The sequence below is a fragment of the Aliidiomarina sp. B3213 genome (assembly GCF_003290085.1).
In the GTDB taxonomy this organism is placed as follows: Bacteria; Pseudomonadota; Gammaproteobacteria; order Enterobacterales; family Alteromonadaceae; genus Aliidiomarina.
Genome location: NZ_QMKJ01000003.1, coordinates 57233 through 114903, shown reverse-complemented (window position 1 = coordinate 114903; position 57671 = coordinate 57233). Strand labels below are relative to the sequence as shown.

The 57671-nt window shown below is 46.0% G+C and carries 54 protein-coding genes and 1 riboswitch (2 of these 55 running past the window's edge); of the genes, 38 read left to right on the top strand and 16 right to left on the bottom strand.

Annotation, left to right across the window (positions count from 1 at the left end; all coding sequences use genetic code 11):
- Both DQX04_RS10050 and DQX04_RS10045 read right to left on the bottom strand, forming a co-directional pair.
- Positions 1-1634, bottom strand: partial view of a M48 family metallopeptidase gene (locus DQX04_RS10050; RefSeq protein WP_111915800.1) — the 5' portion only. 229 nt of this gene lie to the left of the window's left edge; the window shows 1634 of its 1863 coding nt (coding positions 1-1634); it begins with the start codon at positions 1632-1634; its stop codon lies off the left edge, out of view.
- A gap of 19 nt (positions 1635-1653) precedes the next feature.
- Complete coding sequence (locus tag DQX04_RS10045; RefSeq protein WP_111915799.1) at positions 1654-2250, bottom strand: LemA family protein; 597 nt, start codon at positions 2248-2250, stop codon at positions 1654-1656.
- A gap of 147 nt (positions 2251-2397) precedes the next feature.
- On the opposite strand from DQX04_RS10045, the gene gmk reads away from it, so the two are divergent.
- The 4 genes from gmk (at position 2398) to DQX04_RS10025 (ending at position 6095) form a co-directional block, all read left to right on the top strand.
- On the top strand, positions 2398-3027 hold the full coding sequence (gmk, locus tag DQX04_RS10040) for a guanylate kinase (protein ID WP_111915798.1): 630 nt from the start codon (positions 2398-2400) through the stop codon (positions 3025-3027).
- Positions 3028-3100: 73 nt separating this feature from the next.
- A complete protein-coding gene (gene rpoZ, locus DQX04_RS10035) occupies positions 3101-3391 on the top strand; it encodes a DNA-directed RNA polymerase subunit omega (protein WP_111915797.1) in 291 nt (96 codons plus the stop codon).
- A 172-nt stretch (positions 3392-3563) separates the two neighbouring features.
- Positions 3564-5678, top strand: coding sequence for a bifunctional GTP diphosphokinase/guanosine-3',5'-bis pyrophosphate 3'-pyrophosphohydrolase (gene spoT, locus DQX04_RS10030; protein WP_111915796.1), 2115 nt, complete (start codon positions 3564-3566; stop codon positions 5676-5678).
- 24 nt (positions 5679-5702) lie between these two features.
- Complete coding sequence (locus DQX04_RS10025; protein WP_111915795.1) at positions 5703-6095, top strand: RidA family protein; 393 nt, start codon at positions 5703-5705, stop codon at positions 6093-6095.
- On the opposite strand, the gene DQX04_RS10020 is transcribed toward DQX04_RS10025, so the two are convergent.
- A complete protein-coding gene (locus DQX04_RS10020) occupies positions 6092-7441 on the bottom strand; it encodes a Na+/H+ antiporter NhaC family protein (RefSeq protein ID WP_111915794.1) in 1350 nt (449 codons plus the stop codon). The two genes, DQX04_RS10025 and DQX04_RS10020, sit on opposite strands and share 4 nt — an antisense overlap.
- Positions 7442-7611: 170 nt before the next feature.
- Between DQX04_RS10020 and DQX04_RS10015 the strand changes: the two genes are divergently transcribed.
- A complete protein-coding gene (locus DQX04_RS10015) occupies positions 7612-9141 on the top strand; it encodes a carbon-nitrogen hydrolase family protein (protein ID WP_111915793.1) in 1530 nt (509 codons plus the stop codon).
- A gap of 1 nt (position 9142) precedes the next feature.
- On the opposite strand, the gene DQX04_RS10010 is transcribed toward DQX04_RS10015, so the two are convergent.
- Both DQX04_RS10010 and DQX04_RS10005 read right to left on the bottom strand, forming a co-directional pair.
- A complete protein-coding gene (locus DQX04_RS10010; RefSeq protein ID WP_111915792.1) occupies positions 9143-9634 on the bottom strand; it encodes a hypothetical protein in 492 nt (163 codons plus the stop codon).
- 84 nt (positions 9635-9718) lie between these two features.
- Positions 9719-10945, bottom strand: a complete 1227-nt coding sequence (locus DQX04_RS10005; RefSeq protein WP_111915791.1) for an EAL and HDOD domain-containing protein — start codon at positions 10943-10945, stop codon at positions 9719-9721.
- Between the two features lie 131 nt (positions 10946-11076).
- Here DQX04_RS10005 and recG point away from each other — a divergent pair, with 131 nt between their 5' ends.
- The 11 genes from recG to hemB all read left to right on the top strand — a co-directional run bounded on the left by recG (position 11077) and on the right by hemB (position 21754).
- The gene (gene recG / locus DQX04_RS10000) at positions 11077-13158 is read left to right on the top strand and encodes an ATP-dependent DNA helicase RecG (protein ID WP_111915790.1); all 2082 of its coding nucleotides are present in this window, start codon (positions 11077-11079) and stop codon (positions 13156-13158) included.
- A 79-nt stretch (positions 13159-13237) separates the two neighbouring features.
- The gene (gene ubiE / locus DQX04_RS09995) at positions 13238-13990 is read left to right on the top strand and encodes a bifunctional demethylmenaquinone methyltransferase/2-methoxy-6-polyprenyl-1,4-benzoquinol methylase UbiE (protein ID WP_111915789.1); all 753 of its coding nucleotides are present in this window, start codon (positions 13238-13240) and stop codon (positions 13988-13990) included.
- Positions 13990-14580, top strand: a complete 591-nt coding sequence (locus DQX04_RS09990; RefSeq protein ID WP_111915788.1) for an SCP2 domain-containing protein — start codon at positions 13990-13992, stop codon at positions 14578-14580. Before ubiE ends, DQX04_RS09990 begins: the two co-directional genes overlap by 1 nt.
- Before the next feature lies 1 nt (position 14581).
- On the top strand, positions 14582-16237 hold the full coding sequence (gene ubiB / locus DQX04_RS09985; RefSeq protein ID WP_111915787.1) for a ubiquinone biosynthesis regulatory protein kinase UbiB: 1656 nt from the start codon (positions 14582-14584) through the stop codon (positions 16235-16237).
- Positions 16238-16255: 18 nt separating this feature from the next.
- The gene (tatA, locus tag DQX04_RS09980; RefSeq protein ID WP_111915786.1) at positions 16256-16483 is read left to right on the top strand and encodes a twin-arginine translocase TatA/TatE family subunit; all 228 of its coding nucleotides are present in this window, start codon (positions 16256-16258) and stop codon (positions 16481-16483) included.
- A gap of 8 nt (positions 16484-16491) precedes the next feature.
- Positions 16492-16860 carry a Sec-independent protein translocase protein TatB gene (gene tatB, locus DQX04_RS09975; RefSeq protein ID WP_111915785.1) on the top strand — a complete coding sequence of 123 codons (369 nt, stop codon included), beginning with the start codon at positions 16492-16494 and terminating at the stop codon, positions 16858-16860.
- Entirely contained in the window at positions 16857-17627 is a 771-nt protein-coding gene (gene tatC, locus DQX04_RS09970; protein ID WP_111915784.1) for a twin-arginine translocase subunit TatC, read from the top strand. Before tatB ends, tatC begins: the two co-directional genes overlap by 4 nt.
- Positions 17624-18088 carry a hypothetical protein gene (locus DQX04_RS09965; protein WP_111915783.1) on the top strand — a complete coding sequence of 155 codons (465 nt, stop codon included), beginning with the start codon at positions 17624-17626 and terminating at the stop codon, positions 18086-18088. Before tatC ends, DQX04_RS09965 begins: the two co-directional genes overlap by 4 nt.
- Positions 18088-18882, top strand: coding sequence for a TatD family hydrolase (locus tag DQX04_RS09960; RefSeq protein ID WP_111915782.1), 795 nt, complete (start codon positions 18088-18090; stop codon positions 18880-18882). Before DQX04_RS09965 ends, DQX04_RS09960 begins: the two co-directional genes overlap by 1 nt.
- The gene (locus tag DQX04_RS09955; RefSeq protein ID WP_111915781.1) at positions 18879-20717 is read left to right on the top strand and encodes a diguanylate cyclase; all 1839 of its coding nucleotides are present in this window, start codon (positions 18879-18881) and stop codon (positions 20715-20717) included. The genes DQX04_RS09960 and DQX04_RS09955 overlap by 4 nt, the downstream gene beginning before the upstream one ends.
- 32 nt (positions 20718-20749) lie before the next feature.
- The gene (gene hemB, locus DQX04_RS09950; protein WP_111915780.1) at positions 20750-21754 is read left to right on the top strand and encodes a porphobilinogen synthase; all 1005 of its coding nucleotides are present in this window, start codon (positions 20750-20752) and stop codon (positions 21752-21754) included.
- A gap of 4 nt (positions 21755-21758) precedes the next feature.
- Here hemB and DQX04_RS09945 read toward each other — a convergent pair whose 3' ends face one another.
- Positions 21759-23237, bottom strand: coding sequence for a guanosine-5'-triphosphate,3'-diphosphate pyrophosphatase (locus DQX04_RS09945; RefSeq protein WP_126266348.1), 1479 nt, complete (start codon positions 23235-23237; stop codon positions 21759-21761).
- 17 nt (positions 23238-23254) lie between these two features.
- Complete coding sequence (gene rhlB / locus DQX04_RS09940; protein WP_111915778.1) at positions 23255-24523, bottom strand: ATP-dependent RNA helicase RhlB; 1269 nt, start codon at positions 24521-24523, stop codon at positions 23255-23257.
- Between the two features lie 121 nt (positions 24524-24644).
- Between rhlB and trxA the strand changes: the two genes are divergently transcribed.
- The 7 genes from trxA (at position 24645) to DQX04_RS09905 (ending at position 32595) form a co-directional block, all read left to right on the top strand.
- Positions 24645-24971, top strand: a complete 327-nt coding sequence (gene trxA, locus DQX04_RS09935) for a thioredoxin TrxA (protein ID WP_111915777.1) — start codon at positions 24645-24647, stop codon at positions 24969-24971.
- A 254-nt stretch (positions 24972-25225) separates the two neighbouring features.
- Entirely contained in the window at positions 25226-26488 is a 1263-nt protein-coding gene (rho, locus tag DQX04_RS09930) for a transcription termination factor Rho (RefSeq protein WP_111915776.1), read from the top strand.
- A gap of 165 nt (positions 26489-26653) precedes the next feature.
- Positions 26654-28126 carry a 4-hydroxy-3-polyprenylbenzoate decarboxylase gene (gene ubiD / locus DQX04_RS09925; protein ID WP_111915775.1) on the top strand — a complete coding sequence of 491 codons (1473 nt, stop codon included), beginning with the start codon at positions 26654-26656 and terminating at the stop codon, positions 28124-28126.
- Positions 28119-28826 (top strand): NAD(P)H-flavin reductase, encoded by a 708-nt coding sequence (gene fre / locus DQX04_RS09920; RefSeq protein WP_111915774.1) that lies wholly within the window; start codon positions 28119-28121, stop codon positions 28824-28826. Before ubiD ends, fre begins: the two co-directional genes overlap by 8 nt.
- Positions 28827-28887: 61 nt before the next feature.
- Positions 28888-28984: riboswitch (TPP riboswitch) on the top strand.
- Positions 28985-29044: 60 nt separating this feature from the next.
- Positions 29045-31162 carry a TonB-dependent receptor gene (locus DQX04_RS09915; RefSeq protein ID WP_111915773.1) on the top strand — a complete coding sequence of 706 codons (2118 nt, stop codon included), beginning with the start codon at positions 29045-29047 and terminating at the stop codon, positions 31160-31162.
- 24 nt (positions 31163-31186) lie between these two features.
- A complete protein-coding gene (pnuC, locus tag DQX04_RS09910; protein WP_111915772.1) occupies positions 31187-31780 on the top strand; it encodes a nicotinamide riboside transporter PnuC in 594 nt (197 codons plus the stop codon).
- Positions 31741-32595, top strand: coding sequence for an aminoglycoside phosphotransferase family protein (locus DQX04_RS09905; protein ID WP_111915771.1), 855 nt, complete (start codon positions 31741-31743; stop codon positions 32593-32595). The genes pnuC and DQX04_RS09905 overlap by 40 nt, the downstream gene beginning before the upstream one ends.
- A gap of 32 nt (positions 32596-32627) precedes the next feature.
- Here DQX04_RS09905 and DQX04_RS09900 read toward each other — a convergent pair whose 3' ends face one another.
- Positions 32628-33431, bottom strand: a complete 804-nt coding sequence (locus DQX04_RS09900; RefSeq protein ID WP_111915770.1) for a flagellin — start codon at positions 33429-33431, stop codon at positions 32628-32630.
- 43 nt (positions 33432-33474) lie between these two features.
- Positions 33475-34233: a hypothetical protein gene (locus DQX04_RS09895; RefSeq protein ID WP_111915769.1), complete on the bottom strand. Its 759-nt coding sequence runs from the start codon at positions 34231-34233 to the stop codon at positions 33475-33477.
- 117 nt (positions 34234-34350) lie between these two features.
- On the opposite strand from DQX04_RS09895, the gene DQX04_RS09890 reads away from it, so the two are divergent.
- On the top strand, positions 34351-35679 hold the full coding sequence (locus DQX04_RS09890; protein ID WP_111915768.1) for an MFS transporter: 1329 nt from the start codon (positions 34351-34353) through the stop codon (positions 35677-35679).
- On the opposite strand, the gene DQX04_RS09885 is transcribed toward DQX04_RS09890, so the two are convergent.
- From DQX04_RS09885 to DQX04_RS09870, 4 genes are all read right to left on the bottom strand, one after another.
- The gene (locus DQX04_RS09885; protein ID WP_111915767.1) at positions 35676-36596 is read right to left on the bottom strand and encodes a rhodanese-related sulfurtransferase; all 921 of its coding nucleotides are present in this window, start codon (positions 36594-36596) and stop codon (positions 35676-35678) included. The two genes, DQX04_RS09890 and DQX04_RS09885, sit on opposite strands and share 4 nt — an antisense overlap.
- Positions 36597-36664: 68 nt before the next feature.
- Positions 36665-37138 (bottom strand): Dps family protein, encoded by a 474-nt coding sequence (locus DQX04_RS09880; RefSeq protein WP_111915766.1) that lies wholly within the window; start codon positions 37136-37138, stop codon positions 36665-36667.
- Positions 37139-37254: 116 nt separating this feature from the next.
- Positions 37255-39069 (bottom strand): ExeM/NucH family extracellular endonuclease, encoded by a 1815-nt coding sequence (locus DQX04_RS09875; RefSeq protein WP_111915765.1) that lies wholly within the window; start codon positions 39067-39069, stop codon positions 37255-37257.
- A gap of 82 nt (positions 39070-39151) precedes the next feature.
- Complete coding sequence (locus tag DQX04_RS09870) at positions 39152-40312, bottom strand: chorismate mutase (protein WP_111915764.1); 1161 nt, start codon at positions 40310-40312, stop codon at positions 39152-39154.
- A 214-nt stretch (positions 40313-40526) separates the two neighbouring features.
- Here DQX04_RS09870 and udk point away from each other — a divergent pair, with 214 nt between their 5' ends.
- The 3 genes from udk to DQX04_RS09855 all read left to right on the top strand — a co-directional run bounded on the left by udk (position 40527) and on the right by DQX04_RS09855 (position 43208).
- Positions 40527-41159: a uridine kinase gene (gene udk, locus DQX04_RS09865; protein ID WP_111915763.1), complete on the top strand. Its 633-nt coding sequence runs from the start codon at positions 40527-40529 to the stop codon at positions 41157-41159.
- Positions 41160-41193: 34 nt separating this feature from the next.
- Entirely contained in the window at positions 41194-42405 is a 1212-nt protein-coding gene (locus DQX04_RS09860; RefSeq protein WP_111915762.1) for a NupC/NupG family nucleoside CNT transporter, read from the top strand.
- Between the two features lie 137 nt (positions 42406-42542).
- On the top strand, positions 42543-43208 hold the full coding sequence (locus DQX04_RS09855) for a phospholipid-binding protein MlaC (RefSeq protein ID WP_111915761.1): 666 nt from the start codon (positions 42543-42545) through the stop codon (positions 43206-43208).
- 58 nt (positions 43209-43266) lie between these two features.
- Here DQX04_RS09855 and DQX04_RS09850 read toward each other — a convergent pair whose 3' ends face one another.
- Positions 43267-44292 carry a hypothetical protein gene (locus DQX04_RS09850; RefSeq protein ID WP_111915760.1) on the bottom strand — a complete coding sequence of 342 codons (1026 nt, stop codon included), beginning with the start codon at positions 44290-44292 and terminating at the stop codon, positions 43267-43269.
- A 108-nt stretch (positions 44293-44400) separates the two neighbouring features.
- Between DQX04_RS09850 and gorA the strand changes: the two genes are divergently transcribed.
- From gorA to DQX04_RS09835, 3 genes are all read left to right on the top strand, one after another.
- Complete coding sequence (gene gorA, locus DQX04_RS09845; protein WP_111915759.1) at positions 44401-45765, top strand: glutathione-disulfide reductase; 1365 nt, start codon at positions 44401-44403, stop codon at positions 45763-45765.
- Positions 45766-45960: 195 nt separating this feature from the next.
- Positions 45961-47307 carry a sodium-dependent transporter gene (locus DQX04_RS09840; RefSeq protein ID WP_111915758.1) on the top strand — a complete coding sequence of 449 codons (1347 nt, stop codon included), beginning with the start codon at positions 45961-45963 and terminating at the stop codon, positions 47305-47307.
- A 142-nt stretch (positions 47308-47449) separates the two neighbouring features.
- Positions 47450-48082, top strand: coding sequence for a peroxiredoxin (locus DQX04_RS09835; RefSeq protein ID WP_111915757.1), 633 nt, complete (start codon positions 47450-47452; stop codon positions 48080-48082).
- A gap of 46 nt (positions 48083-48128) precedes the next feature.
- Here DQX04_RS09835 and DQX04_RS09830 read toward each other — a convergent pair whose 3' ends face one another.
- The gene (locus DQX04_RS09830; RefSeq protein ID WP_111915756.1) at positions 48129-48803 is read right to left on the bottom strand and encodes a DNA-3-methyladenine glycosylase I; all 675 of its coding nucleotides are present in this window, start codon (positions 48801-48803) and stop codon (positions 48129-48131) included.
- A gap of 103 nt (positions 48804-48906) precedes the next feature.
- On the opposite strand from DQX04_RS09830, the gene DQX04_RS09825 reads away from it, so the two are divergent.
- From DQX04_RS09825 to DQX04_RS09810, 4 genes are all read left to right on the top strand, one after another.
- Entirely contained in the window at positions 48907-50502 is a 1596-nt protein-coding gene (locus DQX04_RS09825; RefSeq protein WP_111915755.1) for a serine hydrolase, read from the top strand.
- Positions 50499-51593 carry a sensor histidine kinase gene (locus DQX04_RS09820; RefSeq protein WP_111915754.1) on the top strand — a complete coding sequence of 365 codons (1095 nt, stop codon included), beginning with the start codon at positions 50499-50501 and terminating at the stop codon, positions 51591-51593. The genes DQX04_RS09825 and DQX04_RS09820 overlap by 4 nt, the downstream gene beginning before the upstream one ends.
- A 34-nt stretch (positions 51594-51627) precedes the next feature.
- Entirely contained in the window at positions 51628-52326 is a 699-nt protein-coding gene (locus tag DQX04_RS09815; RefSeq protein ID WP_111915753.1) for a LytTR family DNA-binding domain-containing protein, read from the top strand.
- Positions 52327-52393: 67 nt separating this feature from the next.
- Positions 52394-54238, top strand: coding sequence for a methyl-accepting chemotaxis protein (locus tag DQX04_RS09810; protein ID WP_111915752.1), 1845 nt, complete (start codon positions 52394-52396; stop codon positions 54236-54238).
- Here DQX04_RS09810 and DQX04_RS09805 read toward each other — a convergent pair.
- The gene (locus DQX04_RS09805) at positions 54235-55176 is read right to left on the bottom strand and encodes a phospholipase A (RefSeq protein ID WP_111915751.1); all 942 of its coding nucleotides are present in this window, start codon (positions 55174-55176) and stop codon (positions 54235-54237) included. The two genes, DQX04_RS09810 and DQX04_RS09805, sit on opposite strands and share 4 nt — an antisense overlap.
- A gap of 117 nt (positions 55177-55293) precedes the next feature.
- Here DQX04_RS09805 and DQX04_RS09800 point away from each other — a divergent pair, with 117 nt between their 5' ends.
- The 4 genes from DQX04_RS09800 to DQX04_RS09785 all read left to right on the top strand — a co-directional run.
- Positions 55294-55812, top strand: coding sequence for an RNA polymerase sigma factor (locus tag DQX04_RS09800; RefSeq protein ID WP_111915750.1), 519 nt, complete (start codon positions 55294-55296; stop codon positions 55810-55812).
- Positions 55799-56311, top strand: coding sequence for a hypothetical protein (locus DQX04_RS09795; protein WP_111915749.1), 513 nt, complete (start codon positions 55799-55801; stop codon positions 56309-56311). The genes DQX04_RS09800 and DQX04_RS09795 overlap by 14 nt, the downstream gene beginning before the upstream one ends.
- An 11-nt stretch (positions 56312-56322) precedes the next feature.
- Positions 56323-57270, top strand: a complete 948-nt coding sequence (locus DQX04_RS09790; protein WP_111915748.1) for a DUF4097 family beta strand repeat-containing protein — start codon at positions 56323-56325, stop codon at positions 57268-57270.
- A 70-nt stretch (positions 57271-57340) separates the two neighbouring features.
- Positions 57341-57671 carry the 5' portion of an aspartyl/asparaginyl beta-hydroxylase domain-containing protein gene (locus DQX04_RS09785; RefSeq protein ID WP_111915747.1) on the top strand. 647 nt of this gene lie beyond the right edge of the window, so only the first 331 of its 978 coding nucleotides appear in the window; its start codon is at positions 57341-57343; the stop codon falls past the right edge of the window.

The following is a 57671-nucleotide window of genomic DNA, read 5'->3' as shown; positions in this document are numbered from 1 at the left end:
TCCGCACCAAAGCTTGCACAGGCTTGATTAAACGCATGTTGTGTTTCTTTCGCGTCACTGTGACCAAACTGCGCTAGAACACTCAGCGTAAGTGCTAAGTCGTCTTTTGCATTTTGTTTTACGCCGCCTACGTGCGGATTAGGCTTTAAGTCTGCTGATAAATAACGAACCACCATTTGGCTTAAACACCATTCATACAAGCTAACAGCACCACCGATTTCCGGAAGCTGTCGTGCATGTTTTAAAATGGTTTGCTTATCTTCTTTGCTTAAGCCTTTCAACGTTGGCATGGTGAGTTCGATAAGGGGCAACCGCTCAGTAGTGGAAACCGACCCGAGTTGCTCATAATCGTTTTGCATTTGCTCGATAACAGACGAACCAACGCGCTCAGCCGCTAAGTGCTCAACTTGGATTCTGCGTTTACTTGCATCGTCGCTTAGCAACAAGGCGTAAATGAACGACTGTGCATGAGAAGGTTTACGAGCTTCTTGGCGCAACGACTCGGGCAGCATGGCGAGCATACCTAACGTACGGTTTAAGTTGTCTTGTGCTGAATTACCTTGTGCCTGTTGTTTCGCAGATTCACTTGGCTCATTACCCTTCTGGGTGGGCGGGTTCGCTTCAAACTTACCGTCCCATTGCGGCAGAACGCGCTTTATACGCTGCTCCAATGGCGGGTGCGTTGCGAAAATAGACATGGCCTTACTGATGGCTTGCCCAAAAAACAAGTGCGAGGCTTCACTAGCGTTTTTGCTTTCAACACGGCTACCACTTTGTAAGGCTCCGATTTGTTGCAATGCACCGCCTATACCTTCGGGCTCACGCGTGAATTGCACGGCAGAAGCGTCGGCAAGGAATTCGCGTTGGCGGCTTACTGCGGCCTTAATAATATTGCCAAAAAGCACACCAATTGAACCAATAACCAATAGTGCTAAGCCGAGTAAGGGTAATGGGTTTTTGCCGTTGTCGCGGCGATTACCTGCGAACATACCCGTACGAAGCAGGAGATAGCCGGCGTGAGAGATAAATAGAATGCCGTTTAGAAGTGCCATAATGCGAATGTTCATTCGCATATCGCCGTTTAGAATGTGGGCAATCTCGTGTGCAACAACGCCTTGCAACTGCGAGCGCGTAAGATTTTCCACGCAGCCTCGGGTTAATCCTATAACTGCATCTTTCGGGCTATAGCCTGCGGCAAACGCGTTAATACCTTGTTCATGTTCCAGCAAATAAACCGGAGGTACTGGCATATTAGCGGCAAGGGCCATTTCTTCCACTACGTTGAGTACTTTACGTTCTAGTGGGTCAGTGCTGTCTGGGCTTAAACGACGACCGCCTAGCTTCTCAGCCACTATTTTTCCGCCGGGGCGTAAAATCATCCATTTGAATGCAACAGCTAGGCCAATGGCAGAAATAACGACACCACTACTGGCAAGTAAAATGTCCCAGTGCATTACAAAGCCTTGTGCTGCTTTGCTTTGTGTTTGGGCTGAAAGTCCACCAAATGCGATGGCAACAACTAAGCCTGTAAGGGTAGTTACAGCGATAACGGCAATGGTAAAAAGAATAACCAATAAGCGCGTATTTCTACGCGCTATGTCTTGGTGTTCAAAAAAGTTCATTTGAGACGACATTTGAACCTAACTCTATTGATTAAAATTTAACTTCAGGCGCTTTTTGAATTTCCGCGCTGTCTTCGAACTCCAATAGAGATGCGTCGGTACCGTGACCAACCATGCCCGCAATCACTACATTTGGGAAAGACTGACGGTAAGTATTGTAAGTCATCACTGAGTCGTTAAACGCTTGGCGTGAAAATGCAATTTTGTTCTCAGTGGTGGTAAGTTCTTCACTGAGCTGCATCATATTCTGGTTCGCTTTCAAGTCTGGATAAGCTTCCATAACTACGTTTAAGCGGCCCAGAGCACTTCCTAAAGCACCCTCTGCTCCCGCAAGGTTTGCCATACTGCCTGCATCGCCTGGTTGTTGCTTCGCGGCGTCTAATGCGGCACTTGCTTGATTTCGGGCTTGGGTAACCGCTTCTAGCGTTTCTCTTTCATGAGCTAAATAAGATTTTGCAGTTTCTACGAGGTTAGGAATCAAGTCGTAGCGGCGCTTCAGTTGCACTTCGATTTGCGCGAACGCATTTTGGAAGCGGTTTTTTAGTGTAACTAACTGGTTGTAAATGCGAATAACTACGAGAAGTAGTACCACAACAACCGCAATAATTATCCATCCTGTGAGACTCATACTTATTTCCTCTATAAATCAATAACGATACTTCGAATATATCCGATTCATGGGTGGACAGCCAGCAAAGAAATGTAACGAAATTGGCGTTTTTCGCTGAATTCTAGTACTTTATAGAGCACTTCAAATTGGGTCTGGAAGCGCATTATGTCGACAGTTAGTGGTAATTTGTTTGTAGTTGCAGCACCAAGTGGTGCCGGGAAGTCGAGCCTTATTAAAGCATTGTTGGCAAGACACCCTAAAGGCAGTATGCAAGTTTCCGTGAGTACCACTACAAGAAGCCCAAGACCCGGTGAAATAGATGGTGTGCACTATCACTTTGTAGACGAAAAGACTTTCCTTGAGCAAGTGGAGCAAGGCGAGTTTTATGAGTACGCCAAAGTATTTGACCATTACTACGGCACCTCTAAAACCGTAATAGAAGACGTTTTGAAGACGGGCGTAGATGTATTCTTAGACATCGATTGGCAAGGCGCACGACAAGTAAAGGCTGCCTATCCGGGAGTACATACGATTTTTATCCTGCCTCCGTCTTTGGAAGAATTAGAGCGCAGATTACAAGAGCGTGGCCAAGACAGTGCTGAAACCATCGCCAAACGTATGGCTAAAGCACAAACAGAAATGTCGCACTACGGTGAGTTTAGTTACATTTTGGTTAACCAAGATTTCGACGAGTCGGTACAAAATTTCGAGCATATAGTCCTGAGTCAACGCCTCAGACGTTCGAAGCAGCAAATAAGATATCGTGAAATTTTGCATGATCTCTTGGCTGAATAGCTCGTTTAAAGTACAATCACTCCCCCTTGTGGATAAGTTAGCAGTTTAGAGTTCGAGTAAAGCGGAGAAACAAATGGCACGTGTAACAGTTGAAGACGCAGTAGAAAAGATTGGCAACCGTTTTGATTTGATTTTGGTTGCTGCACGTCGTGCACGTCAAATCGCAAACTATGGCAAGCAGCCAATGGTAGAAACTTCGAACGAAAAGCCTACAGTAATTGCGCTTCGTGAAATTGAAGCAGGCTTGGTAGACGCAGCGCGTTTAGACGAAGAAGAGCAAGCGGCGCAGTACGCACAAGACGAAGCTGAAGTAGCGGCAATGACAGCGTTACAGCACAGCGAAAACGCTGGCGAGCAACAATAATAGCTTTGTAATTTCAGTTGCGGTGGCTTCGGCTGATATCGCAATTGGAAATAAGATTTTAGAAAACGAGCACCTGAGTGCTCGTTTTTTTATGCCTATCGTATTTCCCGATTGGAAATTCTGCGTGAAAGCCTTATTCTCTGTTTAATTGAAGAATTTTTGAGAGTTGTGTGTGTATTTATTTGAAGGCCTGAAAAACCAAATCAAAGCTTATTTACCCGCCGAGCAAGTAGCTAAGGTAGAGCAAGCATTTTTAGTTGCATTCGACGCGCATAAGCCTCAGAAACGTGCGAGTGGCGAGCCTTATATTACTCACCCGGTAGCCGTAACCTCTATGCTAGCCGACATGCGACTCGATCACGAAACCTTAATGGCGGCATTGCTTCATGACGTGATCGAAGACACAGAAAAAACCCATGAAGATTTGGCCGAAGAGTTCGGTGCTACAGTAGCCGAGCTGGTTGAGGGTGTGTCTAAGCTCGATAAATTACAGTTCAACAGCATTGAAGAAGCCCAAATTGAGAACTATCGCAAAATGATTATGGCGATGGTGCAAGATATTCGGGTGATTCTGATTAAGCTTGCGGACAGAACCCACAATATGCGCACGATAGAGCATTTGCGTCCTGATAAACGCCGCAGAATTGCAAGAGAAACGCTAGAAATTTATGCTCCGCTGGCGCACAGGCTGGGTATTCACGATATTAAAATCGAGCTAGAAACACTGGGTTTTAAAGGGCAGTATCCATGGCGCGCCCGCTTGCTTGAAAGTGAAGTGAAAAGAGCACGGGGCAACCGCAAAGAAGTGCTTGAACGCACCTTGAGTGAAATTGAGGTGCGTTTGAAAGAAGCGGGTATTCAAGCTCGGGTATTAGGTCGTGAAAAGCATTTGTACAGTATTTACCGGAAAATGCTGCACAAAGAACTCCGCTTCAAAGAAGTTATGGATATTTTCGCGTTTAGAATCGTGGTGGACTCTGTTGATACCTGCTACCGCGTGTTAGGTGCCGTTCATAATCTTTACAAACCGATAGAAACTCGCTTTAAAGATTACATCGCAATTCCGAAGTCGAACGGTTATCAGTCGTTACATACTTCGTTGAAAGGCCCTCATGGGGTTCCGGTAGAAATTCAAATTCGAACTGAAGAAATGGAGTTGATGGCTGACCGTGGTGTAGCGGCACATTGGCTCTATAAAGATGCGGAAGATAGCGGTACAACGGCACAAATTCGCGCCCAGAAGTGGATGCAAAGTTTATTAGAGTTACAGCAAAGTGCGGGTAACTCTTTTGAATTTATTGAGAATGTGAAGTCAGAATTATTCCCTGACGAAATTTATTTGTTTACACCAGACGGAAAAATCATTGAACTTCCACAGGGCGCTACTGCGGTAGACTTCGCCTATGCAGTCCACACTGACATTGGTAATACGTGTATCGGAGCTCGGGTAAATAACAAGCCTTATTCATTAAGTAAGCCATTAGAAACCGGACAAACTGTTGAAATTAGAACAGCTACTGGCTCACGTCCGAACATCGCTTGGTTGAACTTTGTGGTGACTGGCAAGGCACGTTTGAAAATTCGTCAATTCTTGAAAAATCAGCAGAGTAACGAGGCGCTTCTTCTTGGAGAGCGTTTACTTCGTGCTGCACTAGGTTCGTTTAGGTTCGACGACATAGAAGAAGCCGAATTCGTTCGAGTAGCGAAAGAAATGAAGCGGGAAAGCAAAGACGAATTACTCAAAGAAATTGGATTGGGTAATTTAATGAGTGTTGCCGTGGCACGTCGTCTAGTGGGCGATCACCAACGTCTACGCTCGGCGTCAGATAGCGAAGAGCGAGGCCATAGTTTAGCGGTGAAAGGCGCCGATGGATTGCTACTTAGCTTCGCTAAATGCTGCCGCCCCATACCTGGCGACGATATAATTGCTCATGTTAGCCCGGGTAAAGGATTAGTTATTCACCGCAGAGAATGTAAAAACGTTCGTGGACACGAAGATGAGCCGGGCCGCTATTTCCCAGTGCAGTGGGACAACAAGCCGGATAATCAGTTTATTTCTGAACTGCGCGTAGAAATTGTTAATCACCAAGGTGCATTGGCGCGGTTAACTCAGGTTATTTCTGAAACGGGTTGTAATATTCAAGGGTTAAAAACTGAAGAAGTCGACTCTACCATCTATTATATCGATGTAGGGTTAACGATTCGTGATCGTAAGCATTTAGCTGACGTAATGAGAAGAATCCGTAAGATGCAGCATGTGCAGCGCGTGGCTCGGTTACGGAAGTAAAAGAAGTAAGTAAAAGGATTCAAAATGGGTAAAGTTATTATTCAAACAGACCGAGCGCCAGAAGCTATCGGCACATATTCACAAGCGGTAAAAATTGGTACTACCGTTTACCTTTCAGGGCAAATTCCGTTGCTACCTGAAACGATGACCATGATTAGTGAAGATTTTCAGGACCAAGCAGAGCAAGTTTTTAAGAACTTGTCCGCGGTATGTGAAGCTGCTGGTGGCGAACTTCAAGATATGGTGAAAGTTCAAATTTACCTAACCGACTTAGGTCAGTTTGCGGTTGTTAATGAGGTGATGGCTAAATATTTTGAGCAGCCATACCCAGCGCGGGCTGCAATTGAAGTGAGCGCCTTACCTAAAGGCGCTCAAATCGAGATAGATGGCGTTATGGAGCTTCCTTCCACCAACTAAGCTGCTTCTGCTTGTGGGTCCTCGTCAACTTTGATGGGGCTCACAAGAAACATCGAAGACACAGCTACCACTGCAAGAATAAAGCAGTAGAAGGTATGAATACTTACCGACAGCGGTGAAATACCAAAACTAGCCCCCATCAATAGTGCTTGTGCACCATAAGGCAGGGCGCCTTGTACAACACATGCAAAGATATCGAGGTAGCTTGCTGCTTGGCGTGGCGCTAACTTACCTTCTTGGGCCAAGCGTTTGCTTACTTCACCAGAGATTAAGATAGTGACCGTATTATTCGCTACGGAAAAGTTAGTGGCAGCGGTGAGTCCTGCAATACCGAAGGATGCAGCACGTGACTTTTTCTTCGTGAGTTTCTGTGCGATGCGTTCTACATTTTGACTTAAAAATGCCAAGCCACCTTGTTGTCGAATAAGTGCAGAAAGCCCACCAATTAACAACGACAGCAAAAATATTTCCTGCATGCTGGTAAAGCCAGTATAAATGTCTTGGCTAAAGGCGACCCATTGGTAATTCACCGCAACCATGCCAAAAGCTGCTGCTAATAAAATACCGAGAGTTAGCACTACGAAAACATTTAGGCCGGTAACTGCTAATACAATAATGGCGAAATATGGAATAGCGAGCCATAGATTTGCATCAGGCGCTTCAATTGGTGCATTACCCGTATCAATAAACAATAGCCCGATAATGGTGAGTACAGCAGCGGGAACAGCAATACGAAGGTTCGTTCTAAATTTGTCCTTCATGGAACAACCCTGAGTGCGTGTAGCCGCGATCGTTGTATCAGAGATAAACGAAAGGTTGTCGCCGAACATGGAACCACTCACCAATACACCAGCCATTAACGCTGGTTCTATATTTGCTTCGTTACTCAAACCTAATGCCACCGGTGCTAATGCAGCCAGCGTTCCCATGGATGTACCCATAGCTGTAGAAACAACCGCCGCGATAAGGAAGATGCCCGGTAAAATAAAGCTTGGTGGGATAATGTTTAAACCTAGTGCAACCATGGCGTCTACACCACCTGTGGCGCTCGCTACAGTAGAGAACGCTCCGGCTAGTAGGTAGATCATGCACATGGTAACTATGTTGGGATGCCCAACACCTTCTACAAAGGTTTGAATCCGCTGGTTGAGCGCTTCTTTCGACATCCATACTGCAAGAATAATCGCCGGTAAAATAGCGACAGGACTAGCAAGTTGATAGAACGCCATATCGACGCCTTGGCTGTGAAAATAAATACCTGTTCCTAAGAACAAAGCGAGGAAAACAAATAAAGGAAGCAAGGCAATAGCACGAGCTGGTTGTGGTGACGTTCCTAGTTCTGACATACGAATACCTTTTATTTAGACGTCCAGAAGTTTAAACGTCTTATGTGCGTCAGCGCAAGTGGAAAAGTGCGAATGACGATCATTTCTTAATCTGTTTTACTAGTAGTACACTAACACACTCAATCGACCTTGTTTTGAGTCGTCCGATATCGCCTGTGAGGTTAAGCCGTATGAGTCCTGATGATTTACATTTGCAACTGAGAAACTTACGTGAAGAAGATTATCCACAACTCAAGTTATTGATGGACAAAGTTTATGATGACATCGGCGGGGCGTGGGAAGAGCATACGATATTCAATTTAATTCGCGACTTTCCAGAGGGGCAAATTTGCCTAGAAGACAACGGCACTATTGTCGGGGTGGCGTTAACGGTTCGAGTAACTTATGACAAGTTCAGTAACCCGCATCAATATGACGATTTGCTCGGTAAGAGAGACAAGATACTCAACGAGTCTAACGGCGATGCACTGTATGGCTTAGATGTGCTTATTCACCCAGACTACCGAGGATACCGATTAGGACGGCGCCTTTACGATGCTCGTAAAGAACTGTGTATGCAGTTTAATTTAAAGGCAATTCTTGCGGGTGGTCGTATTGTCAATTATCACCGATATTCCGACGAAATTAGCGCGAGCCAATACCTAGAAAAAGTCCGTCGTCGAGAAATTTACGACCCTATTCTGACGTTTCAGCTTGCAAACGATTTCAATGTTCGCCGTTTGTTGCATAAATATATGCCGGAAGATAAGAAATCAAAAGGCTATGCTACGTTGCTGGAGTGGAGCAACTTTCTATATGAACCGGCAGACACCATTATTAGTGCCCGCTCACGCAATGTTCGAATTGGTGCCGTGCAGTGGCAAATGAGGGCTGTGGAGTCGGTAGAAGAGTTACTTAAACAAGTTGAATACTTTGTCGATGCGTTGTCGAGCTACAAAAGTGACTTTGCGTTGTTCCCCGAGTTTTTTAACGCACCGTTAATGGGTCTAACGGACCAAAGCCGTCAAATGGAAGCTATACGCTTTTTAGCCGGGTTCACTGAGCGCTTCCGAAAGGAAATGTCACAGATGGCGGTGAGCTACAATATTAATATTATTACGGGCTCCATGCCTCTTCTTGAAGACGACTCTTTGTACAATGTTACGTACTTATGCAGAAGGGATGGGTCGGTTGAAGAGCAGCGCAAGATTCATATTACTCCGCACGAAAAACGTGACTGGGTCATTGAAGGTGGTGATAAAGTTCAAGTGTTCCAAACGGATGCCGGTCGTGTCGGTATTCTCGTATGTTACGACGTAGAGTTTCCCGAACTTGGTCGACTTATGGCCGAAGAAGGTTTGGAAATTTTGTTTGTTCCATTCTGGACAGACACGCGAAATGCTTATCTTCGTGTACGCCATTGTGCTCAAGCGCGCGCCATTGAAAACGAGTGTTATGTAGTTATTTGCGGTAGCGTAGGTAACCTCCCCGAAGTGGAAAGTTTAGACGTTCAATATGCGCAGTCGAGTGTGTTTTCACCTTCTGATTTTGCCTTTCCACATGACGCTGTAATGTCAGAAACAACACCCAACACAGAAATGCTTATGTTCTCAGACTTGAACTTAGATGAGTTACGGTATTTGCATCACGAAGGCTCCGTGACCAATCTTAAAGATCGTCGAACAGATATGTACAGTGTGAATAAGAAGTGGCGTGCGTAGTTTAGTTGCGCCAATGCCCAAGTGTCATGAATAATGCCCCAACGACTAAGTAGCCCGCTGCAGCCTGCGCTGCGCCGGGTGCTAAGTCGAAACCGAAAAACGCAGATAAGTTATGCAAGCCCATAAGGGTAGCCACGCTCAACGCAAGCATGAGCCACAACGCCAGCGAGCGGCGAATGATGGTCATGCCCGCCAACACCCATAAAGCTAGAAAAATAGCTGTCGTGATGACAAACAGAAAAGGATGCCACCAAAATTCGGTAGCCGACTGAACAGCGGTAAAGAAATAAGCTTGTGCCGACCAAAACTCGGTATGGTTAAACAAAGACCATACTTGATATGAATTTAGCGTTGTTTGTACTTCGGTTGAAGGGTAAGTAGCTACGGTGTTTAACAAACCATGAATGAACGCAATTAATAGAAGGCTAATGATACCTGCCAGACAGGTACCTAAACGCCACTGTCGGCGTCTGTAGAATAAGCCTCTCATCATGTGTGGTTTGCCTTTTTTGTTAGATGCGTATGCATGATAACAAGATCATGAAATAAAAACAGTCGCTTATCTGAACTAATGCTTTTAATGTTGCTGCGTAGAAGCCATAAGGCTTTCACAAAAATGGCTGGCAGAAAGAAAGCATTGACCAATGTCGAGCTCTGTTAGGTACATTTTTCGAGCTAGTGCTTCAACACGCTTCCAGTCGCCATGCTCGTATGCTTCTACCAATCTAAGCAAGTAACCTACCCGCCCCGTTCTCGTTAAGATAGCCGCATTAATGGTTTTGCTCATGGGAAGGCGTTCAAGAATATCACTCATGGGTGTACGCAATAGTACGTCTAATAACGACAGCAAGCCTGTCATAAAGCTAGCGTTGTCTACGCTTTCCCCTACAGAAAGTCGCTCTAATTCAGCCATAAAATGAGCACGCGTGAGTGATTTGGCGACTAATTCTTCGGGCTGATCTTTGGCTACGTTCGCTAATGCGACCAGAGCGACATACTTTTTAAGTTCTTTCTCACCGACAAAGGCTATGGCGTGCTGAATATCTTTAATTTCATGGCCTTTATTAAAGGCCGCACTATTTACGAATTTTAGTAAGCTGTAGGTTAAAGAGAGGTCATTGCGAATAATGTCAGCAACATGTTGAAAATCGATGTCAGTTTGGTGCACTGCTGCAAGTAACTCCATGAGGATCATTTGCTGCGGCGCGAGTACTTTACGCTTTACAATTTCTGGACGCTCAAAGAAGTAGCCTTGAAAGTATTCGAACCCTAATTCGCAACAACGCTGATATTCTTCTTCCGTTTCCACACGTTCAGCCAGCATAGGAACGTTGTGCTCTCTAAATGGCTTCATCCGCGCAGGAAGTGTGATAAGCGGTTGCTGTTGAATATCGACTTTGATCAAAGACACAAAGGGGAGCAACTCGTCCCATCGATCATTAAAGTCGTGGTCGTCTAAGGCAATTTTGTAGCCAAGGTCGGAAGCTTTCTTGCAGGCTTTTACTAATCCGCGGGAAACATCTACGGTTTCTAAAACTTCAATATAAACCGACTCAGACTGCAAGAAGCCCGGAAATTTGTGTAACAGGGTATTGGTATGAAAATTTATAAATGCTGTTTTTCCCATACATACAGTGCGAATGTCACCAATAAGATGTTGCTGTAGCAATAACTTAGATGTTGCTTCGTCGGGATGTATGTCTGGAAACTCATTGCGCTGGCTGTTACGAAATAGGAGTTCGTAGCCATACACATTCTTTTCTCGGTCAAGAATGGGTTGTCGAGCAATGTACGAGAAAGCCATTTAATTTATGATCCATGTTACAAGAGAACAAAACGATAGCGCATAGCGCCTATTTTAGGCAACTAGTCTGAAGGTTAAATGGTGAGTATACTGGTTGAAACGTCGAATATAAGTGAAGGAGCGCCGACCTAATGAGCCGTTCAAGCCTGACTGCTATTGACTTAACAACCTTAAAAGGTGTGGGACCAAAGGCAGCAGAAAAATTAGCGAGAATGGGCTTACATAGTGTTCAGGACATGCTGTTTCACTTGCCACTGCGTTATGAAGATCGCACTCAAATTACACCGATAGCTCGGCTGCGTGTGCAAGACTACGCGACTATTGTGGGGGAATCATTGGGTAGCCGTGTGCACTTCGGTCGACGCCGCGCGTTACTCGTTTCAATTTCAGACGGTACAGGTACGCTGACCGTTCGCCTTTTTCAATTCAGCAAACATCAGCAAGAGCTTTATAACAAAGGTGCGTCTATTCAAGTTTATGGTGAGGTTCGACCTGGCCCAACCGGGCCTGAAATGGTGCACCCAGAGCTTAAAGTGTTGCAACTTGGAGAATCACCAGACTTACCTGACGAGCTCACCCCTATTTACCCTACTACTGAAGGGTTTCATCAACTTTCAATACAGCGCCTAGCACACCAAGCACTTGACTACCTGAATGAGAAAAGTTTACCGGAGCTATTACCTGAGTCTTTGCGTGGCGGCTTGCCCGAGCTGTATTCAGCCATTAAGACTCTTCATGGGCCATCTGTTGATGACGATATCGTCGCGCTTATGGAAGGTTATCATCCGGCACAGAAACGGTTAGCACTTGAAGAATTGTTGGCGCATCAATTAGGCATGCTCAAGGTGCGGAGTACGGCGCAACAAGTGCTTGCACCGAAGATAGAGTGCAACAAGCAGCTAATGGAGAAGTTTCTGCAAGGCCTACCTTTTCAGCCTACGGGAGCACAGAAAAGGGTTGTGGCAGAAGTTGAGGCTGATTTAGCAGCGCCATACCCAATGTTAAGGCTTGTGCAGGGGGACGTAGGTTCAGGTAAAACACTCGTAGCCGCTATGGTTGCGCTGCAGGTGATTGAAGCAGGGTATCAAGTGGCTTTAATGGCACCCACAGAGCTATTGGCAGAACAACACTATCGAAGCTTCTCCATGTGGCTTGAACCTTTAGGTATAAAAGTGGGTTGGATTGTGGGTAAGCAAGGTGTGAAAGAACGGAAAATGCAGCTTGAAGCCCTAGAAGCCGGTGAAACTCGAATGGCCGTGGGTACGCACGCGCTATTCCAAGACCAAGTTCATTTTCAGAATCTCGCTTTAGTCATTGTAGATGAGCAGCATAGGTTCGGGGTTCATCAGCGCCTCGCATTAAGAGAGAAGGGGGAACAGCAAGGGCTTCACCCTCATCAAATGGTAATGACCGCAACGCCGATACCCAGAACATTGGCAATGACAGCCTACGCAGACTTAGCAACCTCTATTATCGACGAACTTCCACCGGGGCGAACTCCGGTAACGACAGTCGCTATTCCCGACACGAGAAGAGATGAAGTGATCGCTAGGGTTCACCAAAACGTTAAACATGAAGGTCGGCAAGTGTATTGGGTGTGTACGCTAATCGAGGAGTCTGAAGCGCTGCAATGCCAGGCCGCCGAAGACACCGCAGCGCAAATACAAGAAGCGTTACCCGACCTGAAAATTGGGTTGGTTCATGGTCGTTTAAAGTCGGCAGAAAAAGAGCAAATGATGCAGTCATTTAAAAACGGCGAGCTTGATGTTTTGGTTGCTACTACTGTGATTGAAGTGGGTGTTGACGTTCCAAACGCAAGTTTAATGATCATTGAAAACCCAGAGCGGCTTGGGTTGGCACAGCTCCATCAATTAAGGGGACGAGTCGGACGAGGGTCGGTGGCGTCTCACTGTGTATTGCTCTATAAAAGTCCACTCTCGAGACAGGCTAATGAACGCTTGTCTGTATTGCGAGAGAGTAACGATGGATTTGTTATTGCTGAGCGAGATTTAGAACTGCGCGGCCCGGGAGAGTTGCTTGGGTCTCGACAAACTGGGTTAGTGAATATGAAGGTCGCTGATTTAGAGCGAGATGCCGACATGCTACCAACCATTCAGAAGCTAGCTGTTGATATATTTAATGCTTACCCAGAACAAACAGAGGCACTTATGCAGCGTTGGTTGCCGCAAGGCGAGAAATTCGCACAAGTTTAAAGGGAATGCGTTTGGGCAATCGCCCTGCATAGAGTACACTAGGGCTAGACGAAAACACGATTTAGATTGAGCGGTATCCATGAAAAACGAAGACCAAACCACGCATTTTGGTTACAAAACCGTGAATGCACAAGATAAAGCGAAAATGGTCGCTGGTGTATTTGATTCTGTAGCAGCCAAGTACGACATTATGAACGATGTAATGTCGGCAGGTATTCATCGGTTATGGAAACGGCAAACTATCGACAGTAGCGGTGTTCGCGCGGGTCAAAGAGTTTTAGATCTTGCAGGCGGCACCGGAGACTTAACCGCAAAGTTCTCTAAAATCGTGGGCGCTGAAGGTGAAGTTGTGCTTGCGGATATCAATGACTCCATGTTGAAAGTTGGCCGCGAGAAACTTTACAACCAAGGCGTGGTAGGAAATGTTTCCTTTGTGCAAGCCGATGCCGAACAACTTCCTTTTCCAGACGATTACTTCGACTGTATTACCATTGCGTTTGGTCTCAGAAATGTCACCGAAAAAGAGAATGCATTGCGTTCTATGCTTCGTGTATTGAAACCTGGCGGTCGCTTGTTGGTATTAGAGTTTTCAAAGCCAACTCAAGAGTGGTTGTCGAAGACTTATGATATGTATTCGTTTCATATTTTACCGAAGATGGGCGAGTTCATTGCTAAAGATAAGGACAGCTACCAATACCTCGCTGAGTCTATCCGCATGCACCCAGATCAAGAAACGCTTAAAGGTATGATGGAGTCGGCGGGCTTTTCTCAGGTGTCTTATCAGAATATGACTGGCGGTATTGTGGCATTGCACCGAGGGTTCAAATTTTAATGTTTGGACACGCGCTTCGAGGTGCAGTTGAGCGAGCTTTGAATCATGCGCTGGCGCATGACGATAGCGCGTCGAATAGACTGAAACCATTAAGCCAAAAGGTTGTGCATATCAATGTGGCAGAGCTACCCATGCCGTTCGTATTTCGCTTTATGGAAAGCGAAATTATGATGCTCGGTCCCGACTACGAACATGTTGACGCCAAAGTCACATTTTCGATTTTTGATGCACCATTGCTTATGGACGCCGCTCAAGCTACTGCCGCTATCCAAGCCGGTAAGCTGCAAGTGCAAGGCGACCCAATCTTGTTACAGCAAGCGGCAGACGTATTCGTAAAGCTTGATATCGATTGGGAAGAGCTTTTGTCCAGCGTTATTGGTGATGTTCCGGCTCATTTAATGGCGAAAAAAATAAGAGCTCTACATAAACCAGGACGCTTGCAAGAAGCTCAGGGGCGGGTGCAAGAGTTGCTAGTTGAGGAATTGCAACTGGCTGCAAGCTCTGTAGATTTTGAGTACGTAAAGGCCGACATTCGAGCGATGAACGAGCGTTTAAGTGCGCTTGAGAGTGATTTAAGGAAGTTACAGTAACGTGCGGATATTTCGATTCTATAAAATTCTCAGCGTATTAATGAAGTACGGTGTCGACGAAATGCTACCCAAGGATGTTCTTCCTTGGTGGGCAAGAGTTCTTCGCGGCTGTTTGTTTTGGATGCGTAACAAGCACAAAGACCAGCCTTTAGGTATGCGGTTACGCCTGGCGCTCGAAACCTTGGGTCCGGTTTTCGTAAAACTTGGGCAGATGCTGTCCACGCGACGTGACTTACTTCCGCCAGACATGATTATGGAGCTCTCTAAGCTGCAAGATCGCGTTCCCCCTTTTCCTGGCGAACAAGCCCAGAAAGTGATCGAGAAATCATTAGGCTTTAACTTAGACACGGTGTTTAGCGAATTTGAGGTTGAGCCATTAGCGTCTGCGTCTATTGCGCAGGTGCATGCAGCTAAGCTAGCCGCGACAGAAACTCGGGGCGAGCAGGATGTGGTCATTAAGGTGATTCGTCCGGACATCTTAAACACTATTCATGCCGACATTGAATTGATGATCACCGTTGCTCGTGTGGCGGCACGTGTGTTACCTGATGGAAAGCGCTTAAAGCCGGTTGAAGTAATCAAAGAGTATCGGAAAACACTTCTCGACGAGTTGAATTTAGCAAGGGAGGCGGCAAACGCAATTCAACTACGCCGTAATTTTGTAGACTCGGAAATGCTGTATATCCCTGAAGTATATAGTGACTACAGTCGCGCGAATGTGATGGTGATGGAGCGTATTTCAGGTATTCCTATTAGTGACGTAGAAGCTCTCAAAAAGGCGGGTATTCACCTTAATGTCTTAGCGGAGCGGGGTGTTGAAGTTTTCTTTACCCAGGTGTTCCGTGACAGCTTCTTCCATGCTGATATGCATCCAGGAAATATTTTTGTGGACCCTACGCGACCCGAGTCGCCTCGTTACATCGCCGTCGACTTCGGAATTGTAGGTACGCTTAATCGAGAAGATAAGCGCTACTTAGCAGAGAATTTTATAGCGTTTTTTAATCGTGATTATCGCAGAGTAGCAGAGCTACATGTAGATTCAGGTTGGGTGCCGTCGCATATCAACATCGAAGAGTTTGAATCAGCTATTCGTACTGTGTGTGAGCCTATTTTTGAGAAGCCGCTTGCTGAAATTTCATTTGGTCACGTGTTGGTTAATTTATTTAATACTGCTCGCAGATTCGAAATGGAAGTTCAGCCTCAACTTGTTTTACTTCAGAAAACATTGCTTTACGTTGAGGGCTTAGGCCGCAATTTATATCCTGAATTAGACTTATGGAAAACAGCTAAACCGTTTCTCGAGCGCTGGATGCAAGAACAAATCGGCTGGCGCGCAGTATGGAGAAGTGTGAAAGAGCAGGCTCCGAGGTGGGCGGAAAAGCTTCCGGAAATGCCGATGTTGTTGTATGACACGTTGCATGCTTTGCGCAGTCAGCAGCGCCAGGAGGTTTCTATGCAAGCTCGCCAAGTCGAGTTAATGCAACAAGTGGAAACCAAGCGCTGGTGGACCATGCTTGCGGCTAGTTTAACAGTTGGATCAACGGTAATTTATGCGGCTAATTTAGAGCCATGGATGACCATTACAGCGGCGTCTGTGTCTGTTTTGTGTTGGATTGTTGCGTGGCGTAAGTCGCCCAAGCGCAACCCATTGAGTTAGAACTAAAGGGTGTAAGAAATGGGTATTGGTATTTGGCAATTATTGATTGTACTGCTCATTGTGGTGCTATTGTTTGGTGGTAAAAAATTACGCTCTCTTGGCGGAGATTTGGGTTCAGCGGTTCGTGGCTTTAAAAAAGAAATGAGTGACGAAGAAAAGCAAAAGCTTGAGGATAAAGACGCTGATTTTGAGCAAACGCCTCAGCAAAAGTCTTCGACCGAAGAACAAAAGTCTAAAAACGACTAATTCGCTCCATGTTTGATATTGGCTTCTGGGAATTACTTGTTATTGGCGTAGTCGCTCTGTTGGTGCTAGGGCCGGAGCGGCTGCCTTCTGCTTTGCGTTCAGTGCAACGCACGGTAGCCAGTGTGAAGCAGTTTGGTTCAAAAATGCATGCTGAGTTAAACCATGAGTTGCGTATTAAAGAGCTGCACGACAATCTAAAGAAAATTGAGTCGATGCAAGGTAAAGACCAGATGTCGCCAGAGTTACAACGTTCTTTGGCGGAGCTAGAGTCGGCCGCCGCAAAAGTACAGAACCCCTATCAAGACGGCCAGTGGCAAGATAAGGAAGAAAAAGACGAAAGCAGCAGTGAAGAACGAAAGCCGCGAGGTAACTCATGAGTGGCAGCGGTTCATTGCTTGACCATCTAGTTGAGCTTCGCAAGACACTACTTCGCAGTGTGCTTGTTATTGTTGTTATCTTTCTAGCGCTCGCTTACTTTGCCCGCGACATTTACGAGCTTTTAGCCGCACCGCTTATGGCTGTGCTACCACCCGGTTCAAACATGATTGCTACGGACGTAGCCGCACCTTTTTTCGCGCCTTTTAAATTAACCTTTGTGGTGGCATTCGCGTTAGCCGTCCCTTTTTTATTGCATCAAATATGGCGGTTTATAGCTCCAGGCTTATATCAACATGAGAAGCGCTTGGTTGCGCCGCTGTTGGTGAGTAGTAGCTTGTTATTTTATGCGGGAATTGCGTTTGCCTTTTTCGTTGTACTGCCGCTTGCTTTTGGGTTCTTTACCAAGATGGCTCCGGAAGGCATAACGATTGCCACAGACATATCCAGCTATTTGAATTTCGTACTAAAAATATTCTTTGCGTTCGGGTTCGCGTTTGAAATTCCTATCGCAATCATCTTACTGTGCTGGACAGGAACTGTAACAGCCGCACAGTTGCGCCAAAAACGCCCTTATGTCATTGTTGGGGTGTTTGTAATTGGTATGCTTTTAACCCCTCCAGATGTAATTTCTCAGACCCTATTGGCATTGCCTATGTGGCTATTATTTGAGGTCGGGGTCATCGTTGGCGGAATGTATGGAAAGTCTGCTTCAAAAGAACATAACGAGTCAGGCGAAGAAGAAAAGGCACAACAGGATCAACCATGAAGAAACTTATTATTTTGTTGCTGACATTTGTCGGAGCTTATAGTTTTAATGCGCCAGCTCAGGCGCAGTCTGCCGGCGGTGAAACATTACCAAGCCTTATTGAGAAGCTGCAAACCTGTAAGGGAATAGAAGACTCTTTAGCTCGGTTAGTTTGCTTTGACAATATTGTAGCGGCTTTACCTGCTTCGGAAACTTTGGCGGAAACGCCTGTAAGCGAACAAACGGTAGAAGAGGGTGAAACCAGTGAAGCGTTCCTTGATATCACCGAAATGTGGCAAGACAGCCGCCAAATGTGGCACCTACGTCTAAGAAACGGTGAAGTGTGGCGTCAGCAAGAAAGAGACACAGGCTTCCCATTTGAGGTGGGTCGTCAATATTACCTTCAGAAAGGCATGTTCAATTCGCATTATTTGCGCACTCCGGGTCTGAATCGCAGAGTTCGGGTTGTTCGAGATAACTAATGAGTTGGATTGATTGTGGAGTAAACCTCCATAGCAGTCAGTTTTCCGATAAAAACCAGGTTCTAGCGCAAGCCGAAAGCCTGGGCGTTCATCATTTTGTTCTAATTAGTAGTGATCTTGAGGAAACCCAGCAGGTACTGAGCACTTGCCAGCAATACAACAGCTGTATCGGAACCGCTGGGGTACATCCTCATCAAGCGGATTCGGTAACTTTAGAAGCGCTTGAAAGTTTACGAGAGCTTGCTCAACATCAAGAAATAAGAGCTATTGGTGAATGTGGTCTAGATTATAATCGAAACTTCTCAGAGCCAGCTCAGCAGCGTAGCGTTTTTCACAAGCAAGTCGAAATAGCGTGTGACTTACGGTTGCCCCTGTACCTGCACGAACGAGACGCCATAGACGACCAAATTGCTATTTTGAGCGAATTTGAAGCTCAGTTACCCGCATTGTTTATTCATTGTTTTACCCAAGGTCCTGAAGCTTTAGAGCGGTACATGCGCTTTAACCCTTACATCGGTATTACCGGTTGGGTTTGCGACGAACGACGTGGGGAAAGCCTACAACAAGCATTATCCCAAATACCGCAAAACAGACTGCTACTGGAAACAGACGCGCCATACTTACTGCCCAGAACATTGCGACCTAAGCCGAGAAGTCGTGTGAATTACCCTCATTATTTGCCGCATATTGGGGAAGTGGTTGCGAAGTTGAGAGGACAGGATGAGAAAGAGTTAGCTGCAATAACCTCGCAAAATGCCAAAGACTTGTTTGGTGTTTGGGGGCTGCCTCAATGACGATAAAGCGCTTGCTCTATAGTTTTATTCTGTTTGTTCTTTTCTTTGGTTTTGCGTCATTTAGCGAAGCGCAGGAGCAAGAGCACGGAAACCATGTATTGGTGGATAGTTACTATATCGACGGCAGTGGTAGTAAAACAATTGGCGAGATTATGGGACTTCCTGACTATGTATGGGAGGAAGTACATGGAGAGCATCCTAGTTTCGGTTACGACTTAAATACGTATTGGTTTAAGCTCAGTCTCGACGCTGGTAGTGATACCAGACTTATTCATGTTCGTTATCCGTTGCTTGACGCCTTAGATATATATTTTATCCGGGCAGAGCGCGTCGTTGGCCAGGACATGCTTGGGGATCGTTATCCATTTAATGCGCGCGAAATACCTCACGAAGAGTTTGTGGTGCCCATCCCTGGCAGTCAGGCGGTAACCGTTTATTTTCGGGTGCAGACAGAAAGCTCGGTTACGCTACCACTCTCAATTTGGGAGCAGGACGAATTTCACGCCGCTCAAGGGGTACCTCAACTTTTATACGGTATCTACTTTGGTGTGCTTATTTGCATGGTGGTATATAACCTATTTGGTTATGCCATGACTCGTGAACCGACTTTCCTCAGTTACTCTTTTTACGTTATTTTTGTGGGTTTGATGGTTTCAGCGCTAAGTGGCGCTGGCTTCAGATATATTTGGCCTGAGCTTACTTGGATTCAAGACCGAGCAATTCCATTATTTGGTAGCTTATGTTTTGCATTCGCAGCGCTATTTATCAGTCAATTGCTGGACGTTAAGACATATAGCCGAACCTATTATCGTGGACTCTGGACAACCGGTATTGTGGCACTCCTTATTGGAGCGGCAAGTGTTATTGCAGGGTATGCGTTAACCATTAAATTACTGCTTATTTTCGCAATCGTTGCGTGTGTTTTTATTATTTGGATGGCCCTGTCGATGTGGCGTCGAGGGTTAGTGTATGCGCGAGTTTTCACCTTAGCATGGAGCGCTTTCTTGCTGGCTGTGGTGCTGAACAGCTTAGCTTACTTAGGTGTGTTAGATGCGCAATTTATTCAGCGTTACGCCATTATGGCAGGTTCCGGCATAGAAGTTCTGCTGTTGTCTTGGGTACTTACTTTAAGATACTCAGAAGAGCGCTCACAGAAAATGTCTGCGCAAGAAGAGGCATTGCGACAGGCAGCCGATGCGCAAGAAAGTCAGCGCAAACTTAATGAAGAATTAGAAGAGCACGTAGCCGAACGAACTTTTGAGCTTGAAATGGCACTTCGTGAGCTGCAAGAAGTAAATAACGAACTTGAGCGCAAGAATAGTGAAGATGGTTTAACGGGGTTGTATAACCGCCGTCATTTCGACCGGCAGCTTACAGCCGAGTTTCGAAGAGCTTGGCGCAATAAGGAGTCGGTCGCTTTGATTATGCTCGATATCGACTACTTTAAGCCGGTAAACGACGAGTACGGGCATATGATTGGCGACCAAATTCTAGTGGCTTTGGCAGCACGCTTGAAAAAAGCTGTGAGACGCTCTGGAGACACCGTTTGCCGTTATGGTGGTGAAGAGTTTGCCATTATCTTAGCCAATACGGAAGAATCTGAAGCTCAGCAGGTCGCCTCGAACATTGGCTCCGTGGTGAGAGATGACAAGTTTCAAACCGATGCGGGGGAACTGGCGATTACCGTGAGCATGGGTGTTTGTGTGGCCTCACCAGGGTTGTTCGAGGTGCCTGAGCAATTGTTGCAAGCCGCAGACGAAGCATTATATGGCGCCAAGAATAGAGGGCGCGACCAAACTGTAGTCGCTAGACCAGAAATTAAGATTGACGAGTAATCGTAAATTGCGCGAGAAAAAGAGGTGGTAGTATGAATATTCCTTATGGTGGGTTTCCTTTTCGCAGAATGAGGCGTATGCGCGCGAACGACTTTAGCCGCCGTTTAATGGCAGAGCATTCGATAACTGCCAATGACCTTATTTACCCAGTATTCGTATTGCCCGGAGAGCAGCAGCGCGAAGCAGTAAGTTCAATGCCAGGAGTCGAAAGACTCTCTGTAGACCTGCTGGTAGAAGAGGCGAAATATATCGCTTCATTAGGCGTTCCTATGATGGCTATTTTCCCGGTCACGCCTCAGTCGGTTAAGTCAGAGCTGGCGGAAGAAGCATGGAATCCTAATGGGTTAGCACAGCAAGCTGTAAAAGCATTAAAAGCAGCTGTACCAGAGTTAGGCGTAATGACCGATGTTGCGTTAGACCCTTTCACCATTCATGGCCAAGACGGCATATTAGACGCGTCAGGCTATGTGCAGAATGATGTTACGACAGAGGCGTTGGTTAAGCAGGCGTTGTCGCATGCAGAAGCAGGTGCAGACGTGGTTGCGCCTTCAGATATGATGGATGGCCGTATTGGTGCAATTCGTGAAGCGCTAGAAGAAGCGGGACACGTGAATGTACGAATTATGGCGTATTCCGCAAAGTATGCGTCTCATTACTATGGCCCATTCCGCGACGCAGTGGGCTCTGCCGGTAACTTAAAAGGGGCTGATAAAAAGACTTATCAAATGGACCCTGCCAATAGCAATGAAGCACTTCATGAAATTGCATTGGATTTGGACGAAGGCGCAGACATGGTTATGGTGAAGCCGGGTATGCCATATTTAGACGTAGTTCGCCGCGTAAAAGAAAACTTTGGTGTGCCTACTTTTGCTTATCAAGTAAGTGGTGAGTACGCGATGCATCAAGCTGCCATACAGAATGGCTGGTTAACAGAAGACGCTATTGTCGAGTCTTTGTTGTGCTTTAAGCGCGCGGGGGCAGACGGAATATTAACTTATTTTGCCAAGTGGATGGCTGAACGCTTAGCCCAAAAATAGAACTCTACTCAAAGAGCTCTAAACCACCAAACTGGCTTTGAAAGCGTTCTTCTTCTAACAGAAGGCTTGCTAAATAGCGGTTCTCGTGGAAAAAGCCTTTAGGTAGCTGCACCGACAGTTGGGTGCCTTTTAGGCTTAATTTCACGCTAGGGACTCGGTCGTTATTACGGCGCTGACATAATAAAATAGCTAACCGCAGCAGCCGTGTGAGTAAAGCAAATTGTGGTTCTGCCGGCAACTTGTCGGGGGTGCTGTCTTCATCAATGGTACCGCCGACTCCCTCGAGCACTTCTAATAACGCTTCACGCTCTCGTAATGAGAAGCCCGGCAAATTGGTATTTTTGAGTACATAACGGCTATGACGACCAGCCTTCTTATAACTCATGCTCAAACCAATTTCGTGTAAATAGGCTACAGCTCTTGCTACAGAGGCGACAGTTTCGTCTTGTAGCATTGAGTTATTCAGTTGCTGTTCAAAGTTTTGAAATACCGTTAGTACCCGAATGGTTTGGTTGGCATCAATCTGATAATGCTCTGACAGGCTTTCAAGTGTTCTAAGCTGTACATCATCGTGCTGCAGCTCGGTCAACATTCCATAGATAAGCCCTTCGCGCAGCGCTGCCTCGGTTGCTTCAACACCTTGGAGTTTGAGCTGCTTAAAAATACCGATAAGAATGCAAACGCCAGGTAAGAAAACGAGCACACGATCGGGTTTTAAGCCCGGTACATTTAGCTCATCTAAGTGCTCAAATTGAGCCGCCTCGTGCAACATTTCCTCAAGCCAGTCGAGCTGAAAAACTTCGCTTTGTTGCCGGTGCCTAGCAATGTCTTGTAGCGCTTTAAATGTTCCACTGGCGCCAAGTACACGCAGTTCGCTAGCTTTCTCAAACTGTTGAACATAAGGAGCAACCACGGCTTCTGCAGCAGCTACTGCTTTGTCGATATTGGCTTGCTCAATAACGCCTTCGGGAAAGTAACGCTGTTTCCAAGTTACGCAGCCCATAGGTAAGCTTTTCACCGATTTAGGTATATAGCCTTCGCCAATAGCAAGTTCGGTACTAGCTCCGCCGATATCGCAAACCATTAAGCTATGATTCGTTGCTGTGGTGTGAGCGATACCTTGATAGATAGTTTGTGCTTCTACTTCACCTGGAATGATTTTGATCGGATGCCCAAGCACCTCTTGCATGGTGTCGAGGAAAGGGTCTTGCGGGTCGAGCTGTCGCAATGCCGCCGTACCAACAGCGCTGATGTTCTCGGGAGCAATATCGTTCACGCGATCAGCGAAAATGGCTAAGCAATCTAATGCCCGTTGTTGGGCGTCAGCCGCTAAGTTTCCTTGCTCGTCGAGCCCCTCGGCTAGGCGAATTTTGCGTTTTATTTTAGAGACTATTTGAATAGAGCCCGCTACCACACGCACAACAAGCATGTGAAAACTATTGGAGCCTAAATCGATCGCTGCATAATATTCTTTAGATCGCATAGGCTCCAAACTCTATCCTACCCGTTCTTTCGTGGGCGAGACTGGTTGTTCCGACGGTTGTACTGTTTTCCACTTTGCATTCGACGCTTGTGCGGAATATGAGGCTTCTTAAGGTCGGAAAGCAGTGCGTTAGGGTCGTATTTAGTAACCGGAATAGCATGACCAATGTAGCTTTCGATAGCCGGTAGGTTATATACGTACTCTTCACAGGCTAAGCTAATTGCCTTACCACTCGCGCCTGCTCGTCCTGTTCTACCGATGCGGTGCACGTAATCTTCACAGTCGTCTGGCAAGTCGTAATTGTACACGTGACTTACTGATGGGATATGTAAGCCTCGGGCCGCAACGTCTGTAGCCACCAGCACATCAATTTTACCGCTGGTAAAGTCTTCCAAAATTTTCAGGCGTTTACGTTGTGGCACATCCCCAGTAAGCAAACCTACACGGTGCTTGTCGGCCGCTAACCAATGATAAACTTCGCTACAACCATGCTTAGTATTGGAAAACACAATGGCTTTGTCTGGCCAATCTTCTTCCATTAACGTCAGCAGTAGCTTCATTTTGTCGGGCTTACTTGGATAAAGAAGCTCTTCTTCAATACGCGCACCGGTCATTTGTTCCGGCTCGATTTCAACCGCGGTAGGGTCGTTCATATGCTCGTATGCGAGCTCTTTCACACGGAAAGACAGCGTGGCAGAGAACAATAAGTTCAATCGCTCTGCTGGGGAAGGCATTTTACGCAGCATGTAACGAACATCGTCGATAAAGCCGAGGTCGTACATGCGATCTGCTTCGTCGAGTACCACAACATCAATGTTGTCGAGTTGGTAAACCCCTTGCTTGAAATAATCAATAAGTCGTCCGCATGTTCCTATAAGAACGTCTACACCCTCTTGAAGCTCTGCACGCTGCGCGTCATAACCTTCTCCGCCGTACACTACAGATGCTTTTAGCCCACAAGACTTAGCGATAGTTTCTGCGTCGTTAAAGATCTGAACGGCAAGTTCTCTCGTAGGTGCCATTATAAGGGCGCGAGGATGATTAGAGTCGCTAATGCGCTTGGGACGGGTAATAAGGTGGTTAAAGAGCGCCACAAGAAACGCAATTGTTTTTCCGGTTCCGGTTTGCGCTTGGCCAGCCACATCTTTGCCCTGTAACGCAACAGGCAAGCTCATTGCCTGAATCGGTGTACAGTTCTCAAAGCCGAGATTATTTAGTGCATCCAGTACTTTAGGGTGCAAACCTAGCTCGGCAAACTTGGTTTCTGTTAAATGTTTATTAGTCATAACTAAATTGTATCAGGTTTACGCTTGCATTAGGAAACATAAATGCTTCAATATGCGTACCATAGTGTTCTATAATGTTGTCTTAACTAGACACGCATGCAACTAAATTTGGAGAAGTAACATGAGTGACAAGATTGTTCAGCTAAGCGACGACAGCTTTGAAGCTGACGTAATTAACGCTGACCAACCCGTCTTGGTAGATTTTTGGGCTGAGTGGTGTGGACCATGTAAAATGATCGCGCCTATCTTAGACGAAGTAGCTACAGAGTTTGAAGGTAAGCTTACTGTGGGTAAGCTGAATGTAGACCACAACAATCAGACGCCTCCAAAGTACAACATTCGTGGTATTCCAACGCTATTGTTGTTTAAGAACGGCGAAGTTGTAGGTACGAAAGTTGGCGCTATGTCCAAAACTCAACTTGCAGAATTTATCAACGAAAACATCTAAGTTCGGTTGATTGCCGCTCGTTTCGAAGGTTTTATCTTAAATTTTTGTGACGAGCGGTCAAAAACTGGACGTATTCTAATTTTGGTGTTACTTTTACACGCAAAGCATTTCTAGGGCATCATCCGACTTTCCCGAGGCCCACAGAGCAACAGGATTTCCAATTTTACTAATGAACGTATCTCCGGGCACAAGCTGTGTTCAAGATACCAACTAAACCAAAGAACAACTATCTAAGACCAACCAACCTACTGCCTATGAATCTTACTGAATTAAAAAACAAACCCGTAAACGATCTGGTTGAACTCGCTGCAAGTATGGGCCTAGACAATATGGCTCGCATGCGCAAACAGGACATCATTTTTTCTATATTGAAAGCGCATGCTAAAAGTGGCGAAGATATTTTTGGCGACGGTGTACTGGAAATACTGCAAGATGGCTTTGGCTTCCTACGCTCGGGAGACTCTTCTTACCTAGCAGGGCCTGACGATATTTATGTTTCGCCAAGTCAAATAAGACGATTTAACTTACGCACCGGTGACACCGTTGCGGGCAAAATTAGGCCTCCAAAAGACGGTGAACGCTATTTTGCACTTCTAAAGATCCGCGAAGTTAACTTCGACAAACCTGAAAATTCTCGCAATAAACTTCTTTTCGAAAACCTTACCCCTTTGCATGCCGACGAGCGTATGCGCATGGAGCGTGGTAATGGTTCTACCGAAGACATTACAGCAAGAATTTTAGATTTAGCGTCACCTATTGGTAAAGGGCAGCGTGGCCTAATTGTTGCGCCTCCGAAGGCTGGTAAAACGCTATTACTACAAAATATTGCTCAGTCTATTGCTGCGAACCATCCAGAAGCGAATTTGATGGTATTGCTTATCGACGAGCGTCCGGAAGAAGTTACGGAAATGCAACGCTTGGTAAAAGGTGAAGTTATCGCATCGACGTTCGATGAGCCAGCTAGCCGCCACGTACAAGTTGCAGAAATGGTGATTGAAAAAGCCAAGCGTTTGGTAGAGCACAAGAAAGACGTAGTCATTCTTCTTGACTCGATCACGCGTTTAGCTCGCGCATACAACACGGTTATTCCAAGCTCGGGTAAAGTACTAACGGGTGGTGTTGACGCGAATGCATTGCACAAACCGAAGCGTTTCTTTGGTGCTGCACGTAATGTTGAAGAAGGCGGAAGCTTAACTATCATTGCGACGGCGCTGATTGACACTGGTTCGAAGATGGACGAAGTGATTTACGAGGAATTTAAGGGTACAGGTAATATGGAATTACACCTGAACCGTAAAATTGCTGAGAAGCGTGTTTTCCCTGCAATCGACTTCAACCGCTCAGGCACGCGTCGTGAAGAGCTATTGTCTTCAGCTGAAGAGCTTCAGAAGATGTGGATTCTGCGTAAGATTGTTCATCCAATGGGTGAAATTGAAGCGATGGAATTCCTCATTGATAAGCTGCAAATGACGAAAACGAACGATGAGTTCTTTGAGTCGATGAAGCGTCAAAAGTAGCGTTAATACAGATTCATGAAAGCCGTGCAGCGTAAAGTTGCGCGGCTTTTTTATAACTGTTTGTAGTCATTTTTCCGGAATTGCACGTACTGAATTCACATGCCTGCAATAGGATGTGAAAACCCTTATAATGACGGTATTAGGTTCAATATAGCGAGCAACTGCATGAAATATCGCGACTTGCGCGAATTTATTGCGCAACTAGAAGCGCAAGGCAAGCTGAAAAGAATAAGCCAAGAAGTCGATCCAAACCTGGAAATGACGGAAATTGCAGACCGCACTCTTAAAGCTGGCGGTCCTGCATTACTGTTCGAAAATCCCAAAGGTCATAACACTCCTGTACTTGCGAATTTATTTGGTACTCCTGAACGCGTAGCCATGGGAATGGGCCAAGCCGACGTGCAGGCATTACGCGAAGTTGGAAAGTTACTTGCGTATTTAAAGGAGCCTGAACCGCCTGCAGGCCTCAAAGATGCCGTAAGTAAGCTGCCTTTACTGAAAAAGGTTTTAAGCATGGGGCCGAAGGTGCTTAAGAATGCACCTTGCCAAGAAGTGGTTCTGGAAGGCGATGATGTTGATCTTAACCATATTCCGATTCAGACCTGCTGGCCTGGTGATGTTGCGCCATTGGTTACTTGGGGGTTAACGGTAACTCGCGGTCCACATAAGAAGCGCCAAAACCTTGGTATTTATCGTCAGCAGTTGTTGGCTAAGAATAAGCTAATTATGCGTTGGTTAAGCCACCGTGGTGGCGCCATCGATTTTCAAGAGTTTCAAAAGACAAATCCAGGTGAACGATTTCCTGTCGCTGTGGCTCTCGGTGCTGATCCTGCAACTATTTTGGGTGCTGTCACTCCAGTACCTGACACGCTGTCGGAGTATGCGTTTGCGGGGTTACTGCGAGATGGTAAGACCGAAGTGGTGAAATGCTTGGGTAGTGACCTACAAGTGCCTGCGCATGCCGAATTTGTACTGGAAGGGTATTTAGAGCCTGGTGAGATGGCTCCTGAAGGACCGTATGGAGATCACACGGGTTATTACAACGAAGTAGAGAGTTTCCCGGTATTTACGGTGGAGCGAATAACCCACCGTAAGGATCCGATATACCACAGTACTTATACGGGCAGACCGCCTGACGAACCCGCAATTCTGGGCGTGGCCTTGAATGAGGTATTTGTACCCATTTTGCAAAAGCAATTTCCAGAGATTGTAGACTTCTATTTACCGCCGGAAGGTTGTTCGTACCGTATGGCCGTAGTCACCATGAAAAAGTCTTACCCTGGTCATGCGAAGCGAGTCATGATGGGGGTGTGGTCTTTCTTACGGCAGTTCATGTATACCAAGTTCGTTATTGTTTGTGACGACGACGTCAATGCACGTGACTGGAAAGATGTCATTTGGGCCATGACTACACGGATGGACCCTGCGCGTGACACGACGTTCGTGGAAAATACGCCAATAGACTATTTAGACTTTGCGTCACCTGTTTCAGGCTTAGGTTCTAAAATGGGTATGGACGCCACAAATAAATGGCCTGGTGAAACAGACCGAGAATGGGGCGTACCCATTGAAATGAATCAAGACATCAAAGACAAAGTAGATTTGATGTGGGATGAGTTAGGTATTTTTGATGAGTAATATTGAAACCGTCAGCTGTGCGGTTGAGTCGATTTCGCCGTTAACAGAGAACGTATATCGTATTCTGTTGAAGCCGGAAACGTCCTGTAGGTTTATTGCGGGGCAATATATTTGCGTCAAAATGGGTACGACTGATCTGCGCCCATTTTCTATTGCTTCGTCGCCTAGCGAGAATGAATACATTGAGTTGCACGTAGGCGCAACGCCAGACAACCCTTATGCATGGGAAGTATTAAAGAAAGCGCGAGAAGAGCAAGTACTTACTATCTCTTTGCCGCAAGGGGAAGCTGGTTACCGAGCTAGCAGCAGAGATTTACTGCTAGTCGCAGGAGGAACAGGTTTTTCCTATGCTTGGTCTATAGCGCAAGCTCATCTTGAGACGAGCGAGTCGAGAAAGATTGTTTTTTATTGGGGAGCCAAACAGTTAAGCGACTTGTACGCATACGCTGAGCTTAAAAAGTTGGCTGAGCGCGATGCTCGGTTTGATTTCAGGCCTGTCGTTGAGCAAGCTGAAGCCGATTGGAAAGGGCGCACTGGCTGGGTACACCAAGCTGTGATGAACGATTTTGACACACTGGCCGATTTTGATATTTACATTGCTGGGCGTTTTGAAATGGTAAAAACCGCTCGCGACGACTTTTATCGTAAGGGCTTACCGAACACACAGTTGTTTGGAGACGCTTTATCATTCATTGACTAAGTGTGTTGGAACTGCGGTGGGTTAGCGTTATACTTGCCGCCAGTTGCTCTTGAGAGCAGCAAAGTTACCAAAGGGGTGCCGTAAGGCTGAGATGCGAGAGCGAACTCTTTGTACCTGATCCGGTTAATACTGGCGTAGGGATTGGTAGAAACAATATACCCGTACACCGCATAACCGGGTCTCATCTTTTAGTGGTTAAAAAAGAAGAGATCCAAACCATGTCTAAGAAAAATTTAGTATTTCCTTTAAGTCTAATTGCACTAGCTGTAGCTGGTGTTCACTCCGTTTCCGCTGAAGAAGCTACTGAAGAAGAAACAACCATTGAACGTATCGAAGTGGTTGGCGACTTTCGTGCGCGCGGCATAGAGGACGTACCTGCAAGTGTCTCCGTACTTAACGGAGAGGACATTCAACAACGCCAAGCTGCGCATATTGAAGATATTCTAGCGATGGCAGCCAATGTAAATGTGGCTTCAGGCGCTTCCCGCGGACGCTTTTTCCAAATTCGTGGAATTGGTGAGCGCAGTCAATTTGTAGACCCTATTAATCCTTCGGTAGGTTTGGTTATTGATGGTATCAATTACAGCGGCTTAGGGGCTGCAGGCACTACGTTTGATATCGGACAAGTTGAGGTTTTCCGCGGCCCACAAAGCACTCGGTTTGGGGCTGACGGAATGGCTGGAGTGATTTATTTAAGTAGTACGCCTGCAACAATATATAACGACGGCGTAGTTGATATGGAGTGGGGAGAGTACAACACTTATGGCGCAGGTTTGGCATTCAACCAAACTCTGAGCGACACAGGTGTTGCGCGTTTAAGTGTTTACCAATATGAAAGTGACGGCTTTATGGAGAATGTTTTCTTAGATAGAGAAGACACACAGCATAGAGACGAAACTACGATTCGTTTAAACGCCGAATGGGAATTAAACTCGCAGTGGACCACCAAGCTTACCTTGCATCATTTTGACGTTGATAACGGCTATGATGCGTTCTCGTTGGATTTAAATCGTGAAACTTTATCGGACACTCCCGGTGAAGACACATTAAAAAGCACAGCGGGAAGGTTCTTAGCAGCTTATGCAAGCGAGCAAGGTTATATTGCCGAATTGAGCGGTTCATTTTTAACAGCAGACGAGCTTTATGGCTACGATGAAGACTGGGCTTACGAAGGTATTCGCCCTGGTTGGGAATATAATTCATACGACGAATACGACCGCGCAAGAACTCAGCAAGAGCTTGAGGTTCGTGTGTTGTCGGATGAAGCATGGTTAGCTTCCGGAGTTGAAGTAGACTGGTTGGTAGGTGCTTACTTACAGTCGAGAGAGCAAGAGTTAACGCGTAACTACACCTATTTATCTGGACCTTTTAGTAGTCAATATGACACGCAAAACATAGCCGTTTATGGTGAGTTGAGCGCACAGCTTTCTGAACGTTTACGAGGCACCATCGGTGGACGTTTTGAAAGTTATGACAACGATTACTCAGATAGCCGCAACATTACAGCGTCTCCAGACTCGAATGCTTGGGGTGGAAGGGCTTCTCTAGAGTTCCAATGGACCGACACAACTCAATGGTTTACAACCCTAGCTCGTGGCTTCAAAACAGGTGGGGTAAATGGTGAGGCACTAGGCCGTGTTGAAGATGAAAACCTAACCGAATTCCGTGACTTCTTGGCATCTAAAGCAGAGTACGATCCGGAATACTTAACTTCTCTAGAGTTTGGTTTACGCTACTTTTCTGCGGAGCAAAGCTTGCGTGCTGAATTCGTTGGCTTTTATAGCTGGCGAGACGACATGCAAGTTAACGCTTATGTTGAACGCAGTGCTGTGTTTGTAACCTACCGTGACAATGCATCTTCCGGTGTAAACTATGGTTTAGAGGCAAGTGTTGAGTGGGTTCCTACTGACAAGTTAAGACTTTTTGCGAGTGCAGGGTTGTTGCAAACAGAATTAGATGGTTTGTTGTTGCAAGACGGCACAAATTTAACGGGTCGTGAGCAAGCGCATGCGCCTACCTATCAAGCGCACGCTGGCTTCGACTATGCATTAACCAGCAATATGACTTGGCGCTTTGAAGTCGATGCAAAAGACGCGTTTTACTATTCCAACTCACATGATGAGCGCAGCGATGAGTTCCAGTTGCTGCATACACGTATCGATTACGACTGGGGTAATTGGACTTTTAGCTTATTCGCCCGTAACTTAACAGATGAAACGTATACAACCCGAGGTTTCTATTTCGGGAACGATCCGCGAGACGAATATCAAGCGAAGAATTATGTTCAATATGGCGAGCCGCGTCGCATAGGAATAGGAGCGCGTTTGCACTTTTAGGTGTGAACTCATGGGTAGAAACACATGAATGATATTCTTGGGTATTTACTTTCGTATGAAGCGCTAGCAGTGGTGTTAGCGCTCACTTACGTTATACTGGCAATTAAACAAAGCCTTTGGTGTTGGCCAGTAGCTGCATTTAGCGCTTCCATTTACGTGATTTTGTTCATGGAGAGTCGCTTGTACATGGAAGCCTTACTACAGGGTTGCTATGTACTCATGGCCGGGTATGGGTTATGGCAGTGGAAATTTGGTGAACGTGGTGAGGATTCACTGGTCATAAGTACCAAAGGCTGGAAGTGGCACATTGGTTTTATCGCAGGTATTGCTGTTGCGTCGGTGTTGGTTGCTTACTATATGCAAACCTACACGCGGGCCGACTCGGTTATGTTAGACACGTTTACTACCGTGGCTAGTTTAGCTGTGCAGTGGATGGTCGCGAAGAAGATACTTGAGAATTGGTTGTACTGGATAGTTATCGATGCGTTTTATGTTTACTTGTTTGCAACAGAAGGCTTTTGGCTCACAGCGCTATTGTACAGCGCGTTTTTGGTTATGGCCGGATATGGATATAAGCAATGGCAAGCACAATTAAAACCATCTGGAAGCGAAGCCTGAATATGGTGAGTCAAAACGGTTTTCCTCGCCAGTGTCTAGATAAGCTAGTCGCTGGTGGGCCATGGAAAATCGAACCGATTGGAAATCAATTGGCCAACCGTACTTGGGTGCTTAGTAATGGTGAGAAACGTTATTTGGCTAAGCAGTTTCGTTACGAGGAAGCATTTTCTCGTGACATGGAGCAAGTGCTGGCGCTAGAACACTATGTTGCTGAGCAGTCGTTAGGGCCTGAGGTTGTGCTTTCTGTTCGAGAAGACCGCGTGGTTATCTACGACTACTTGGAAACTTCAATGTTTGACGTGGTGCATGAAGAGGAACTTCAACTTCGCGTGCTTGGTCGAGCGCTTGCAGGTGTACAACGCCTAACGCCAAACCTACCTCGTTGGTCTTTGCGTGAGCGGCTTTATTTATATTGCGATGCACTAGAAGAGAGTTCACCGGCATTAGCGAAGCAATTAAAGCACGATTTACACGAGTCAGAAGATTTGCTTACACTTTGGGAAAATGGCCCGCATGTGTTTTGTCACCTCGACTTAAGCATGGATCATATCTTCTTGAATCCGCATTTGAGAATTATTGATTGGGAATACGCTGGGTATTCACACCCTGCCTTTGATGTCGCCATGGCCGTGGTGATGAACGACTTATTTGAAAATGAGATTGATGTGTTCTTAGATGAGTACAATCAATACTCGAAGTTCAACATGTCCCGAGAAGAGCTACCCGACTGGATAAGATTGGTCGCGTTGGTGAACCGTATCTGGTTCAAGGTTCAGCAAAGCCTGCAGAAAAAAAGCGCCAACTCTTCCAAGTAGGCGCTCTTTAATCACTTTCATTTGCGGTTGGGTTAGCCGCCTAATACAGACAATACCTGTTCGTTCCGTGCATTCGCTTGCCCTTGTACCGAAATGGCTGCGCTTTGCTGGATTTGGCCTTGAATGTTTTCAGCTGTACCCATTGCGTAATCTAAGTCTTGTATACGAGAACGAGCTTCTTGCATATTAATATCGGTGTTATTCAAGTTACGAGCCGCAGACTCGAATTGATTTTGAACCGCACCAAGGTCAGCACGCTGAGAAGAAATGTTTTCTTGCAGCGAATCGAGCTCGCCTAGCAAGTTGTCGCGAGACTCTGGATCAGTTAGGTCGATGTTATCAAGACCTGAAAGCTGTCCGCTTACGTCTTGCAAATCGATGGAAATGGTTTGGCCTGCACTGCTACCCACCAAGAACTCTTGGCTACTATCAGAAGTGAGCAAAGGTTTACCCGCAAACTCAGTTCTTTCTAGGGTTTGGTCGATATTGCCGCGAAGTTGATCGATTTCACTTTGCAATGCTTGACGGTCAGAGTCGTTGAGTGCTCCATTGCCAGCTTGCAACGTGAGTTCACGAATACGGTTAACGTCGTCGTTCACGTTTGCCAAACCGCCTTCCGCAACTTGCGCCATAGAAATGCCATCGTACGCATTGCCCATAGAACGCTGGTAAGCGTTACTTTCGGCAGTAAGACGCTCGATAATTTGAGAAGCTGCAGCATCGTCAGCGGCGTTTTCTACACGCTTACCTGAAGCTAGCTTACGTAAACGCTCGGTTTGTTGCTCTTGAATCTGTTGCAGCAAACTTTGCGTATTTTGTGTGCTTTCAATTTTCATAGACTCCCCCTACTTTGAGTCATGGTATGCCCAAACAACGAATCTAAGTTAGTAAACTTACAGCAAAAGCTTGCGAAATATTCGCTTGGCTTTGTGTCACAAAGGCCCCACTTTGTGAGATTTGTTGTTGAATCTCTTGCGCTTGAGTGCTTGCTTGTTCCAGGCTAGATACTTGTTCACGGGCTCTGTCTATTTCATCCGTGTCATTTTGCGCAGCCTGCGCACTCGCGAGAAAGTCTTCTCGACTTTCTACAAAGTCGCCTCGTTGTTGCTGAGCCGACTCTTGAAACTGTTCAAAGCCTTCTTCACTTTGCTCTAGTGATTCAGCGTCTGAAATATCAATTTCGTTAATGAACGACGCTTCATCTTGTAACGCAGAGAATGAATCTCTGATGTCTCTTTGCGTGCCGGTCTCGTTGTCCGAGCGCTCGATAAGTGAAGAAAACCGCTCGTTTAACTCATCTCGTTGCGTATTAAAACGCGACTCGATATCTGCTCGTTCTTCGTCGGTTAACGAAGTGTCGGAAGCTTGAGAAGCTAGGTCGCGTAGCTCCGAAACTCTAGACTCTAGATCTTCGCTAGCAAATGCTGCACTGCCAGATTCGATAGCATTAGAACGCGCTTCAGTGAATCTGCTTCTCTGTTCATCCACAAGTGAACCTAGTCTCTCATTGGCTAATTCGAGACCTGGATTTGTCAGAGACGTAGTTAATTCGTTATTGTTCGAGCCAGGTGATACCAAGCTGCGATTGTTGACGAATTGAACCAAGCCGCTAAACATATCGTAGTTAGACACTTGCATGAACGCCTCCTAGTTAAACGTGGCGTACTCTTTAGTATATAAAAAAATGCCGCTTTGGACAATTTTTGAGCGGGATTATTAATCTTCGAAAAAAGAGATACTTATAGTTGAGGAACCATGAACGACCAAAATAGAGCATGGACAACACGTGTTTATCGATACTTGGTAGACGAGGAAGACGCTAGAGTATGTCGTGATATTCCAGACGAGGCTTGTAACGCTCAGCCCAAGTCGTTTGTATTACATATACTCGCTTTAGTACTCACTAAATTGGGTGACTCACTCGTTTCCGCACGTCTTATTTTACCTTGGTTAATGACCGCTTCTGGGGCTCCAGGTTTTCTCATTGCATGGTTGGTACCGCTTCGGGAGTCTATGGCGTTGCTACCTCAGCTTCTCGTGGCTCAAAAGCTACGAGAACAACCTATTCGTAAATGGTTTTGGGTCATCGGTTCTTTAGGACAGTGTGTTGGTTTAATCGCTATGTTACTGGCGGTGCTTTATACAGAAGGAACGGTACTCGGTTGGAGCATTATCGGCGCATTGCTGTTTTTCAGCTTGTCGCGAGGCGTATGCTCGGTGGCCATCAAAGACGTGATGGGGAAAACCATTTCCAAATCTCGAAGAGGTCGATTAACTGGAAACGCCTCTAGCGCGGCGGGTGTGCTTACTCTATTGGTGGCGCTATTGATTATTGCGTTCCCAGAACTAACGGAGTCTAGCGCAGTGTTTTACAGCTTGCTTGGCGGCTCTGCTCTTTTATGGTTAGTTGCAGCAACTATTTATAGCTTTGTGCCGGAAACTCCGGGCGCTACCGAAGGTGGAGGAAATGCTGGCGCCGAAGCTATTAAGTCTTTGTCATTGCTTGTAACCGACAGCCATTTTCGCAAGTTTGTTATGACTCGAGCCTTGTTAGTCTCTTCTGCGTTTTCAATTCCATATATCGTGGTATTGGTGCAACAGCAAGACCAGTCGACGTTGTCTACGCTGGGTGGTTTAATGCTCGCAAGTGGGGCTGCAGGCATGGTCGCTGGTCGCTTCTGGGGGAGCTGGGCAGACAAAGCTAGTCATCATGTGATGGCTGCTGCTGCGTGGCTTGCGAGTGCTATTATGGTACTTACCGTTGTATTGGCATCGTTCAACGCTGCATTGCTTGGCAATATATTCGTAGCTTCAGCGCTAATTTTTAGTGCGGCAGTTGCGCACCAAGGGGCAAGAATAGGGCGTACCACTTATTTGGTAGACATGGCTACGCAGGAAAACAGAGCTCAATTTACCGCTGTAAGTAATACTTTAATTGGAGTGATTTTACTGTGCGGTGGTGTACTTGGGGCGCTTGATTATTGGCTGGGGACGCTTTCGGTTCTTGTTTTTTTAGCTTTGCTTGCGATTCTCGCAGGAGGGCAGGCTTTACGCCTACCCTCGGTATCCGAGTCTAACGATTAACCTTCTAAGCGGCCGTCGCGAATGTGTTTTTCTCCGCGCGCTTTGGCGAGTTGAATCTGACGTTCGCGCTCCGCATAACGGGCTTTTTGATCGGGGGTGGTTTTGTCGTAGCAATGTGGGCAGCTAACGCCTTTCTGGTATTGGTCCGAAGCCATTTCTTCTTCGGTAATAGGCATACGGCAAGCGTAGCATTGGTCGTAAGTGCCTTGTTCTAAGCCGTGCTTCACGGTTACGCGTTGGTCGAAAACGAAACACTCGCCTTTCCACATGCTCTCTTCAGCAGGCACTTCCTCGAGGTATTTTAAAATACCACCCTGTAAGTGATAAACCTCGTCAAAGCCTAAACCTTTTAAATACGCAGTCGACTTCTCACAGCGAATACCCCCAGTGCAGAACATCGCCACCTTCTTGTGTTCACCTTTATTTAAGTGCTCTTCCACGTATTTCGGGAATTCACGGAAGGTTACAGTTTTTGGGTCAACGGCGCCTTCAAATGTACCTACAGCAACTTCATAGTCGTTGCGAGTGTCGATAAGCAGTACATCTGGATCTGAAATTAAATTGTTCCATTCACTTGGCTTTACGTAGGTACCTACTAGGTTTTTAGGATCAACCCAGTCTACGCCAAGCGTAACGATTTCTTTTTTCAGCTTCACTTTTGTGCGGTAAAAAGCCTGAGTTTCGCTCGGAGATTCTTTGTGTTCTACGTTTTCAAGCCTTGGGTCTGAACGTAGCCAATTAAGCACCGCGTCAATACCTTCACGGGTACCGCAAATGGTGCCGTTTATGCCTTCGCGAGCGAGAAGAAGCGTACCTTTAACGTCATGTTTAGCCATAACTTGGTACAGGGGATCTTGAAGATCGGAATAGTTATCGAGCTCTACAAATTTGTAAAGCGCCGCGCAAATATAGTTCATCATATTTTCCTTCAGCTATCTGAATCGCAAATTCAGAGCAATTAAAATCGCGGCGCATTATACAGGATTTAGCCCAAGTATGAAGTGAGCATCCACGCTGTTTTTTCTTGTTCTTTGATGTAGTCACTCATCAAAGAAGCTGTACCTTCGTCATCAAGGCTACCCGCTTGCTCAAGAATGTCGCGCTGCAGAGCTATAAGTACTTTGTACCCTTCAAGCAGCTCTACCACACACTCTCTGCCATCTACTACGTCGGTCGCTTCTTTAATTTCGCTTCCCTTAAGGTAATGGCTGTAGCTGTGTTCTGGCTTTTGACCAAGGGTTAAAATACGCTCGGCAATTTCGTCTATTTTGAGCAGCAAGTCGTTGTAGGTTTCCTCGAATTTCGCATGTAGTTCGAAGAAGCGCTCGCCGCGCACGTTCCAATGAAAACCTCGAACATTCATATATAGCACTTGGTAGTTCGAAAGCAGTTCGTTTAGCTTCTCCGTAAGTTGCTTCGCACCTGACTGATCTAAACCAATAACATTAAGTTGTTTCATAATTCGCTCCTTCCAATTCAATAATTCAACAATAACAAATTCTTATTGCAACTTAACGCGACTGTATTGAATCCTTTTAATCGATTTTCCCAATTAAAACCTCATCTTCTGTATGGTTATTGAGGTAGCTGAATTGAGTTTATCTCAATCACTACTGGGTCATGATCAGAGGAACGGTATGGCGTTGGCGCATACAGCGTGTTCTGTTGGCGCGGCGACTTATAACGCAGCGAATACTGCAGTGCTATGGCTTCATCAGCGTTGATGTTCCAAAAGTCTATGCCTTTTACTGCATCCATCATAGAACCGTGGGTCAAAATATGGTCTAAACTGCCCATTTCTCCACGATAAATGTAGCTATAGCCTTCAGGTGCAAGACGATTAGCAATATTGATGTAATTGTATTGGCGAAGCTCCATCATGGGGTCTTCCATTGCATAAGCATTGAAGTCGCCAAGCAATATTGTGTTGCGTGTATCTATGCCAGTTGGGTTGTTACGTAACCAGCGAGCTAGAGCAACCGAAGTTTCTGTGCGTAAAGCGTTCCAACAACCCTGGCCATCACCGCGGTTAGCGTTGGCGTCGGTGCTGCTGTCTGGGCAACTACCCTTCGACTTAAAGTGGTTAGCAACAACCGTAAACATACGCTGATTGCTATTCACACGGAAAGTTTGAGCGAGTGGAGGGCGACTGCCCCAAGCGAACGGGCCTTCGGTATTTGCTGCTGCAGTTCCCGCTTCAGAAACTTTGTCTGATCGGTAAATTAATCCTACAGCAATAGCGTCACCACCAATGCGATTCATTTCTGGAATTACATAGGAATAGCGCGCACCTGCAGGAGCCGCATTTTGCAGGCCTCGAACCAAGTCGGCTATTGCGCTTTGGCTTGAAAATCCGTCATTCTCGATTTCCATAACGCCATATACGTCTGCATCAATGTCTAGCATGGCTTGAATAATTTTTTGTCTTTGGCGTTCGAACTCTTGTGCTGACTGCGCGCCTCGCGCTGTTGGGAAGCCACCGCCCATGCCGTCGCCGTTGAAGTAGTTCAACACATTAAAAGCCGCTACTCGAATATCACCTGTACCTGGTAAAGAAGGCTCCGCAGTGCGCGGATTAGTTGGCTCTACGATAGGCTCTTCAATTGGGTGGATATGATAATTGCTACCTATTTTAACGAGTACGCCTTCAATACCGGTAATCGTGTCACCAGCTCTCACGGTGTTATTCGCGCTGAGGCCAGCTGCCGGGTATGGAATAGGCTCTGGGTTTTCTTCCAGAGAGCCGTCATCTAAAACAATACGGCGCAGGAAGTTATAGGTAGAGTGGTCACGTGCAGGAAGTCCGGGCATCGTAATTTGAGTAGGAATCCATAGACGTTCTGTAGCAATATCAAGTGTGCCATGACGAGCCAGGTTGTAATTGCCAATCACGGTCATAGGTTGAGCTATGCGAATTCGTTGATGAAGCAAATTGTCTAACTGCGCAACGTAGTCAAATGGTAATTCCATAGGAACTACGCTGTAAGACTGGTTGCTCGCACAAACCGTAACGGCGGTAAGGTCAGAAATTTGTAGACCGCCAGCATACTCACCTTTAGTACCTTCGATACGTACTCGATCACCTGGACGCACATTGCGGCTCGCTTCACTACTTTGCACGAAAGTAGCGGGACGTGGCACAGTTAATGTTTGTCCCGGCTCTTGAATAAAAAAGCCACCTAGCTCGTCTTCATCCTGAAATGTAGCGCTTACAACGCCTTCCACTATGACAACGTCGTCAAGATAACGAGTAATGCGGTCGATAGGTACCGACTGCCCTCCGCAGCGCTGCGCGATAGGAATACTATTGGGGTCGACAGGTGTTGAACCGCATGCTGCAAGCAATAATGCAGTGGTGAAACTAACGATAAGGTAACTAAACTTTCTCATGACCAGACCTTTTCTATCTGATAATTAATAATTTATAGGGCAAGTATCGCATATCTGCGCGCCGTTCGCTGCTCCGAGATAACTAGGAAAATTCCCGCTCGGTGATCGGAGCGTGTGTAGCTTTGATACGTTCGTCGGGATAGCACCCGAGTACTTTGACAAAACGAGTGATGGTGCTGAGTTCTTTCAACGCGGCTTCCCACTGTGTAGATGCACTATTGACCAACACATCGACATAAAATAATTCTTCCCACGGATTCCCGGGCATTGGGCGTGACTCAAGTTTGGTCATGTTAATGTCGTGCGCTCTCAAAATAAGTAAAGCGTCTACCAACGAGCCGGGCTGATTATGTGTAGCCATAATTAAACTGGTTTTAGACGGTAATTGCGACGGCACACGCAGCGGATCGCGGCTTACAACGATGAATCGTGTATGGTTTTCTTTCTGATTCGCCATACTGTCTGCGAGCGCGAATAGGTCGTATAAGGCACCGCCGCTTTGTGGACCAATTGCCGCGAGAGTGGGGTCGTTGCTGTCAGCAACTAACTTCATTGCATGAGCAGAAGACGCACAAGCCTGCAGCTCTACACCATTTAGCCGCTGTAAGAAGGAAGAACATTGCGTCAGTGCCTGTGGATGAGCATAGATTTTTTTAATGTTCTCAATGCTAGCTTCAGATGTAGACAGCAAATGATGGTCGACTGGTAAATAAGCTTCACCAATAATATGCAGGTGTGTATGGCGCAGTAGGTCGTAAACATCGTTAATTGAACCTGAAGATGTGTTTTCTATAGGCAACACGCCTAATGTAGTTCTGCCGTCTTCTACCGCAGCCACCACGTCCTCAAAAGTTTCACAAGATAACCCTTGTAAACTGCAATTGCGTCGGGTGGCGTAACTTTGCGCGGTTAAGTGAGAGTAAGAGCCCGGCATACCAAGGTGTGCAATGGCAAGCTGCCCGCGTTCGTCACCTTGTTGAATCCAGGCGTGCTGCGTAAGTACCGAGTCTTCAATAATAATGTGGTACAAACGCGTGAGGTAGCCGGGGTCGAGGCCCATGTCGCGCCCCTGCTCCATAAGTTTCATGAGTAACTCTGCCTCGCGGCCCGTGTCGCGAACCAAGCCCTCATGTTTCGCTTTATTACGGGCAACGTCTAGTGCTAGCTGCCTGCGTTTCGCTAAACATTGCAGTAACTCAGAATCGAGAGACTCAATTTGTTCGCGTAGTGCTTTTAATTCCATTCTTGCTTCCTAGATTCTTCTTGTTTAGAAAATGCAGGCTTGTTCTGTTGAAAACTTATTGGGCTTACCTTCGAGGATAAACGAAGCCGTGTTTTTCTGCTACTTGCATGAGCGAATTATTAAGCGAAGGAAAATTTACTGTTTATAAATGGCCTCGAATTGGGGATAATGCGCACCAATTGTGTATAAAATCTAATTCTCGGAAGGATTGTTCGTGGGTAAAACAACGATCATCGCGATAGCTGGCCCTTCGGCTTCTGGAAAAAGCCTCTTTGCTTCAACTGTTTATCAAGAGTTGGTGGCAGAACTAGGGGGTGAACGTATTTCGGTATTGTCGGAAGACGCGTATTACCGAGACCAAAGCCACCTTGCGTTTGAACAGCGTGTACTTACCAACTATGACCATCCGAGTGCATTTGAGCATGAATTATTAGAGCAGCATTTACAGCAGCTTCGCACGGGTGAAACTGTGGATATGCCACAGTATAGTTACCGTGAGCATACGCGTATGGAAGAAACCATTCAGGTTACTCCAGCTCGCGTAGTGTTAGTTGAAGGTATTTTGCTACTTAGTGATCCCAAGCTACGTGAGCAATTCGATATTTCAGTGTTTATGGACACGCCGCTAGACATTTGTTTATTGCGTCGTATTAATAGAGATATTGAAGAACGTGGCCGCAGTTTGAATGCGATTACTGAACAATATGAAACGTATGTACGTCCCGCATTTTTTGAGTTTATTGCCCCTTCAAAGCACTATGCTGATTTGGTAGTAACGCGAGGCGGGCAAAACGAGATAGCGATAGATATTATTAAAACAAAAATTCGTCAGCTACTCGCAGAGTAATCTCGCTTGGCGTAGAAAAGTTTAGGGAATAATTATGATCGGCCTAATCGGCATTGTATTTTTGCTTGGCGTGGCATACGCCTTTTCATCTGCACGTAAAAGCATTCGCTGGAGAACAGTTGGGGGCGCGTTTGCCATTCAGTTGGGTTTAGCCGCATTTGTGTTATACATCCCGTTCGGACAAGACGTGCTCTATAGCATGTCAAACGGTGTATCTACGGTAATTGGCTACGCAGACGCGGGTTTTGCCTTCTTGTTCGGTGACATTGGTGCGTACTCACAAGGCTTTATTTTTGCTATCCACGTGCTGGGCGTTATCGTATTTTTCTCGGCGTTAATTTCTATTCTTTACCATGTTGGTGTGATGGCTTGGGTTATTCGCCTGATTGGTGGTGGACTACAAAAGCTATTAGGCACCAGCAAACCTGAGTCTTTGTCGGCGGCTGCGAATATCTTCGTAGGCCAAACTGAAGCTCCATTGGTTGTAAGGCCTTATATTCCCACGATGACTCGTTCTGAATTATTCGCAGTAATGGTGGGTGGACTTAGTTCTGTTTCAGGATCGGTGCTTGCAGGTTATGCCGGTATCGGTATTGAGCTTAAGTACCTTATAGCAGCTTGTTTCATGGCTGCACCTGGTGCGCTATTAATGGCTAAAATTATTATGCCAGAAACAGAAGAGCCGGTAAGCGAACTGCCTAATGCTCCAACCGAAGAGCGTCGGGCGAATGTTATCGACGCCGCAGCGTCTGGAGCTTCGAGCGGTATGCAACTTGCGATGAACGTCGGCGCAATGTTACTTGCGTTTGTGTCTTTAATCGCACTTGTGAACGGTATTCTCGGCGGCGTTGGTGGTTGGTTCGGGCTAGAATCGCTCACGTTACAGCAAATCTTTGGCTACATCTTCCAGCCATTGGCTTGGATTCTTGGCGTGCCGTGGGAAGAAGCTCAGCTAGCAGGTAGCTTTATTGGACAAAAGCTGGCCATCAATGAGTTTGTGGCGTATCTAGACTTTGCGAATTACAAAGAAGACTTAAGTGCGCGTTCGCAAGTAATTATCACCTTTATGCTTTGTGGTTTTGCAAATATTTCGTCAATTGCCATCTTATTAGGTGGTCTGGGCGGAATGGCTCCGAGTCGTCGTAAAGATATCGCTCAATTAGGCGTTCGCGCTTTGCTGGCAGCCACTTTGGCGAATTTCATGAGTGCCACGATTGCAGGCGTATTTTTTACACTCGCTAGCTAGGGAGCCCCAAATCTTGACGATTTGTTACAGTTTCTGCACTAGACGCCTGAAAAGATGTGAACCAAAATAGTGTATCTTCCGAATATAGGTAGTCCTTTTTATTCAGGGCTACCTTTCGAGCCTTTTTGGAGTAGTGAATGAAATCTTTTCTTTTAGCCATGGTAGTTGCAATCTCGAGTGTAGTAGCACCGGTTGCAATGGCTACAGAAACCCAGAACCCTTACCAATTGCTGCAAGGCATTGCCGAGGAAGTTGTGGATCGCATTACCAACGAACGTTCAGAAATCACAGAAAATCCGAATTATTTACGGAGCATTCTTGCTGAGGAGCTTCTGCCACATACTGACCATGAATTCGCGGCGCGTATGGTGCTGGGGCGAAATTGGCAGCGTTTAGAGCCTGCACAACAAGACCTATTTGTTACCGTATTTCGCGATTACCTTGTGACCACTTACTCAAAAGTATTCACACAATTCGACGAAACTAAGCACTCTTTAACTTTTGGTCGTGAAGAAGACTACGCAAATGAACGCCGTGTTGTTGTTCGCGCACAGCTTGTTGAAGAAGGCGGGCGTCCACCTGTGCGTTTAGACTTTCATTTACAGCGTCGTACGCCAGAGTCACCATGGCTCGCTTATGACCTGGTAGCGGAAGGCGTAAGTATGCTGAATGCTCAGCAGTCAGAAATTCAAGCGTCATTAAGGCAGCGTGGTTTCCAAGGCACAATTGAACTACTTCAAGAACGCGCTAATGCGGACATCGACTTAGACGAAGAAGTAGATTTGGAAGGTTTAGACGACTAACCAAGAGCGGTAGAATAAATAAAAGGTGGCTTAGGCCACCTTTTTTATTGCTCAGTGTTTACTGTGCTCCGTACCACATCGCAATTTCAATACCGAACATCCATTGCTGTTGACGGCGCTCTTCTGGGAGCTCTCTGGGCCAATGCATACCGCCCCAAAATTCCAAATAAAGCCAGTCACGGAAAAATTCTTGGCGGTGAATAAACCGGAACCCTGCGTCGCGTAAAGGAATTTGTTGGCTAGACTGACCTCGAGTAAAGAGTTCAGCTGCAATAGCCTTTTCTTCTGAATAGAGATGATAAAGCGCGGCTATAGTTGCCCAACGAACACCTTGAGTGCGTTCTGCATGGGTGCCGTCTAGCGTAATGCGTGCAAGCCAGGCTTCACGCATACTTGCTTCCCAGTCGAGTCTTTGGTTTACACCGAAGCCGTCACTGTCACGCCAAAACAGCGTCGAACGTAACCGTAACTGCGAGAAATCGGTCATGCGCCGTTGCCACAAATAACGAACCTGCGCGTAAGGGTCGAGATCTAAACCACCTCGAATACCTGCGCTGAAATAAAACCTATTGGTTTCGCCTTGGTTGGGGTTGAAGCCCAAACCAAGAATCCACTCTTCGTCTTCTCCCGAGTCAATTACAGAGTTACGGAATTGGTCCGGCTCGTCGGTAACTACATCGTCGAAATTACCGCGACCTACAATTGCGGAAAAGCGCTCCTCAGCTTGGGGAAGTTTGAACTCAGCACGAAAGCTCGACTTCACTTCCCAGCCATCGTATTGACTCCATTGAGGTTCAATCGTAAGGCGCCCTTGAGAGTTATAGCTGTCCTCAAAACGCCGACTGTTACCGAAGAAGCGGTCGAACCAACGGGCAGTGTTGTCTACGGTGTTCTCTACTCCGCCTTTGAAGTTATCTATCCAATGAGGCGGAGTTTCTTGTTGCTCGGTCTGAGCCTCACCTTCTTCCGACTCGTTGTTTTGTGATTGCGCGAAAGTACCGCCAGATGCGGTATAAAGTAACAAGCTTAAAAGTAGTGTTAGTCGGCGTAACATCAATGTTAAAAGTCTATACTTCGAGTTCATTATTTAAAGCTTGCCGCAAAGAATCGTTTATTGCTAGAGAAAAAGTCGATTTGCAGCGCCTTTCACACAATGCGATCATAGGTTTTTATTTTTGCTGTAGAGAACAATATGAGTGCAACAAAACATTTTGACTATTTAAGTATAGGCGCAGGTAGCGGCGGTATAGCGTCGGCAAACCGAGCTGCGATACGCGGTGCGAAGGCTGCTGTTATCGAAGCGAAGTCGGTCGGTGGAACGTGTGTGAACGTTGGATGTGTACCTAAGAAGGTGATGTGGTACGGCGCCCATATTGCAGAAGCAGTTAAATACTCGGAAGCATATGGTTTTGAACTCGACCAGCAAGGTTTCGACTGGGCGACACTTGTGGCTAACCGAGAAGCTTATATAGAGCGCATTCATGGCGCCTACCATCGTGGCTTCGAAGGCAATGGCGTGGAATTTATCGAAGGTTTCGCTCGCTTTGTTGGACCCAATGAAGTTGAAGTGAACGGTGAACGTATTACTGCAGACCATATCACTATAGCAGTGGGTGGCAGAGCCACTATTCCTGATGTACCAGGAGCAGAGCACGGTATCGACTCAGACGGTTTCTTTGCGCTAAAGCAGCAACCGAAGAAAGCGGTAGTTGTGGGCGCAGGGTATATAGCTGTAGAAATAGCGCAGGTTTTGGGGGCTTTAGGAACCGATACGCACCTACTTGTGCGTCATGACCGTCCATTGCGTAACTTTGACCACGACATTATTTCTCGCTTAATGCAGCGTATGGAACAAGATGGTCATCCGCACCTTCACAAGCACTCTGAGGTTGCTCGAGTAGAAAAACATGACGATGGAAGCCTTTCTGTTATGACTGTGTCAGGCCAAGTTATCGACCACGTCGACTGTTTGATTTGGGCAATTGGTCGCGAGCCAGTTACGGATAAAATTAACTTGTCTGCTGTCGGTGTTGAAGCCGACGAGCAAGGTTATATTCGCACTGATGAGTATCAGAACACTAATGTAAAGGGCATTTATGCCGTCGGTGACATTACTGGGGAAGCGCAACTTACTCCTGTGGCGATTAAAGCGGGCCGGTTACTTGCCGAGCGTCTGTTTAATCCGCAAATGTCAAACGCAAAAATGGATTACAGCCTGATTCCTACCGTGGTTTTCAGCCATCCTACGATTGGAACTATGGGACTCACTGAGGAAGAAGCTGTAGACATGCATGGTAAGGAAAACGTGAAAGTTTATACCTCTAATTTCGCGGCCATGTATAACGCAATAACACCGCACAGAGCATTAAGTACCTTTAAGCTTATTTGCCTAGGCGAAGAAGAGAAGGTTATTGGTATTCATGGCATTGGAGAAGGCATGGATGAAATACTCCAAGGCTTTGCTGTAGCTATGAAAATGGGTGCAACAAAAGCGGACTTTGATGCCACTGTTGCTATCCATCCAACCTCTGCTGAAGAGTTTGTTACCTTAAGATAATTTCGGAAACAGGAGGGTGATGAGCGTCTCATCGCCCTCAGAACTGCTCCGACCTGCCTGCAACCTGTCGACAATATTCACGCTGATATCGCTTGAGCCCTTTTAATTCCTGTCGATTCGTAATAGTCTGCTGTGTTCTTAAATGAGCAGTCATTACAAAAAATATAATCGCACATAATAAAAGAGCGCAGTTTTATGACAACAACAAGCGATAACAGAGGAACTTGGGGTTCTAAAATAGGGTTTATTCTAGCCGCGTCGGGTTCAGCCGTCGGTTTAGGAGCTATTTGGAAGTTTCCATATATAGCCGGCCAAAACGGTGGCGGTGTATTCCTACTAGTTTATCTTGCCTGTGTATTTACCGTGGGTATCGTAATGATGCTTTCGGAAATGATGATCGGGCGTACCACGAAAAAGTCTGCTACTTCTGCATATAAAGAGTTGGGCGGAAAGCACTGGCGTATGGCCGGGTGGATAGGCGTAGCCTGTGTATTCCTCATTCTTGGCTTTTATTCCGTTGTAGGTGGCTGGACCATTGCCTATATTGTGGAAGCCTTCCAAGGTGATATTTTAATTACCGACGGCGCAGAACTAGAAAAAGCTTTTGGCGACTTCATTGGAACGCCGTTTAGCAGTATTAGCTATACCTTTATTTTCCTATTTTTCACTGCGGCAATCGTAATTGCAGGTGTTCAGTCGGGTATTGAACGTATCTGTAAGGTGCTAATGCCAGCATTGTTTATTCTCATGCTGTTCTTAGCTATTCGCACCTTAACGCTGCCTGGAGCAATGGACGGCCTAGTTTACTTGGTGACTCCAGACTGGTCGAAGCTTTCGGTGAGAATGGTACTCGATGCCTTAGGTTTAGCCGTTTTCTCGTTGTCTGTAGGTGCAGGCTTAATGCTGGCGTACGGTTCGTACTTACCTAAAGAAACGCGAATCGTAAATTCAGGACTATGGATTGGCTTGCTTGCCATTATCGCTGCGGTTCTTGCTGGCACCATGATTTTGCCAGCGGTATTCGCTTTTGGTGTAGACCCAGCTGCAGGCCCCGGTCTGACGTTTATTACAATGCCAGCTCTTTTCGCACAGATGGCAGGAGGTCAGATTTTCGCGGTACTGTTCTTCTTCTTATTGCTATTTGCAGCCATTACGTCTTCTATTTCTATTTTGGAGCCGGCAGTTGCGTTCCTTATCGATGAATTTGGTATTCGTCGTAAAGTGGCAACCTTTGCAGTAGCTACCGCAAATTTCTTAGTGTTAGGAATTCCTGCTGCATTGTCGAACGGACAATATGTGGAGCACATGATGTTGTTTGGCAAATCGCCTTTCGATTTAATGGACTTCATAGCTTCGAATATACTTATGCCTCTCGGCGGCATGCTTGCAGCTGTATTTGTGGGTTGGAAAGCTTGGCCTAGAATTCGCAATATCCTAGATGACGAATGTCCACCATGGTGTGTTCACTTGTTTAGGTTTATCGCCGGCGTATTGTCGCCAGCGTTGATTGCAGCCGTAACTTATTTCCTTATTTTCGGCTAACAAAGAACAATTCCAAAAGGCACCGCAAGGTGCCTTTTTTATAACTCTCTGTTGTTGGTTATTGCGAACGGTTATTTGGAATTGTGGCTAATCGTACCTATGTTTAAGGTACCTCTACATACATCAATGAGAGATCTACGTTATGGCATTAAGAATTGGCGATACAGCTCCAAATTTTGAGATAGAAACAACACAAGGCAAGGTTAATTTTCACGACTGGGCTAAAGGCTCTTGGGTTTTCTTTTTTAGTCATCCAGCAGACTACACGCCGGTATGTACAACAGAAATGGGGCGTACTGCTAAGTTAGCGCCAGAGTTTGCAAAACGTAATGTGAAGCCTTTGGGATTGTCTACCGATACGGTTGAACAACATAAAGGTTGGATTAACGACATCAACGACACACAGGAAACTATTCTCGAATTTCCTATTGTTGCTGACAAAGAGCGTAAGGTTGCTGAACTTTACGACATGATTCACCCGAATGAAGATCAAAATGCGACTATTCGTTCGGTATTTATTGTCGACCCTTCTCATAAAATACGTCTTACGATGACTTACCCAATGACGGTAGGTCGTAATTTTGACGAAATTCTGCGGGTGATTGATGCATTGCAAACCACAGACGCTCAAGAGGTTGCTTGTCCGGCAGACTGGCGACCCGGTGATGACGTTATTATTCGCCCAACGGTAAGCAATGAAGATGCAAAAACTAAGTTTCCGCAAGGTTGGAAAGAGTTACGTCCCTATTTGAGATTCACACAGATAGAAAAATAAAGAGGAAAAAATGGACCGCCGAGCGGTCCATTTATCTATTTGCAAGTTATGCACGCGCATCAAGAGTCATGGAAAGTATTCTTGAGAGGTGCGCATAAGGAAGGCCTGACTCTTCGTGCCACTGGTTAAATACGGCTTGTATTTGCTTTAACCCTGTTTGCGAAGCTGGGTTAGCGTCAATCAGTCTATGGTTCTCTAGGGCAGTTATAACGTCTGGTGAAGTAATAAATCCGTCCCAACCTTGCATGCGCAAAAAGAACTGAGAAGTCGCTCCACCAAGCCGGGACCCGTTCTTTTTAAGCCACTTGAGTAAACCTGCTTGGTCGTGCGAAGGCCAATTTGCAAGAAAGGCACCAAAGCTGCCATGACTTTCTACGACTTCCATAATCATAAAAGCGTTCTGCGGCACTGTGGCAATTTTTTGTAGGTTGCGCACAATTCTTGTGTCTCGACCCAGTTCTTCAATGATCTCAGGAGGCACTTGTTGCCAATAACGTGGAATAAATCCTTTGAACGCTTCTTCAAAGCCAGGCCATTTTTGATCGATGATTCTCCAAACAAACCCAGCTCTGAAAATGCAGCGTGTCATGTCCGACAGTATACGGTCGTCTGATATTGCTGAAATTTGGTCAGGAGTCGCTAGCTTCGGTAAGCGTTGAGAAATAGCCTCTTCGCTTCCTTTCCGTTCGAGTGCGCGCTGGTAAAAGTCGCTAAATTTCATGAATATTCCCGTTGGTCATGTAGGTTTACCGTTCGTCATAAATTTTCCAATGCCTTGAAAATAAGGACTATGCTAGGCTCAACTCAAATAAAGGAGCAATATTATGACTAAGGTGCAAAAACTTTTAAAAACTATTGCAGTGGCTGCGGTAGTTTTATCACCACTTACTGTAAGTGCCAATGATCTTGACGGAATTTGGCGTGGCAAGATGGAAATACAGCAAGGCGTATACATGGCCATAGGGATTCAAGTAGACGGTGATAAAGTGTCTTTGCAGAGCCCGAACCAGGGTATGTTTGGACGCACACCAACGAATTATGAAGTTTCTGAAAACCAGGTGATATTCTCGGATACTGAATTGAGTATTCAATTTGAAGGAAACTTAGAGAACGGCGTTCTACAAGGTGAGTTTATTCAAGGGCGCACTTATGAATTTCCGTTAAATAAGCTGGATGCTGAAGATATCAGTCGTATGGAATCTTTTGAGGGGCGATACGCAGGTGATTTGGTGCTGAACGGTCGATCTACTTTACCCCTCGTGCTCAACATTGCGGTACTTGCAGACGGTTATTTAGCAACTTTAGACAGCCCAGAACAACAGAGTTATGGCATTCCAATTTCAGATTTGGAAGTTTCAGATTCGACGTTGTCTTTCAATTCCCCGATGATTCAAGCGAGTTATGAAGGTGAGTTTAATGGAGAGTTATATGAAGGCCGATTCTTGCAGGGGCAAGCGAGAGTTCTTAATTTAAAAAAGTTTCAACGCGGTGAGCCTCTAGCCGCAAGTACAAATCAATTAGAGGTAGGGACATACGGTGGCGCGGTTGCGGTAATCACTCCCGACGGCACCGAAACATCTTACTACGGTGAGCACAGTGCTGAATCTCTGTTTGAGATAGGTTCGGTCACGAAAACTATGGTGGCTTATTTATTGGCGCACGCCTTGGAAGATGAGCAGGTTGATGAGCAAACCAAGCTTACTCGATTTTGGCCAAATGCAGGTGTCGAGCCAACATTGGTGTCGCTTTCTACGCATCATAGCGGTATTCCAAGACTGCCGGAAAGCTTGCTACCCACAGCAGATCCGAACGACCCATATGCCCATTTTGGTGCTACTGAACTTGAAAATGCTTTGAATGCGTTAGAGCCAAGTGCGCCGGAATACGAGTACTCTAATTTTGCGGTGGGTGCGCTAGCTGAGGCGGTAGCGCAGGTTTACCAGAAGACTTTCTCTGTGCTTATACAAGATATGCTGTTTGCAGAGGCGGGCATGACTTCAAGCTATGTGGCTTTGCCTAGCATTAACGCTTCTGAATACTTGGTTACAGGGTACTCGCTTGCAGGAGATCCTGTTCCCAACTGGAACTTTGATGCGCTAGCTGGGGCGGGGGCTGTGGTGTCTTCGTTACCAGACATGGTGCGTTACGTAGAATTCGTCAGCCAAGGGTATAACGATAACAACCCGATTATTCGCAATATGCTTACACCTCGAGTGCAGTTGAGCGATAGTTTAGGGCAAGCTTTGGGCTGGATGATCACAACAGATGAAAACGGCAAGCAGTATGCTTGGCATAACGGACAAACAGCAGGCTTTAGTAGTTTTGTTGGCTTCTATTTAGACGGTTCGCGTGCTGTGGTCATTTTGAATAACCAGTCTATTTCTATAAATGAAGAAGCTATGGAGCTTTTGAAGCAGTGATAGATTCAAAATACTATCGGTTCTACCAAGCCGGCGGCTGGTTCGCGATGTACTCACTTATTGTGGGCTCTCTGTACCTGACCCCGGCTTTTAACGCTCTTGAATTCTTTTTTGCTTTTGTTTTGCTGGCAACTGCAGGACTTTATTCTCACGGAATGCGGTTTGGCTATAAGCAATGGGTGAACAGTGCTCCATTCTGGGTGCAGGGTTTATACTTTCTTGTTAATGCTATCGTTGGTTCTAGCCTTGCAGCGTTGGTTCTTTTTTCTGTAGTTTATATTTTCTCGTTGATGGGAATAGTCGATGCTTTAGTACCTGGGCAAATTCACTTCGTGTTCCAACATATATTTTGGGGCAATGCGATAAATATGTTTATTGCGCTTGTGTTATGGAGTGCGTTTTATCTTATTACCATTAAAGCTAGAGCGGTGAGAGACACAGGGGAAGCTTTGGCGAGCAGCCAATTAGAAGCTTTAGTTCAGCAATTAAACCCACATTTTCTCTTCAATATGATGAACAATATTCGCGCACTCATTTTAGAAGACCCAGAAAAAGCAAGACTGGCACTTGCGCAGTTAGCCGACATGCTGAGGTATAGCCTAAAACAGCATGAAAGCCGCGAGGTGACAGTCACCGAAGAATTGGAGATTGTTTCTGAGTATGTTGATTTGTGCCGTATTCAGTTTGAAGACCGATTGCAATTTGAAACTGAGATTTCAGAATCTCTATTAGCGGCGCGTGTGCCGAGAATGCTATTACAATTGTGCGTTGAGAATGCCATTAAGCATGGAATATCCAAACGTTCAGAAGGTGGGACAATTTCGATTGCTATGCGTGAGCTAGAGGGTCAATGGCTAGAAATTTTTGTTACGAATCCATGCCCAGCCAGTTCATCTTTGTCCCCTGCAGGAGCTTCAGAAAAAGATAAAACGACTCGTATTGGACTCAGGAATATACGTGAGCGCTTAAATCTGCTCTACAAACAGACTGAAGTGCGGCTGAGCTTTAAACCCGTGTCGGAAGGATATGCAATGGCTGAAACATATATTGTTATTCCTCTTCTTTTTTCCGAAGATAACATTTCTCCATAGGAACATTGCTCCATAGGAACACAGGAATTGTGAAATGCGTATAGCTATCGTCGATGACAGCCGGTTAGCGAGACTGGAACTGAAAACGCAAATTGATGCGTTACCAGATGAGTTCGACATTGTCGGCGAGGCTGACTCGGTTGCGTCAGCAGTCGATCTAATTAACCGAGTAGACATCGATGTCGTGCTGCTCGATATCGACCTTCCCGATGGGAACGGTTTTGACGTACTCGAGAAGGCGAGCAAAGTACCTCAAGTTATTTTTGTGACTGCCTTCAACGAATACGCCATAAAGTCGTTTGAAGTGAACGCCCTTGACTATTTACTTAAACCCACCCGAGCTGAACGTTTACAGCAAGCCTTAGCAAAAGTAGATGATGCCGTGGAAGAACGACGGCTAGAGCCTGAAAAGAGAATCTTTATCAAAGACCGAGATAAATGCTTTTTTGTGAGTGTGGGCGAAGTACAAGCCTTTGAAGCCATGGGAAACTACACGCGAGTTCATTTAGACAAAGACAAGCCTTCAGTATACCGGCCTATCAGTAGCATTGAGTCGCGTGTCGACCCCGAGGTGTTTTTTAAAGCCAGTCGCAGCTGGTTAGTGAATACTAACTTTATCGCGAATATAGAGCCGGCAATTAGTGGCGGTTTTGACCTTGAGCTTACAAATGGTTCTAAGTTAGCGATTTCAAAGCGGCAAGCCGCCGAATTTAAAAAGAAATGGTCGCTTTAGAAATGCAGCAAACGTGCCGATAGTAACTATAATGAAGTAATCCTATTCATCTGTTAGGTGCCTATCTATGTTACGTAATTACTCCATCAAACAACGTCTTATCGGCAGCGGTATTATACTCGTCGCAGGCTTGGTTATGATTCTCGGCTTGAAGATGTATCAAGCGAACCAGGTTGCAGAACTCTCCGATGCTCGACTTTTAGTTGAACAAATGAATACTGAAGTACTCATGCTTCGACGCCGCGAAAAAGACTTTATGCTGCGTGGTGACCCAAGTTACCTAGCTCGCTTTGAAGCGAATATGTCAACTCTGAGGGGGTATGCAAGAAACCTAACTGGAATTCTTGAGCAGCAAGGTATAGAAACGCGCTTACTGAATACCTTTGAGCGCAATTTAGATGAGTATGAAACTCAGTTTGGGAATTATGTAAGCACCTCCGAACAGATAGGGCTTGATCCGGAGTCGGGTTTATATGGGGAAATGCGGGCAGCGGCGAGCGAAATTGAAGATGCAGTTTCAACTTTAAATAACGCCAGCTTACAGGTGGAACTCCTATTGCTAAGACGTCATGAGAAAGACTTTATGCTTCGTGGCGACTTGGAATATGTAGAGCGTTTTAGGAACCAAGCCCGTAACTTTTCTGTTCCTGCTTCAGCCCGGTCTTCTTTTAACAATTATGTTGCAGCATTCAACGCGTATGTTGAAGGCCAACAGACACTTGGGTTAGACGAAACGCAAGGGGTTAAAGGCGTTATGCGAGGCGCCGTGCATGAAACGGAAACCAACCTTGAAAGTCTCGACGAACAGCTTGTGGAGAATTTACAGGCGCGCCAAACTCAGCTTGAAGTCATTGTATTTGCGGTATTCCTGCTGATTATGGCTATCGTAGTAGGTGGAAATGTCTTGCTCGGGCTTAGCATTATTCGTCCAGTAGAACGTATTCGAGGGACAATTTCGAATATCGCGGAAAACTCAAACCTGACTATACGTTTAGACCAAGACGGCAAAGACGAGTTAACGGGCATGAGTAAAGACTTCAACTCTATGATTGAGCGGTTCCAAGGTCTAATTACCGGGCTGCACTCGACGTCGTCTGCATTGGCCGCAGCAGCGCAAGAGCTTGAGCATGTAAGTGAAAATGTAACGAAAGTGGCGGGCGATCAAGAGCAACAGACAAATATGATTGCGACCGCGATTACACAGATGTCTTCAGCTATTCAGGAAGTGGCTCGCCATGCCCAAGAAGCTGCTGGTTCTGCACAAGAAGCAGATGAGCAAGCTACATCAGGTAGTGAAACCGTGAACAAGAGTGTGAAGGCGATCGAAGACTTAACACTTTCTGTTCAAGGAACTGCTGAACGCTTGCAAATACTGAATGATCGAGCAGCTGAAATTACGGAAGTGGTTCAGGTTATTGAAAATATCGCTGAACAAACCAACTTGCTGGCATTGAACGCCGCAATTGAAGCTGCTCGCGCGGGTGAACAAGGGCGTGGGTTTGCTGTGGTCGCGGACGAAGTACGTAATCTTGCTGCGAATACCAAGCAGTCGACTTCTACGATTCATGACACGACGCAACGCTTACTTCGCGGCGCAACAGAGGCTATGGAAGCAATGGAAGTGTCGCAAACACAGGCTGGAGAGAGTGTGGAGTTGTCTAAGCATTCTGGAGAAGCATTTTCTAGAGTAAGCACTTCAGTGTCTAATGTTGCCGACTTAAACATTCAAATTTCTACTGCCACAGAGGAACAAGCTTCAGTTGCAGAAGACGTTTCGAAGAATGTGAACCACATCGCCGATAGTGTTCGTGACGTGGTTACGGGTGCTTCACAGTGTTCGAGCTCGAGTGAGGAGCTTGCTCGACTTGCGGCTGACTTACAGCAACAAGTCGAGGCATTTAAAGTCGCTTAAATATTAATAAGTACAAAGCCGATACCAATACGGTTTTGTTTATGGTTGTAGTCAATTAAAGACTCACCATACCCACTAAACAATTGAAGATGGACGCGCACACCCTCTGGCTTCCCAGGTATTAAAGGGTGTGTGATGTCCAACTGCCAGTTTCCTCGGTCGAAAGAAAACTCTGGCGAGTGACGGGTAACAGCGACACTGGTTTGATCAAACATTGCAGTAAGGCGTGTTTCAACGTTTCCTCTGTAATCTGTCAGATCAGGGTTGTCGTCGTCTTCTAGTGTTTCATTGACTCGGGTTTTATAGGTCGTTTCAAAAACGAAGTTAGACATTTGAACAACGCCACCCACATACCAATAATTCCAACTTCTAGACGAGGGCTTGCTTTGTCCATTCGACTCATGGGCTAAACCAAATTTAACCATTCTTAACCGCCAGTTGCCTGGAATAATGTCGTAGCTCGCTGCAACTGGCGCTACATAAAATACGTCTGGGTTGTGGTCTGTGCTTCTAAACGGAGAAGACTGGTCTGAATTCCAAGCTTGCCATAACGAAGTTTGACTATAAGACATCCATAAATCGCCATTCGGTAACAGAAAATCTTCCAAAATCTTGGTTCGGAAAGACAGTTGAATTTTCATTTCATGGTCTTGGTACTCGGGCAAGCCTGTTACTTGCCCTCGTGTTGGGCTTTCAGGAACTTGGTTTATATTGTCGGAATGATGATAGGGAAGAACATAGTTCGGATTATAAGTCCGCAATGTAAACGTCCCCCGCTTTTGTACTTCGCCGAGTTCCCAGAATTGTTCTAAGTATTGTGCTGTGGGTGAAGTCCATGTTGTATCCTCGCTCTGTTCTGCCTCGCTTTGAGCAAGTACAGGTGGAGAAAACAAGGATACAAAACCAGCGATTACTCCATACCAAGATAGATTTTTCATGTAATCTGCTCCAAAAAAAATTACAGTGGTTTAAACCTTTTTCTACCTCGTAACGACTAACCTAATAACAACGAAGCAAATGAGCTTAACCTGAGACCAAGGCGAGCATATCACAACGTGAATGAAGAGCGACTAATACGCAAAGCCGCTAAAGGCGATAAGCGTGCATTCAAACATTTATACCATGCTCACGTAGATATGGTATTTCGAGTATGCAAACGGTTGCTGATATGCCAAGACGAGGCGCAAGAAACAACTCAGGAAGTATTTGTGAAGGTATGGAAACAGCTACCTAAGTTTCAGGGTGAATCGACTTTTAAAACCTGGGTATATCGCATTGCGGTAAACACATCGGTGGATATGTTACGCAAGAACAAATTAAAAACGGTGGATATTGATGAACAACAAGGTTTGCCGATTACGGAAACAGACCTTGGTCTCGTCGATGAGTTGTGTTCGTTGATAGAAAAGTTACCTGAGCGCTCGAGAATAGTGTTCGTGCTTTATGCAATAGAAGGCCATACACATAAAGAAGTAGCTGATTTACTTGGCATCACCGAAGGTGGAAGTAAGTCTCACTTCTCACGAGCAAGAGAGCAATTACAGCATTGGTGGGGTAATTATGAAGTTGCATGATTTTGAGCACGCCATCGAACAATTAAAAAGCAAACAAGAACAGGTGCCGGATCTTTGGGATGGTATTGAGTCCAAACTTGAAGATAGAGGCACGCACAAGAGGTCTAACTTCGCTGCTATAGCGGCAAGTATCGTCACTATCGCGTTCGTTGGAGTAATTGCAACAGTACATGAATACCGTGATAACGATGTGCAAATGGCTGAGCAAAGTCCTGAATTCCTAGAACAAGCAGTTACACAGCGAGCGCACGAAATTACCGTGGCAAGGCTGCAGCGAGACATCGAGCTACTCCAGAAGCAATTGCCGAGTGATGCCTCTTCAATGTATGGAGATATCTCATTACAAAATCAGGAATTTGAACGTGCTGCGCGTGACGTAGCGCTGGCGCTTCAAAATTCGCCGGGGAACAAAGCGTTAGAAGAACTATTAATTTATACCTATAGGCAGCAACTGGCTTGGACTCAAACCATGTTGCGTAGCCAAACAAGTCTTGTTTAAGGAGACAACTGATGAAAGCGAAATGGTTAGGAATATTAGTGATCTTGGCAGGTTGTGCTTCCGGGCCGCTGCCAGCGCAAGAAGCTATTGACGAACAACGCGATGTAAGTGCTGACGAGCGAATCATCCTGGAAGTCATGCGCGGAGACGTAGAAATTATTGCCCACAACCGCAATGAGTTCTCGGTCCAAGGTACATTAGACGAACTAGCAGAAGGATTTATTCTTGAGTCTTCTGGGGGCACCACACGCTTTGAAGTGAAAATGCCTCGCCGAGTAAGCTCTGGGGGATGGAGAAACCAAGAGGAGTCGGAGCTCGTTATTTTGGTTCCTGTGGGAGCGCGTGTCAGCCTTACCGGTGTGAACGTTGATGTGACTGCTGAAGGTATTGAGGGAATGACCAAAGTTGAAACCGTAAATGGTGATGTCACAGGTATGGGTCTGAAGAATCAAGTTGACCTTAGTACAATTAACGGCGATATCGAAATTTCAGGCTCGAGTGGTGATATTGAGCTGGGCACAGTTAATGGTGAAATCGAAGATATCGATTCAACAGGAAGTGCAAGCTACAGCTCGGTAAATGGAGATATTGTTTCGACCAGCCGAGCCCAGACTGTTAAAGCAGAAACCGTGAATGGGGAAATCGAGATGACTCTGGCTCATGCTGAAGAAGTTGAAGCACAGAGCGTGGGTGGCGAAGTCACGTTAGAACTAGGTAATCCGTCGGTTAACTTAGATGCCTCAACTGTACATGGAGAAATCCACGTTAAGTTCGCGCAAAACCTAAGTGCAAAGTTTGAGATTAATACGCACGGTGGTGATATTGAAAACCGACTCACTAATGATGAAGTTTCTCGCGACCGCTACGGTCCTGGGCGCTCGTTAGAATTTACCGTTGGTAGCGGTACTGGCCGCGTACAGCTTGACTCTGTGAATGGTGAGATAGTCGTACGCAACTAACTAAAACTTGATTTTACCCAGCAATGGCTCTATGGTGCGCCCGATATAGTTAATAGAAGGTCAGCGTACAATGGAGCCATTAATTCTCATTCTTCTTGCATTAGCAACCTTTACCGTCGCCTCGATGGTATATGTTTATGCTTTTCGTGGCACGTATCGTCATCCCTCTTTTAATGAGTACGCTCGCAAGTGCTGGCCAATCTTCGCGCCATTAAATTGCATGTTGTATATGTCGACGCAGAAGCGCGCTCGTAGACCTATTCTTAATCTCGACGAATTCCCTGAGTTAGCGAACGTCACCGTGAACTGGAAAACCATTCGAGATGAAGCTTTGGCATTGAGAGAAAACAACGAATTTGAAAAGACCAAGGACAAGAATAATAGCGGTCATTACGACGTTG

What these genes read in the sequence shown, in the direction of transcription:
- DQX04_RS09805 (WP_111915751.1), bottom strand. Translation starts at nt 55,176, where the DNA reads ATGAAAAATCTATCTTGGTATGGAGTAATCGCTGGTTTTGTATCCTTG.
- ubiE (WP_111915789.1), top strand. Translation starts at nt 13,238, where the DNA reads ATGAAAAACGAAGACCAAACCACGCATTTTGGTTACAAAACCGTGAAT.
- DQX04_RS09795 (WP_111915749.1), top strand. Translation starts at nt 55,799, where the DNA reads ATGAAGTTGCATGATTTTGAGCACGCCATCGAACAATTAAAAAGCAAA.
- DQX04_RS09835 (WP_111915757.1), top strand. Translation starts at nt 47,450, where the DNA reads ATGGCATTAAGAATTGGCGATACAGCTCCAAATTTTGAGATAGAAACA.
- DQX04_RS09945 (WP_126266348.1), bottom strand. Translation starts at nt 23,237, where the DNA reads ATGCGATCTAAAGAATATTATGCAGCGATCGATTTAGGCTCCAATAGT.
- rho (WP_111915776.1), top strand. Translation starts at nt 25,226, where the DNA reads ATGAATCTTACTGAATTAAAAAACAAACCCGTAAACGATCTGGTTGAA.
- DQX04_RS09825 (WP_111915755.1), top strand. Translation starts at nt 48,907, where the DNA reads ATGACTAAGGTGCAAAAACTTTTAAAAACTATTGCAGTGGCTGCGGTA.
- fre (WP_111915774.1), top strand. Translation starts at nt 28,119, where the DNA reads ATGAGTAATATTGAAACCGTCAGCTGTGCGGTTGAGTCGATTTCGCCG.
- DQX04_RS09960 (WP_111915782.1), top strand. Translation starts at nt 18,088, where the DNA reads ATGAGTTGGATTGATTGTGGAGTAAACCTCCATAGCAGTCAGTTTTCC.
- DQX04_RS10020 (WP_111915794.1), bottom strand. Translation starts at nt 7,441, where the DNA reads ATGTCAGAACTAGGAACGTCACCACAACCAGCTCGTGCTATTGCCTTG.
- DQX04_RS09885 (WP_111915767.1), bottom strand. Translation starts at nt 36,596, where the DNA reads ATGAACTATATTTGCGCGGCGCTTTACAAATTTGTAGAGCTCGATAAC.
- DQX04_RS09815 (WP_111915753.1), top strand. Translation starts at nt 51,628, where the DNA reads ATGCGTATAGCTATCGTCGATGACAGCCGGTTAGCGAGACTGGAACTG.
- gmk (WP_111915798.1), top strand. Translation starts at nt 2,398, where the DNA reads ATGTCGACAGTTAGTGGTAATTTGTTTGTAGTTGCAGCACCAAGTGGT.
- trxA (WP_111915777.1), top strand. Translation starts at nt 24,645, where the DNA reads ATGAGTGACAAGATTGTTCAGCTAAGCGACGACAGCTTTGAAGCTGAC.
- DQX04_RS10025 (WP_111915795.1), top strand. Translation starts at nt 5,703, where the DNA reads ATGGGTAAAGTTATTATTCAAACAGACCGAGCGCCAGAAGCTATCGGC.
- DQX04_RS09830 (WP_111915756.1), bottom strand. Translation starts at nt 48,803, where the DNA reads ATGAAATTTAGCGACTTTTACCAGCGCGCACTCGAACGGAAAGGAAGC.
- DQX04_RS09810 (WP_111915752.1), top strand. Translation starts at nt 52,394, where the DNA reads ATGTTACGTAATTACTCCATCAAACAACGTCTTATCGGCAGCGGTATT.
- DQX04_RS09850 (WP_111915760.1), bottom strand. Translation starts at nt 44,292, where the DNA reads ATGAACTCGAAGTATAGACTTTTAACATTGATGTTACGCCGACTAACA.
- tatA (WP_111915786.1), top strand. Translation starts at nt 16,256, where the DNA reads ATGGGTATTGGTATTTGGCAATTATTGATTGTACTGCTCATTGTGGTG.
- DQX04_RS10015 (WP_111915793.1), top strand. Translation starts at nt 7,612, where the DNA reads ATGAGTCCTGATGATTTACATTTGCAACTGAGAAACTTACGTGAAGAA.
- DQX04_RS10005 (WP_111915791.1), bottom strand. Translation starts at nt 10,945, where the DNA reads ATGGCTTTCTCGTACATTGCTCGACAACCCATTCTTGACCGAGAAAAG.
- DQX04_RS09875 (WP_111915765.1), bottom strand. Translation starts at nt 39,069, where the DNA reads ATGAGAAAGTTTAGTTACCTTATCGTTAGTTTCACCACTGCATTATTG.
- DQX04_RS09895 (WP_111915769.1), bottom strand. Translation starts at nt 34,233, where the DNA reads ATGCAAGTGTCTAACTACGATATGTTTAGCGGCTTGGTTCAATTCGTC.
- DQX04_RS09840 (WP_111915758.1), top strand. Translation starts at nt 45,961, where the DNA reads ATGACAACAACAAGCGATAACAGAGGAACTTGGGGTTCTAAAATAGGG.
- DQX04_RS10045 (WP_111915799.1), bottom strand. Translation starts at nt 2,250, where the DNA reads ATGAGTCTCACAGGATGGATAATTATTGCGGTTGTTGTGGTACTACTT.
- rhlB (WP_111915778.1), bottom strand. Translation starts at nt 24,523, where the DNA reads ATGACTAATAAACATTTAACAGAAACCAAGTTTGCCGAGCTAGGTTTG.
- DQX04_RS09965 (WP_111915783.1), top strand. Translation starts at nt 17,624, where the DNA reads ATGAAGAAACTTATTATTTTGTTGCTGACATTTGTCGGAGCTTATAGT.
- DQX04_RS09860 (WP_111915762.1), top strand. Translation starts at nt 41,194, where the DNA reads ATGATCGGCCTAATCGGCATTGTATTTTTGCTTGGCGTGGCATACGCC.
- DQX04_RS09870 (WP_111915764.1), bottom strand. Translation starts at nt 40,312, where the DNA reads ATGGAATTAAAAGCACTACGCGAACAAATTGAGTCTCTCGATTCTGAG.
- DQX04_RS09900 (WP_111915770.1), bottom strand. Translation starts at nt 33,431, where the DNA reads ATGAAAATTGAAAGCACACAAAATACGCAAAGTTTGCTGCAACAGATT.
- DQX04_RS09915 (WP_111915773.1), top strand. Translation starts at nt 29,045, where the DNA reads ATGTCTAAGAAAAATTTAGTATTTCCTTTAAGTCTAATTGCACTAGCT.
- pnuC (WP_111915772.1), top strand. Translation starts at nt 31,187, where the DNA reads ATGAATGATATTCTTGGGTATTTACTTTCGTATGAAGCGCTAGCAGTG.
- tatC (WP_111915784.1), top strand. Translation starts at nt 16,857, where the DNA reads ATGAGTGGCAGCGGTTCATTGCTTGACCATCTAGTTGAGCTTCGCAAG.
- gorA (WP_111915759.1), top strand. Translation starts at nt 44,401, where the DNA reads ATGAGTGCAACAAAACATTTTGACTATTTAAGTATAGGCGCAGGTAGC.
- hemB (WP_111915780.1), top strand. Translation starts at nt 20,750, where the DNA reads ATGAATATTCCTTATGGTGGGTTTCCTTTTCGCAGAATGAGGCGTATG.
- DQX04_RS09955 (WP_111915781.1), top strand. Translation starts at nt 18,879, where the DNA reads ATGACGATAAAGCGCTTGCTCTATAGTTTTATTCTGTTTGTTCTTTTC.
- DQX04_RS09990 (WP_111915788.1), top strand. Translation starts at nt 13,990, where the DNA reads ATGTTTGGACACGCGCTTCGAGGTGCAGTTGAGCGAGCTTTGAATCAT.
- DQX04_RS09790 (WP_111915748.1), top strand. Translation starts at nt 56,323, where the DNA reads ATGAAAGCGAAATGGTTAGGAATATTAGTGATCTTGGCAGGTTGTGCT.
- DQX04_RS10010 (WP_111915792.1), bottom strand. Translation starts at nt 9,634, where the DNA reads ATGATGAGAGGCTTATTCTACAGACGCCGACAGTGGCGTTTAGGTACC.
- DQX04_RS09890 (WP_111915768.1), top strand. Translation starts at nt 34,351, where the DNA reads ATGAACGACCAAAATAGAGCATGGACAACACGTGTTTATCGATACTTG.
- DQX04_RS09905 (WP_111915771.1), top strand. Translation starts at nt 31,741, where the DNA reads ATGGCAAGCACAATTAAAACCATCTGGAAGCGAAGCCTGAATATGGTG.
- DQX04_RS09880 (WP_111915766.1), bottom strand. Translation starts at nt 37,138, where the DNA reads ATGAAACAACTTAATGTTATTGGTTTAGATCAGTCAGGTGCGAAGCAA.
- DQX04_RS09855 (WP_111915761.1), top strand. Translation starts at nt 42,543, where the DNA reads ATGAAATCTTTTCTTTTAGCCATGGTAGTTGCAATCTCGAGTGTAGTA.
- recG (WP_111915790.1), top strand. Translation starts at nt 11,077, where the DNA reads ATGAGCCGTTCAAGCCTGACTGCTATTGACTTAACAACCTTAAAAGGT.
- ubiD (WP_111915775.1), top strand. Translation starts at nt 26,654, where the DNA reads ATGAAATATCGCGACTTGCGCGAATTTATTGCGCAACTAGAAGCGCAA.
- rpoZ (WP_111915797.1), top strand. Translation starts at nt 3,101, where the DNA reads ATGGCACGTGTAACAGTTGAAGACGCAGTAGAAAAGATTGGCAACCGT.
- tatB (WP_111915785.1), top strand. Translation starts at nt 16,492, where the DNA reads ATGTTTGATATTGGCTTCTGGGAATTACTTGTTATTGGCGTAGTCGCT.